The sequence below is a fragment of the Actinosynnema sp. NPDC002837 genome (genome assembly GCF_040295345.1).
Classification (GTDB): domain Bacteria; phylum Actinomycetota; class Actinomycetes; order Mycobacteriales; family Pseudonocardiaceae; genus Actinosynnema.
Genome location: NZ_JBEOVG010000018.1, coordinates 1 through 57,671, shown reverse-complemented (window position 1 = coordinate 57,671; position 57,671 = coordinate 1). Strand labels below are relative to the sequence as shown.

Sequence of the window (57,671 nt, the reverse complement as noted above, 5' to 3'; positions counted from 1 at the left end):
AGGCGACGAAGGCGGCGCCGGCGGCGACCAGGCCCAGGCCGACGATCAGCATCCAGCCGCCGTCGTAGCCGGTGTTGGCCAGGTCGCCGTCGTTGGCGCCGTCGGCCATGACCGGCGCGGAGGTGGTGGTCGGGGTGACCGCGACGGACTCGGTGGTCGTCGGGGCGACCTGTTCGGTGGTGGTGGCCGGGGTGGACGGCGTGGTGCTGTCCGGGGTGGACGGGGTCGTGGTGACCGCGGCGTCCTTCTCGGCGCAGACGAACCAGTGGCTGATGCCCGCCGGGCCGCCGCTGGAGTTGACCGGCGGGTGCAGGTCTTCCCAGGCCAGGTCGCCGAGGTCCGCGGCGTCGTAGACGTTGTAGGACTTGCCGCCCTTCACCACGACGCCGGTGACGGTGTAGCCCTCGGGGTGCGCGGTGATGGTGATGTTGACGCCGTCGACGGTGAAGGTGCCCGCCGGCATGGTCATCTCGTCGCCGGGCAGGCCGACGACGTCGCAGGCGTTGCCGGGCTGCCCGATGTCGACGTTGCCGTCGACCACGGTGGCGCGGTCGTCGCCCGAGTCGAGGGGGGTGTCGGGCGAAGCCGAGGCGGTGCCGCCCAGCAGGCCGGTGGCGCTCAGGGCGAGCAGGGCGGCTGCTCCGAATAGGCGGCGGTTGGTGATGCGCATGGGTGCTGCTCCGCGGGTTCGAGGGCTGACCGGGTGGATCGAACTACACCGGGCATCCCTCTATCGAGGTAGCCCATTCAGATGAAGCGGGTTGGCGTCTATTTGTTATGAGTTGGTGATCTCGACGTTCGGTAACGGTGATTTCACCGCCGGAGGAGCTTGCGGAGCTTCGGCGAGGCGAGGAACGCGGCGCCCGCGGCGAGGAGCGTCAGGCCGGCGAAGACCAGCCACCAGCCGTCGAAGCCGGTGCTCGCCAGACCGTCGTTCGACCGGGGGACGACGACCGGCGCGCCGGCGGCCTTGGTCGTAGTGGTCGGGATGGCCACGATCAAGGCCGGGTGCGTGGTGGTGGTCGTTGTCGGCGGTGTGGTGGGAATGGTGGTGGTCGTGGTGGTCATGGCCGGGGTAGTGACGGTGACGGTGACGGTGACGGCGGTGGTGGTGGACGCGGTCGTCGTGGTGGTTGTGGTTGGAGCGGTGGTGGTTGTCGTGGTGGTGGTGGTTGTGGTGACGGCGGTCAGGCAGACGAACCAGTGGCTGATGGTCGCCGGGGCGCCGTTCTCGTTCAGCGGTGAGTGCAGGTCGAGCCACGGCAGGTCGCCGAGTGCGGGGTAGACGTTGTAGGCGTTGCCGCCCTTGACGACGACGCCGGTGATCACGGAGCCGGTCGGGTGGGCGGTGATGTCGATGTAGGTGGCGTCGGAGGTGAAACCGCCGGACAGGACGGCCTCGGTGCCCGGCAGGCCGACGGCGGCGCACGCGTCGCCCTGCTGGTCGATGTCGACGTTGCCGGCGACGGCGGTCGCGCGGACGTCACCGGACAGGGGTGGGTCCTGGTTGGGCTGGGCGGACGCGCCGGTGGCGAGCAGACCGGCTGCGATCACGGCGAGCAACGGCACTGCTCCGAACAGGGTGCGACTTGTCGTGCGCATGGGGCTCTCCGCATGGCTCGATGTGGCGTTCGGCGGATCAGGCTGCTCCGTCGCCGCTCTATCGCGTTAACCCGTTCGTATGATGCAGGCCGAGACCAAGTCGTTATGCGAGGCGGCCTGGAATGGCCGGATCTCACCCGTGGCGGGGAGGCGGGCGGCCTTTACCGAACCCGAACACGCGCGTGGCCCTGCCCGCCGCCGGCCGCGTGCCACGATTCCCGGCGTGCAGGGACTCGTGCTGGTCGTGGAGGACGAACGGGCCATCGCCGACCTGATCTGCCTCTACCTGCGGCGGGACGGGTTCGGGGTGCACGTGGAGGCGGACGGGCACGCGGCGTTGGCGGCGGTGCGGCGGTTGCGGCCGGTGGCGGTGCTGCTGGACGTCGGCCTGCCCGGGATGGACGGGGTCGAGGTGTGCCGGGCGCTGCGCGCGGCGGGCGACTGGACACCTGTGCTGTTCGTGACCGCGCGCGACGACGAGGTGGACCGCGTGCTCGGACTGGAGCTGGGCGCGGACGACTACGTGACCAAGCCGTTCAGCCCGCGCGAGCTGGTGGCCCGGGTCCGCACCGTGCTGCGCCGGGGAACGCCGCAGGTCAACCCGGTGCACGTGGTCGGCGACGTGAAGCTGGACGGCGACCGGCGGCGGGTGTGGGCGGGCGCCGACGAGGTGGCGCTGACCTCGACGGAGTTCGAGCTGCTGGCCCACCTGATGCGGCACCCCGGGCGGGTGTTCGCGCGGGAGCAGCTGTTGAGCGCGGTGTGGGGTTACGCGGCGGCGGCGGGCACGCGGACGGTGGACGTGCACGTGGCGCAGTTGCGGGCGAAGCTCGGCGACCGCAGCCCGATCAGGACCGTGCGCGGGGTCGGCTACTCGGTCGAGGCGTCGTGAAGCGGACCAGCCTCGCGTTCCGCATCACGGCGTTGTGCCTGGCCGTGGCCGGTGTGGCGGTCGTGGTGGCGGGGTTGGTGTCGGCACGGCTGGTGCTGACCGCGTCACGCGAGGTGAGCCGTGAGGCGCTGGCCGACCAGGCGGACGTGGTGGCCGGGCAGCTCGACGTGGGTCGGGCCGGGCGGCTGCGGGTGGTCGAGGTGCTGCGCGGGCAGGGCATCGCCGTGGTGCTGATCGGGCCGGACGGCGGGCTGGCCGGTGATCCGCAGGCCGTGCGCGCGGTGCGGGAGGCCCGGGTCAGGTCCGGCGTCGCCGGGACGCGGCTGGTCGAGGTGCGCGACGGGGTCGCGCTGGTGCAGGAGACGGGGATCGGCAACGGACCGGGCCGCAAGCTGCTGCGCAACATCACGTTCGCGCTGGCTGTCGGGTTGCTGGTCGCGGCGGTGGCCGGGTTGTTGCTGGGCAAGCTGGTCGCGCGCCCGTTGCGGCGGACGGCGGCGGTCGCGCGCACCATGAGCGGTGGTCGGCGCGACCTGCGGGCGCCCGAGCAGGGGCCGGCGGAGGTCGCCGAGGTCGGCGGCGCGGTGAACGCCCTGGCCGACGCGCTGGCGCGCAGCGAGGCCAGGCAGCGGGAGTTCCTGCTGTCGGTCTCGCACGAGCTGCGCACGCCGCTGACCGCGGTGAGCGGGTTCGCCGAGTCGCTGGCCGACGGCGTGGTGTCCGGGCCGGAGGTGCCGTCGGTCGGCCGCACGATCTCCGAGGAGGCGCACCGGCTCGACCGGCTGGTGACCGACCTGCTCGACCTGGCCCGCCTGGGTGCGGACGACTTCCGCGTCGACCTCGCCCCGGTCGACCTGACCGAGGTCGTCACGGCCGCCGCCGAGGTGTGGCGGGCCCGGTGCGCGGCGAAGGGGGTCGAGTTCCGGCTGGAAGCGCCGGCGCGGTCGGTCGTGCGGACGACGGACGCCCGGCGGGTGCGGCAGGTGCTGGACGGGCTGCTGGAGAACGCGCTGCGCCTCACGCCCGCCGGTCGGCCGGTGGTGTTGGCGCTGCACGACGTGCTCCAGGTGCGCGACGGCGGTCCGGGGCTGTCCGAGGAGGACTACCGGGTGGCGTTCCGCAAGGGCGCGCTGCACGCGAAGTACGAGCGGTCCCGGCCGGTCGGCACGGGCATCGGGCTCGCCCTGGTGCACGGTCTGGTGACCCGGTTGGGTGGCACGATCGAGGCCGGTCCCGCGCCCGAGGGCGGCGCGGCGTTCACGGTGGGGTTGCCCGATGCTTGAGCTGGAAGCACGGTGGCACGACGCGGTCCGGGTGCTCGGTGGCGCGCAGGGACCGGGTGACCTCGCCGAGCGGTACGCCGAACCGCACCGCGGCTACCACAACGCCGGCCACGTGCTGGCCGTCGTCCGCGACGTCGACGTGCTCGCCGAGGCCGACAACCGCACGGCACGCGAGCGCGCTGTGCTGACGCTCGCCGCCCTGGTGCACGACGTGATCTACGACGGTGTGCCGGGCGAGGACGAGCGGCGCAGCGCCGAGTGGGCCCGGGAACGGCTGGTCGGCCTGCCCGAGGCCGACGCGGTGGCCGACCTGGTGCTGGCCACCGCGGACCACGCCTCGGACGACCCGCTGACGTGCCTGCTCCTGGACGCCGACCTGGCCGTCCTGGGCTCCGACCCGGCCGCCTACGAGCGCTACCGCACGGCCGTGCGCGCCGAGTACGCGCACGTGCCGGACGACGCGTGGCGGGTCGGCCGGGCGAACGTCCTGCGCTCGCTGGCCCGGCGCGACCCGCTGTACGTCACGCCGCACGCACGTGAGCGGTGGGAGGTCCGCGCCAAGGCCAACCTCGCCGCCGAGCTCAGCTCGCTCGGTGACCCGCCATGAGCGCGTCGTAGGTCGGGAACGACTCGGCGATCCCGCTGCCGGTGAAGTTGCCGACCCAGCCGTCATCGTCGTGGAAGAACCGGATCGACACGTAGTCCGGCCGGGTGCCCATGTCGAACCAGTGCGTGGTGTTCTCGGGCACGCTCAGCAGGTCGCCCGCCTCGCACAGCACCGCGTACACGCGCTCCTTGACGTGCAGGTAGAACACGCCGGAACCGCGCGCGAAGAACCGGTCCTCGTCGTCGTCGTGGGTGTGCTCGGCCAGGAACTTCAGCCGCGCCTGCCCGGCCGAGGCCAGCCACTCGGGGTCGTCGGACGGGGTCATCTCGGTCGCGTCGACCAGGACGTAGCCCTCGGTCTCGGTGACGCGGGCGACCTGCTCGGCGTACACCTCCAGGACGTTCTCGCTGGTCACGCCCGGCACGACCGGCCACTGCTCGTACCGGACGCCGAGCTGCTTCAGCTCGACCGCGATCTCGGCGGGGTCGGCGGTGCGCACCAGAGCGGTCTCCGGGTCGGTGTCCGACCACACGGTCAGCAACGTCATCGCGCCTACCTCCTGTAGGTCTCGGCTTTGAAGCGCAACAGCCACTCCAAGCACTCCAGCCGGTGCCGCGCCTGGTAGAGGTCGTCACCCCAGACGTACACCCCGTGGCGGGCGACGAGCAAGGCGGGCACGTCCGCGCGGAAACCGGCCTCGAACGCGTCGCCGAGCACGGTCATGTCCTGGCTGTTCGGCACCACCGGGACGACGACGGTCTCGTGCGCCTGCCGCCCGAAGCCCTTGAGCATCTCCAGGTCGCGCAGCTCGACGCCGTCGGGCCAGTGCTCGGCCGCGACCACGGGCGCGAGGGCGTGCACGTGGACCACCGCGCCCGCGCCGGACACCGCCGCGATCCGCCCGTGCAGACCCGCTTCGGCCGACGGCACGCGCACCGGGTCGTCCGTGCGGCCCTCGGCGTCGACGATCACCACGTCGTCCGCGGTGAGCTCGCCCTTGTCCTTGCCGCTGACGGTCACCGCGAGCCGCAGGGGGTCGCGGTCCACGACCACGGAGAGGTTGCCCGAGGTGCCGCGCATCCAGCCCATCGCGGTGTACCGGGCGCACTCGGCGGCCAGCGCCGCACCGGGTGTCACCGAGCCGGTCCTCACAGGGCCCGCACCGTCCGGTGTGGACCGAAGTCCGCGTCGCCGTACGGCTCGCCGGGGCGTGCGACGCCGACCGTCCCCCAGCCCGCCTCGGCGGCGGCGTGCAGCTCGGCGGGGACGTCGGAGTAGAAGGTGATGTCGTCCGAGCCGAGCACGGACGCAATCTTGAGGTACGACGCGGCCTCGCGCTTCGGGCCCGCGTTCACGGTGTCGAAGTGGAACTCGAACAACGAGGTGAGGTCGCCGTCCGCGGTGTGCGCGAAGAACGCCACCTGACCGGCCACCGAGCCGGAGGAGAACACGGCCAGCTTCGTGCCCTCGGCGTGCCACTTGCGCAGCGCGGGCACGACGTCCGGGAAGAACTCGGCCACCAGGTCGCCCTCGGCGTACCCGCGCTGCCAGATCAGGCCCTGCAACGTCTTCAGCGGCGTGACCTTGCGGTCCTCGTCCATCCAGCCGTGCAGCACGCGCACCAGCTCGTCCGTGCCGCCGTCCACACCGGACAGCTCGCGGACCTGCGCCACGGCCTCGGCGACGGCCGGGTCGTCACCGTGCTCGTCGATCCACGGGCCCAGGCGCGGCCGGGCGTAGTCGTACAGCGTGACCAGGACCTGGTCGGTGGCGCTGAGCGTGCCCTCGATGTCCAGCACGACCCACTCACTCATGAACGTCCCCAACGTAGTAATCGGCCAAACCGTCCGGAGCGTACGCACCGCGGTCGGTCACCACCTTCGTGACGAACCGCGGCGGCGTGACGTCGAAGGCCGGGTACAGGCCCCGGGCCCGGTCGGTGGCCGTGCGGCGGCCGAGCGTGTGCAGCACGTCGTCACCCGGTCGGTGCTCGATCGGCACGTCGGCGGCGGTCGGCGCCAGGCGGTCCGGGGCCTGCACCATGGCCAGGAACGGCACGTCGAACGCGTGCGCCGCGATCGCGAGGCCGAGCGTGCCGACCTTGTTGACCACGTGCCCGTCCATGGTGACGCGGTCGGCGGCGGTCAGCAGCACGTCCACGTCGCCGGTCGACATGACGGCCGCGCCCATGCCGTCGGTGATCAGGGTCGTGTCGACGCCCATCTCCCCCAGCGTCTCGGCGGTCAGGCGGGCTCCCTGGAGGTACGGGCGGGTCTCGGTGCAGACGAACCGCAAACGTTTGCCCATCGCCTGGGCCGCGGTGACGGTCTCGGTCAGGTAGAGGTCGGCCCAGCAGTGCGTGAGCACCGCGCCCTCGTCCGGCAGCAGCGCGGCGGTGTGCGCGCCGAGGCTGCGGCTGCGGCTGCGGTAGCGCTCGTCCCCCGCCTTCGCGCCTTCCAGCGCACCGGCTTCGAGGTCGTCGTTCGCGTCGACGCCCGCCAGCACGGCGGCCACCGCCTTGCGCAGGTGGTTGTTCGTGCGGCGGGTGGCGATCAGGAGCTGCCCGGCCTGGTCGAGGTGGGCGCGGGCCTCGTCGCGCGGCAGGTCGCGGACCTCGCGGGCGGCCAGCACCATGCCCCAGAGCGCGGCGAAGTACGGGCCGGAGGACTGGGTGACCATGTCCTCGATGGCCTTCGCGACCTCGGCGACCGTGCCGCAGCGCACCCACGTCTTCTCGAACGGGAAGTTGCGCCGGTCCAGCACGTGCACGCCGTCGTCCTCGAGGCGCACGCTGCGCGCCAGCAACGGCTCCATCAGCTGTACCCGGTGAACGGCGCGTGCTCGCCGGTGAGGTAGTACGCGCCGACCTCGCGCGCCTTGTACGACACGGGGTCGTGCAGGGTGAGGGTGCGGGCGTTGCGCCAGAACCGGTCGAAGGCGTAGCCGGCCGCGGTGGCCCGCGCGCCGCACAGCTCGAACACCCGGCTGGTGGTCTGGTTGGCGACCCTGGTGGCGACGACCTTGGCCGAGGAGATGGCGGCGGCGGTCTCGGCGCGTTCGTTCCGGGTCAGGTCGGCGCCGCGCCGGGAGGCCTGGTCCAGCTTGTCCGAGGCGTGGTCGGTGAGGAGGCCGGCGGCCTGGGTGTCGGCGACCAGCTCGCCGTACGTGCCGAGGACGTACGGGTCGGCGGTGGCTTGGTCGACGCCGCTGAGGAACCAAGGGCGGGTGGTCGTGCGGGTGTACTGGGCGGCTTCGGCCAGCGCGCCCTCGGCCATCGCCACGTACAGCTGGGCGAGCACGAGCTGGAAGCCGAGGGCGGCCAGCGACAGGCGCGGGCTGTTCTCGTCGTGCGGGCCCAGGACCTGGTCGGACGGCACGTGCACGTGGTCGAACACCACGCCGCCGCTGGCGGTGAGGCGTTGGCCGATGTTGTCCCAGTCACCGGCGTAGGTGATGCCGTCGGCCTTGGCGTCGAGGGTGAAGGTGATCTTGTCGCCGGTCTCGGTGTGGGTGGCGCTGACCACGAGCCGGTCGGCCACCGACGCGCCGGTGGCGAACGTCTTGCGGCCCGTGACCTCGAACCCGCCGTCGACGGGCCGCAGCTCCAGGGCGGCGTCGAGCGGGTTGCTGACCCCCGCCCAGAAGACATCGGCGCCGGGGACGTCGCCACCGGGTCGGTGGTCGGGGTTGTCGAACAGGCCGCTGCGCCAGACCTGCAGGTAGTGGTAGCCGAGGAGGTGGCCGACGTTGGCGTCCGCCGCGCCGACGACCCTGGTCACGGCCTGCTGCGTGGCCCAGTCGTCGACCTCGAGCAACCCGGACCGCCGCAACGCCGCGACCTCCGCCGAGGGCTCCGCACCGCGCCGGTCGCGCTCCGCCGCGTCGACCCGCAACGCCGCGGCCAGCTCCTCGGCGACGGTCAGCCACTTCTGCCGACCATCGGTGCTCGTCATGCGCCCTCCTACCGTGTGCGTCCCAGCAGGCGAGCCTAATCGCCGGCGCGCGCCGCGGGCTGAGCGTTCCGCCACATGGGAGGCGGCGTCAGCGGGCGACGTAGGTGGCGTGCCCGACCAGGCCCAGCTCCGTCACCGAGCCGCGCAGCCCGACCGTGCCGCGGGGGAAGGTCGCGACGTGCGCCGCCCACGTGCGCCGGTCCTGGGCGAGCGCCTTGAGGTACCGCACGCACAGCGACGGCGGGATGGCGTCGCAGCGCTTGCGGGCGGCGCGCAGGGCGATCTCCATCCGCAACGCCTCGTCGTCCCGCCGCCCCCGTGACCTGATGCGGTCGAGGATGCTGTCGATCAGGGCCATCCGGCCGAGCAGGAACTCGGTCCAGTAGCCCTCGTCCGCCGCCGCCTCGAAGCCGCCGTCGTCGTCCAGCAGCGCGAACACCCCTTCGGCGAGGCAGTCGCCGAACTCCTCCATCTGCGCCCGCGACTCGTTGGCGAACGGGTCGTACGGCTTCTGCCGCACCTTGCCCGTGATCGCCGACCGGCGCAGGCCAGCGTCGTCGAGCAGGAAGAACCAGTCCTCGTTGTAGATCGTCGGGAAGAACGAGGTCATCGACTCGCGGCCGATCACCAGCGCGCCGCCGCCGATGAACGTGCCCTGGTCGCCGCCGGTCTCGCGGTGCGCGTGGCAGACCACCGAGTTGTCCGGGAAGCCGCCGACCTCCAGCCCGACGGCCGCGTAGCCCTCGGAGACCAGGCCGGCGGCCGCGTCGAGGTCGGAGGGCGTCGGCACGGTGATGTCGTCGTCCAGGAACGCCACCCGCTCCCAGCCGACCACCCGGGACACGAGCAGGCCGAGGTTGCGCTTGAAGCTGGTGTCGGTGTGCCGCATGAACTCCGTGGGGCCCAGCACCTTCGTGGTGGCCGACAGGCGGGGCATGAGCGAAGGCGGCAGCGCGCGGACGTCGACCACCAGCATCTCGACGCCCCTGGTGCGGGCCAGTTTCGCGGCCCGGTCCGGTGCGGCGGCGCCGCTGGCGAGCACGACCAGCGGCCGGTCGAGCTGGGCGGCGACCTCGACCGCCGTGCCGAGGTAGCGCCACGGGCGGTTGGTCGGCACGATGATCGCGTCGACGGCGCCCGGCGGGCAGTCCCGGACGTCCACTGTGGTCAGCAGTTTGCCGTGCGACGCGTGGTGCTCCACGAGCGCAGGAGCGGTGGCGTTCAACCCGGGCCCTCCGGCCATTCGACGAGGCGGGATTGGGGCAGGTTCCAGTCCGGCGTCACGACCTGGCCGTTCACCACCTGCACCCGCGTGAGGATGCTGTAGGCGTCGGCGCCCGCGAAGCGGGTCTCCAGGTACGCGCCGTTGCGGTCGCGGAACCTGCTGTCCGTCAGGGCCCGCACGACACCGAGGGTGCCCCTGCCGTACTGGCCGTTGCAGATCGTCACCGTCCGCTTGTGGTTGAACGGGTTGGTGCCGCGGTAGAAGTGGCCGACGTCCTCCAGCAGGACCTCGTGGCCGCGGTGGTTGCCGAGTTTCGGCGCGAAGAGGCGTTCGCCCCCCTCGCGGTCGCGCACCACGAACCCGCCGGCTTCGGCCTCGTCGTGCCGCGCGACCTGCGTGATCGGCAGGTCGACGCGGTCGAGGAGCTCACGGGTGACGAGGTTCCAGTCGACGCCGCCGAGCAGCACGAGGTGCGTGGTGTAGTCGTCGGGCGCCAGGTCGGAGGCGATGCGGAAGTTGACCTGGCTGCGCGGGTTGAGCGCGCGGATGTGGCCGTGCAGCTCGATCAGGGCGTCGAGGTCGGCGTAGGTGTAGAGCTCGACGTAGTCCGGCTGCGTGGGGTCGGAGTAGGGCATCTTCGCCCGCATGTCGGCCGGGAGCTGGGCGACGACGATGGTGATGTCGTACCGGTCGTCGAAGTACCAGAAGCCTCGGTCGGCGCGGTCCTGGGCCGGGGTCGTGCCGTCCTCGCGCTCGACGGCGGCGCGCAGGTCTGCGAGCTCGCGCAGCAGCTCTTCCCGCCGGCGCAGCTCGTCGGGGGTCAGCTCCTCCACCGGGATCAGCCGGTAGGGGCGGGCGGCGACGGAGCGCTTGGTGGCGAAGAACGTGGCGTAGGCGGCGAGGCGGTTCAGCGGCGGCGTCTTGGGCTTGCTGCGGCTCTCCCACGACGACAGCAGGGGCACGCTCGCGGGCTTCTCGGCACTGAACGCGTGCGCAAGGTCACTCTGCGTGATCGTGATGTCGGGCCACCGCTCTTCACGCAGCGCCCGAAGGCGGTGCGCCAGCAAGTGGGAGTCATCCGCAACGACCACGTCCGCGCGCCCTTCAGTGAACTTCAGCGTAACAGCTGAAGCGTGAAACATACACGATTGCGGAGAGAAGTCACGAGCCGATACGCCCATCAGGGGCTTGTCAGCCCGGTACACCACACTTACGCTCAAGTTACTGAGGTTCAGTCAACTTCAGTGAGTAGAGGTGAAGTTCACCCAGGAAGCCATCCGGGGGTCATCATGAACATGCTCACCGCGTTAGCTCAAACTTCCGAGGCCACCGAGTGGACGCCGCTCGTGGTGGTGATCATGATCGGCGCGATGGCGCTGGTCATGGGACTGGCCAAGCTCCTGCGCCGGGTGCTCGGCATGCTCACCCGGGTCCTGCTGTCGGCCGGTGCGGCGATGACCGGGATCGCCGCGATGCTCGCCCTGTGCACCGTGCTGACCACCGTCCTGCTGGTCTACGCGCGCTGAAACCGCCACGTGCGGCCCACCCCCTTCGACTACGGTATGCGGGCCCGCATCGAAGGGGGAGTCGCACGATGGACCTGTCGCGCAGATCGTTCTCCGGGGGAACCGCCGTCGCCGCACCGGCGACCGCGACCCTCGGGACGACCGCCGCGTCGGCCCGGACGCCGCGTCCACACCGGCCGTCCACACCGCACCTGCTGGAAGCCGAGCAACTGGTCGGCTACCTGTCGTTGCCGACGTGCCCGTTGGCCAACAACACCTACAAGGAGCCGGACCAGCCGAACGTGGTCCGGTGGGGCTCGCCCGGCGACGCGTCCGGGTGGGTCAACCAGAGCCAGTGCGCGTCGTTCCTGACCGCCGTGCTGAAGCGCACGTACAAGTGGGCGACCCCGGGGTTCTTCAGCGCCCACTTCGGCGTGGCGAGCCCGTTCGCGCGCGACTACCGGGCGGCGTTCGCGGAGCGGGAGATCCCGCACTTCGAGCGCGTCACCAGGGTGGCGGACCTTCGTCCGGGTGACCTGATCGCCGTCGACTACCGCAACGACCAGGACACCAACACCGGGCACGTGGTGATGGTGCGCTCGGTGAAGGGCGTCTACACCGCGCCGACCCGCGGCCTGAACTTCCGCGGTGAGACGCAGTACGCGGTGGAGGTCGTGGACTGCACGTCCGAGCCGCACGGCGTGTACGGGGTGGGCAACTACTCCCGGTTCCCGGACAACCGGATCTTCAACGCCACCGCCTCGACGGACGGTGCGGGCTACGGGCACATGATGTTCTACGCGTCCGACGTGACCGGCGAGTTCAGCCGGTACCGCTGGAGCGTGAACACGTCGTCCGCGCGGACGTTCGCGGTGTCGGAACGCCCGGTCTCCGCCGCCCGCGTCGTGCCCTGAACGTTCAACTCGGGGTGCCCGGGTGTTCGACGCGCGGGACCGGTGAGTTGAACGTCCAGGGCAGGCGTCAGAGGCGTTGCCAGAGGGCGGGGACGTTCGGTGGTTCCCAGCCGGGTAGCGAGGTGTGCGACTGGCGGCACTGGTAGGCGACGCCGTTGTAGGTGACCTGGGCACCCACTGCGTACGCGCGGTTCGGGGCCCAGGTGCCGGACGGTTGGGTGGTGGTCGTGGTTGTCGTGGTGGTGGTGCCGTTGTCGGCCCACGGGACCTGGGGCGAGCGGTAGAAGTCGATGCCCATCGCGGCCCATCGCGGCGCCTGGGCGCCGAGGCGCCGGCGGAACGCGTCCCAGTTGTGGGTCGCCCACGGTGACCAGGCCAGTTCGGCGATCGCGGACAGGCGTGGGAACGCCATGAAGTCGACGTGGGCCGGTGTCACGACCGTCTCCGTCCACAGTGGAGCTTCCACGCCGCGGACGGCGGACTCCGGGACGCCGCTGACGTGCGTGCCGGGGTTCCAGTCGTAGGCGTCGCGGACTTCGACGTAACCGGCCCAGCTCAGGCCGAGGGGCGTGCCGGAGTGGTACTTCATGTCCAGGTACGCCTTGTTCGCGGGCGACATCACGATCTTCTGCCCACGCGCGGCGGCGTTCTGGACGACGGCGTTGGACGTCGTCGTGCCCCAGTACTGCGCGACCGCGCCGGTGTCCGCGGTCGTCTTGACGAACTCGTGCCAGCCCATGGCCTTCTTGCCGTACTTGCCGACCAGCGGCAGCACCCGGTTCATGAACGCCTGGTACTCCTGGTCGGTGGTCGCGTTCGCCTCGTCGCCGCCGATGTGGAAGTACGGGCCGGGCGTCAGCGCGGCGATCTCGCGGATTACGTCTTCCACGAACGCGTAGGTGATCTCCTTGGACACGCAGAGCGACGAGTAGCCGACCGCGATGTCCGTGCGCAACGCGGGCGCGACGCCGTTGCAGTTCAGCTCGGCGTAGGAGGCCAGCGCCGCGTTGGTGTGGCCGGGCAGGTCGACCTCGGGCACGACGGTGATGTGCCGGGCGGCGGCGTACGCGACGATCTCCTGGTACTGCGCCTTGGTGTAGTACCCGCCCGGTCCGCCGCCGACCTGCGTGCTGCCGCCGTGCGTGGCCAGCCGCGGCCAGCTGTCGACGACGATGCGCCAGCCCTGGTCGTCGGTGAGGTGCAGGTGGAAGTAGTTCACCTTGTAGAGGGCGAGCTGGTCGAGGTAGCGCTTGACCGTGGCGACGGGGTGGAAGTGCCGCGCCACGTCCAGCATCGCGCCCCGGTGGGCGAAGCGCGGGTAGTCGGTGATCGTCGCGCCCGGCACGGTCCACGGGCCCGCCTGCGCGGTCCGGCTCTCGACCTTGGCGGGCAGGAGTTGGCGCAACGTCTGCACGCCCGCGAACAGGCCCGCGGGCGTGTTGGCCCGCAGCTGCACGGACGCGGACGTCACGGTGAGCTGGTAGCCCTGGTCGCCGACGGACGCGGGCGCGCCGCCGATGAGCAGCGCGATGCCGTCGGCCGGGACGCCGGTGGTGTCCGTGACGGGCAGGGCGTAGCCGGTCGACGGGCGGAGCAGGGCGGCCAGGTGGTCGCCGACGCCGTGCGCGGCGGCCGTGGTGTGGATGCGGGTGTCGGCCGTGATCGCGTGCGTGACGCCGGCGGCGGGCTGCACCGAGACGGGCGCGGGGACGAGGCCGTTGAGGGGTTCGGCGGCCGAGGCCGTGGTGGTGTCGGTGTTCCAGACGGCGATCGCGCCGAACACCATCACCAGGACGGCGAGCGCTCGTGCCGTCCTCGCTGGGAGTGTCACCGTGGGTCCTCCTAGGGCAAGGCGGCGGCCGGCTGCCGTCAAGCGTGCGTACGCCCGGGAGGAGATGTCAATGGGTCTAGACCAGTCGGCGACACCGGTCGGCTACGCGAGGGCGAGCCTGCCGAGCTCCACCCGCGACGCGACGCCGAGCTTCGGGTAGGCCTTGTAGAGGTGGTAGCCGACCGTGCGCGGGCTCAGGAACAGCTGCGCGCCGATGTCCCGGTTGCTCAGGCCCTCGGCGGCCAGCCGCACGACCTGCAGCTCCTGCGGGGTGAGGGCGCTGAGCGGGTCCGGCCCCGGCACGGCGCGGCTCTCGCCGGTGGCCCGCAGCTCGGTGCGGGCGCGGGCGGCCCACGGTGTCGCGCCGAGGCGTTCGAACACCTCCGACGCCGACCGCAGGTGCGTGCGGGCGTCGGCCTTGCGGCGGGCCCGGCGCAGCCACTCCCCGTACAGCAGCTCGGTGCGGGCGCGTTCGAACGGGCGGCTGTCGTCGACGCGGTGCAGGTCGACGGCCTTCGCGTACCACTGCTCGTCGTTGGTGAGCAGGGCGCGGCAGCGCGCGGAGACGGCGAGGGCCCACGGTCGGCCGGTGCTCGACGCCCACTCGTCGTACCAGCGGGCGGCGTCGGCGTGCGGCTTGCCCAGCCGGGCGGACGCTTCCACCAGGTCGGGCAGGCTGGTGACGGAGTAGAGCCGGTGCGCGCCCGCGGCGACGTCGGCCAACCGGTCCAGCACGGCCTCGTGCCGGCCCAGGCCCAGGTCCAGCAACGCCGACGCGCACGCCGCCCGCACGGACTGGGGCGCGCCGCCGACCAACGTCGCCACCAGCTCCTCGCACCTGGCCTCGTCACCCTCGATGGCGGCCAGCTCGGCGAGCACGGCGGCCAGGTAGCCGACGCTGAACTCCTGGCCGATGTCCGCGGCGATGCGCAGCCCTTCTTCGGCGGTGGCCCGCGCGTCGCGGTGCCGGCCGAGGTGCAGGCGGCCGCGGGCCAGGTAGGCGAGGGCGCGGGGCAGCACGCCGAGGGCGCCTTGGGCGCGGGACTGGCGTTCCAGGTCGAACGCCCAGGCGTAGGCGGCTTGGTCGTCGCCGAGGACGAGGTTCCACCAGGCGGTGACCGCGTTGCCGGGGCCACCGACGTACCGGGAGCCGAGGAGCCCGCGCAGCGCGGCCATGCCGCCGGGGACGTCCTCGCCTTCCAGGCCGAAGGCGGCTTTGGCGACGCCGCGGGTGTCGTCGGCGCCGGGCAGGCCGTCGGCGCGCGCCACGATGTCCGCGAGGGCGTCGAAGTCGCGGCCGGCCCACGCGTTGTTGGCCGCGTGGAACAGCATCTCCCCCGCCAGCTCCGGATCGGAGTGCCGGGCGCACGTGACGGCGCGGGCGAGTTGCGCCGCGGCCTGCGCCGGACGTCCCTGCTCGGCGGCCAACCTCGCCTGGATGCGCGCCACGCGTGCGCCGTCCAGCGTGTCGGTGACGAGGTCCCACGCCTGGTCGGCGAGCGCGACCGCGCGGTCGAACTGGCCCGCCGCGCCGGCCGCGCCCGCTGCCGCCGCCAGCCGGTGGCCGCGTTCGGTGGGGTCCGGGGTGAGTTCGGCGGCGCGGTGGTAGGCGGCGGCGACGGCGACGTAGCCGCCCCGGTTGCGGGCGTCCTCGGCGGTGCGGGCGAGGGCTTGGGCGACGTGCTCGTCGGGCGCGGTGGTGGCGGCGGCCAGGTGCCAGGCGCTGCGGTGGGCGTCGTCCAGCACGTCGGCGAGTGCTTTGTGGACGGTGAGGCGGTGCTTGAGCGGTGCGCTCTGGTAGGCGGCGGCGCGGATCAGGGGGTGGCGGAAGGTGAGCCGGCCGTCGTCGGAGCGCAGGAGTTGGCGTCGTTCGGCGGCTTCGAGGTCGTCGACGGACGCGCCGAGCAGGCCCGCGGCCTCGAACACCACGGCCGGGTCGCCGGTGTCGTCGGCGGCGGCGACCAGGAGGAGGGTGCGGGTGCGTTCGGGGAGGGTGCCGATGCGGTCGGCGAACGTCTGCTGGATGCGGCTGTGGGTCGGCAGGGCGGCGACGCGGTAGGCGTGGGCGGCGGGCAGGTGGCCCTCGCGCTGGGCGGCGGGGAGTTCCAGCAGCGCCAACGGGTTGCCGCGCGCTTCGTCGGCGATCTGGTCGCGGACGTAGCGGGGCAGGTCGGCGGCGTGTTCCTCGAGGAGGGCGGCGGAGTGCTCCGGGGTGAGGCCGGTGAGGCGCAGCTCGGGCAGGCCCGGTGCGGGGAACGGGGGTGCGTGCAGGTCGCGGGCGGCGAAGATCATCGCGATGCCCTCGGCCTGGAGGCGGCGCGCGGCGAAGACGAGCGCTTGGGCCGAGCCTTGGTCCAGCCAGTGCGCGTCGTCGACGAGGCAGAGGACGGGGCGCCGGTCGGCGAGGTCGGCGAGGAGGGTGAGGACGGCCAGACCGACGAGGTGGTGGTCGCCGCCTTCGGGCGGGGCGAGGCCGAGGGCGGCGCGCAGGGCGGTGGCCTGGTTGGGCGGCAGGGTGTCGACCCGGTCCACGACGGTGCCGAGGAGGAGGTTGAGGCCGGCGAACGGCACCACGGACTCGGACTCCACCGCCGTGCCGCGCAGGACCAGGAACCCGGCACCGGCCGAGGCTCGGTCGGCACCGGCAGGAGCGTGGTTGCCGCCGGCAGGAGCGTGGTTGCCGGCAGGAGCGTGGTTGCCGGCAGGGCCGTGGTTGCCGCCGGCTGGGCCGGGCGATTGCTGCGCAGGGGTACCCGCCAGGGGGTCCCCTGCTTTCATTGTGCCAAAGGGGTACGACAATTCCGGGGCGGGCGAGCCCGGGGCAGGCGAGCCCGGGGCGGGCGAATCCGAGGTCGGCGAAGTTGCGCGGGTGGCGGCGTGCGACAGCAGGGCGGACTTGCCGATGCCCGCCTCGCCGCGCACCACGAGCACGCCGCTGCGCCCGGCGCGGGCGGCGGACAACAGGTCGTCCACCACGGCCAGTTCGGCGGACCTCCCGTGCAGCATGTCCCCGACCCTAGCCGGCGTCCGGGAGCAGCACGACCTTGCCCACTGTGCGCCTGCTCTCCATCGCCTCGTGCGCCCGCCCGGCCTCGGCCAGCGGGAACGGTTGGACGAACGGGGTCAGCCGGTGGGTCGCGGCGGCGGCCAGGGCACGTGCCTCCAGAGCGCGCAGCCCGCCCGACCGCTTCGCCACCTGCGGTCCGACGGCGACGGTCGCGGTCAGCGCGCGGGCGAACAGGTCCGCCGAGGTCAGGTGCACCAGCTCGCCGGACGACGACCCGAACATCACGACCCGCCCACCCGGCGCGAGCAGGTCGACCGCACCACGCCCCAGCGCACCCCCGACACCGTCCAGCACCGCCGTCACCTCCCGTCCACCGAGTCGAGCGCACACCTGCTCCCGCCACCCCTCCACCAGGTAGTCGACGGACACCGCCGCACCCGCCCGCAACGCCGCCCGCCGCTTCTCCTCACCACCCGCCAGGCCCACCACCAGCGCACCGGCCCGGGTCGCGCCCTGCACCAGCACGGTCCCGATCCCCCCGGCGGCGGCCGTCACGACCACCACGTCGCCCGGGGCCGGGGCCGCCGCGTCCAGCACGCCCAGCGCCGTGCTCCCGGTGCAGATCATCGCCACGGCCGCCGGGAAGTCGAGCCCGTCGGGAACCACGTGCAGCGCGCCCACCTCCCGCACCACCAGCTCGGCGTACCCACCGCCGGCGAGGCCGAGCTGCGTCACCACCCGCTCCCCCAGCCACGCCTCGTCCACGTCGCGGCCGACCGCGTCCACCACGCCGGCCACCTCGGACCCCAGCACCGCGGGCAGCTCCGGCAGCGGCACGCAGTCCTCCCGGCCACGCCGGATCACCCCGTCCACCAGGTGCACGCCCGCCGCGCGCACCGCGATCCGCACCTGGCCCGGCCCCGGCGCCGGGTCGCCGACCTCCTCGCACCGCAGGGCCGAGCCGAACGCGTGCAGCCGCACGGCCCGCACGTCAGGCCTCGTAAGGCCGCTTGGCGCGGGCCTCCTTGAGCGCCGTCCCCCACCAGACGACCTGGTCGAGCACGGCGGTGGCGGCCTTGTTCACCGCGTCGGCGTCGACCGGCGCGCCCGCGTCGTCGAACCGCGACCACGCGCCGTGGAAGCTGACGGTGTCCCGCACGGTGACCGCGTGCAGCTCGGCGAAGACCTGCCGCAACTGCTCGACCGCCCGCAACCCGCCGCCGACGCCGCCGTAGGAGACGAACCCGACCGGCTTGGCCTGCCACTCGGTGAAGTGCCAGTCGATGGCGCTCTTCAGCGGCGCGGGGAAGCTGTGGTTGTACTCGGGCGTGACGACGATGAACGCGTCCGCGTCGCGCAGGCGCGGCGAGACCAGCGCGACCTCCGGCGCCGGGTCCTCGCCGAAGCCGTGCAGCCGGTCCGGCAGGTCGAGGTCGTCGAGGTCGAGCACGTCCACGCTCAGGTCGTCGCGCTGCTTGGCCCGGTCGGCGAACCAGTTCGCCACCACCGGCGCGAACCTGCCGCGCCGGGTGCTGCCGACGATGATCGCTAGCTTGATCACGGGTGTTCCTTCCCTCGGTCGTGTCGGTGTCGACGCTAGGAGCGGGGGAAGGGCGCGGGCATCTGTCACCTGACTGGTCGTCCACCGGCGGGTCGCGGTGCGTCGGTCGACCGGTCACCTGACTGATTCGGCGGGGCGGCACGCGGCCGTAGCTTCGGCGCCATGACACAGGACGTGCGGGTCGGGACGCGGTGGGCGCCGGTGGTGGCGTTGGCGATGGCGATGCTGGTGGTCACCACCGAGATGACGGTGGCGGCGGTGGTGCTGCCCAGCCTGGGCGGCGAGCTGGACATCGGACCGGCGGCCACGGCGTGGGTGCTGCTGGCCTACACGCTGCCGATGGCGGCGATCGCGATCCCGGCCGGGCGGTGGGTGGACCGGGCGGACGTGCGGTCGGCGTTCCTGCTGGCGCTGGCCGGTGTGGCGGTGGCGAGCGTGCTCACGGCGGTCGCGCCGTCGTTCTGGGTGTTGGTGGTGGGACGGGTGCTGCAGGGTGTGGCCGGGTCGCTGGTGCTGGCCGGGTACATGCCGATCGTGGTCGCGGCGGTGGCGCCGGAGCAGCGCGGGCGGGCGATCGGGTACGTGATCACGATCATGACGATCGGCGGGCTGGCCGGCGCGCCGCTGGGCGGGTTGGTGGCGGGCGCGTTCGGGTGGCGCTCGGTGTTCCTGATGAAGCTGCCGGTGTTGGTGGTCGCGTTGTGGCTGGGGTGGCGGTCGCTGCGGCCGGACGGGCGGGGGCTGCCCCGGCCGGACGGGCGGTTGGTGCTGGAAGCGGTGCTGCTGGGTGGCGCGATCACGTCGGTGCTGCTGGCGTTCGAGGACCTGGCGTGGCTGCTCGGGGTGGCCGTGGTGCTCGCGGTGTGGTGGGCGCGGCTACCAGGCTCGCGCCCGGTGCTCACGTTGGTCCGGCGGAGGTTGTTCGGGCTGCCGCTGCTGACGTTGTCGTTGGTGTCGACGTTGGCCGGGGTGATGTTCTTCCTGGTGCCCTACCAGGTGACGGACGTGCTGGGCGGCTCGCCGGAGGACGTCGGGGTGGCGCTGCTGGTGTTCGTGGCGGGGGTGGCCGGGCTCGCGCTGGTGTCGGGTTCGCTGAGCGACCGGTACGGGCCGTGGCTGGTGGCGATGGGCGGGACGGTGCTGAGCGCGTTCGCGCTGGGGCTGCTCGTGCTGCCGGTGACGTCGTTGCCGGACCTGTGCTGGCGGCTGGCGCTGCTGGGTGTGGGGCAGGGCTTGTTCAACACGGCGATGAACACCCTGGTCATGTCCGGTGCGCCGGAGGGGATGGCCGGTGCGGCGGGCGGGCTGAGCGCCACCGCGCGGATGGTCGGCAGCACGGTGGGGCCCGCGGTGGCGGCGCTGGCGGCGGGACTGGCGGGCGGCGGTGACGCCGGGTTCCGCGCGGGTGTCGCGGTGTCGGCGGCGGTGGCCGTGGCGGGGGTCGTGGCGCTGGCGGCGGGCAGGCCGCGCTGAGCGGCATCAGGGGACGTGCAGCTCGGGTTTCGACGCGGCCATGCACGCGCCCATCCCCGGGTTGACCGGCGCGGTGGGGTTGAACAGGGCGTAGGAGTAGGAGCAGCACGGGTTGTGGCGTTCCGCCTCGGAGCCGTAGTCGGCGCCGAAGGGTGCCTCCACACCGACGGCCACGTAGGGCGGCGGCGGTGACTTCGGCACGACGTCGTAGGTGTTCACCAGCCGGAACGTCGTCACGTCCAGGCTGTCGTAGTAGCTCTGGAACCCCCGGTCACCGACCCGGGGGCTGGCCTGGTTGTAGTGGAGGGTGTTCGCGCCGGTGATCCCGTTGGCGCGGGCCAGCGGCACGGCCAGGGTGGCCAGGGCCGAACCGAGGCTGTGCCCGCTCACGATCAGGCGGGTGCCGGCGGCCGAAGCGGTCAGGAACAACCGGTCCAGGAATCCTCGGTCGATCCCGCTGAACACGCCGTAGAACCCGCGCTCCACCTTGACGCCGCCGACGGTCGGCGTCGTGGGCGGCGGGTAGTCCACCAGCTCGACCTGGAGGTCCATCCGCGTGTCGGCGTCCGTCTGCGAGCCGCGGAAGGCGAGGTGGAGGGTCTGCGGATCGCTCGTGCTGCGGGCCAGGACGCCGAACGGCTCGCTGACCACCGCGGCGTCCAGGATGAAGTTGCTCCAGATCGGGCCGGAGAAGGTGAAGTCGCCGACGTCGAACACCGAGTTGGTGACGGGGCACGTGTCCGCGGGCTGCCACTGGAAGAAGCCGTTGGGCGGGCAGCCGGCCGCCTTCCACTGCTCGCACATGTCGCAGGCGACGTTGACGACGAACGAGCACGTCCGGGCGAGGCCGAGGTCGTACCCGGGAGGGATCTGCAGTGGCGCACCGCTCCCATTGGACATCGCAGAATCGTATGGTCGGCCTGCCGACGCCGCCGGCGATCGAACCAGGAGCACACGATCGGGTGGCGCGGTGGCGATCAGGTCAGCAACGCCCGGACTTCGTCGGCGTCCTCGACGCGGCCCTGGGCGCGGAAGAGGGTGAGGGCTCGTTGCCGTGCGTCGCGCGCTTCGCCGTGCCGGCCCACGGCGGCGAGCACGTCGCCGAAGTGCCGCAGGACGCTGGCCTCCTCGTAGGAGTTGTCCAGCTGCCGGTAGAGCTTCAGCGCGTGCCGGTAGTGCTCCACGGCGTCGGCGTCGCGCCCGTGGTGGTGGGCGATGTAGCCGAGGCTGTCCGAAGTGGCCGCTTCGCCTTCGACGTGACCGAGTTCCTCGTTGAGCGCCAGCGCTTCCCGGCAGTGCGCCTCGGCTCCGACGTGGTCGCCGAGCTTCGCCATCCGGTAGCCGACGTCGTTGAGCGCCTCGGCGACGCGGATCGGGAGGCCGAGCGCGCGGAACAGCGCCAACTGCGCCAGCGCGTGCTCCAACGCCCCGGCGACGTCGCCCCGCCGTTCCAACGCCCACGCCATGGCGCGGTGGGCGGCGGCCTTGCCGTAGTCGTCCTCCACCAGCTCCAACGCCTGCCGCAGGTGGTGGTCGCCCTCGTCGTAGCGGCCGACGTCGGTCAACGCCATGCCGAGGAACTTGTGCGCCGAGACCTGCTTGAACCGGTCCTGCAGGGCGTCGGCGGCGACCAGCGCGGCGCCCCACACCGCGATGTCCTCGGCCGCGTGGCCGCGGCGCAGGTGGTAGTTCGTGAGCGCCCACGCCAGGTGCCAGGCGAGGTCGTGCCAGCGGTGCCCGGCGGCCAGGCGCTGGGCGGCGAGCAGCGACTCGTACTCGGCGTCGAACCAGTCCAGCGCGGCCGTGACGTCCGCCGGCGGCACCGGGTCGCCCGGCGGAGCCGGGATCGGCGGGCGGTGCGGCTCGATGAGCCGGTCGCCGTCGTGCGCGGTCGCGGCGAAGTAGCCGATGAACGCCCGGAGGTTGGCGTCGGCGTGCGCGGGCGCGACCTCGGCGGCGTAGAGGCGCACGAGGTCGTGCATGCGGTAGCGGCCGACCCGGTGCTGCTGGACGAGGTGGGCCGTTTCGAGCTCCCTGAGCAGGCGGCGCGTGTCGGCGCGGCCGGTGAGGGCCGTGATCGCCTTGAGGCTCAGGTCCGGCGCGGAGGTCAGGCCGATCAGCCCGAACAGCTCCGTCGCCTCGGGGGTGAGGACCCTTAACGAGCAGGCGAACACCGTGCGCAGGTCGGCGCTGAGGTCGTCCAGCGCGTCGAGGCGCTGCTCCTTCAGCTCCTCGGTGAGCGCGGACAGCGGCAGGTCCGGCTGGGTCACCGCACGGGCCGCGATGATGCTCAGCGCCAACGGCAGGCCGCCGCACAGCTCCAGCAGCTCGCGGGTGACGTCCGGCTCGGCCTCGACCCGTTCCGCGCCGAGGCGGGAGACCAGGAACGCGCGGGACTCGTGCTCGTCCAGGACGTCCAGCGCGACCGAACGCGCGCCGTGCGCGGTGAGCAGGCCGAGCAGCTGCACGCGGCTGGTGATCAGGGCGGTGCAGCGCGCGCCGCCGGGCAGCAGGGGCGTGACCTGGGTGGTGTCGCGGGCGTTGTCCAGCACGACGAGCATCCGCTTGTCCGCGACCAGGCTGCGGTAGAGGGCGGCCTGCGCGTCGAGGTCGGCCGGCGGGTCGTCGACGCCGAGGGCTTCGAGGAAGCCGCGCAGCGCGTTCTGGGGCGTGACGGGGTCGCCGACCGGGTCGAAGCCGCGCAGGTTGACGTAGAGCTGGCCGTCCGGGAAGTCGTCCACGTGCTGGTGCGCCCAGTGCAGCGCGAGGGCGGTCTTGCCGATGCCGCCCGCGCCGCCGATCGCGGTGATGACGACGGTGGACGACGGTTCGGTGAGGTCGGCGATCTCCTTCTCGCGGCCGGTGAACCAGCGTTGCGGCGCGGGGAGCTGCCGCGGCACGGCCTTGGTGGTCGCCGGCGGTGCCTGCTGACCTAGGAGTCGCAGGTAGAGGTCTTGCAGCGGCGTTCCGGGGTCGGTGCCCAGCTCGTCGGCGAGCGTGCGGCGCAACGCGTCGTAGTGCTGCAACGCCTCTGAGGACCGGCCACTGCGGTGCAGGGCGAGCATCAACTGGCCGGCGAGGCGTTCGTCCAGCGGGTGCGCCTGCGTGGCGTCACGCAGGGCGGGCAGCAGGGCGGCGTGGTCGCCGAGCCGGATCGCCACGTCGTTGCGGTCGAGCTCGACGGCTGCCCGTTCGGCCTGCAACGACTCCCTGACCTGGGCGAACCACGGCGAGTCCAGCCCTTCCAACGCCTCGCCGCGCCACAGCCGCAACGCCTGGTCGTACAGCTCGGCGGCCTGGTGGTCCGGCGCGGTGCGCGCGCGCTTGGCCAGGGCGCGGAACTCGACCAGGTCGATCCGGTCGGTCTCCAGCAGGTAGCCGCCCGGCCCGCGCTGGATGTCGATCCCGGCCGACCGCAGCTTGGACACGTACCCGTACAGGGTTTCCTTCGCCCGCAACGGCGGCTGACCACCCCAGACGCGGTCGACGAGCCGTTCGGCGGGCACCGGCCGACCGGCTTCCAGCAGCAACGCCGCCAGCACGCCGCGCCGACGGGTGTGGCCGATGTCGAGGTCGGCGCCGCCGACGCGGGCCCGGACACCGCCGAGCACCCCGAAGTCCACGCCAACCCCCTCGAACAGCCGGTTCAAGGTTCATCCTAGGTTCGCTCACGTTCGGCCCAGCAGGGTGTACCCATGACCGCGGACAGGTGAAGTAACCCGGCGGAGTGCCCCACACCCCCCGCCGGTTTCGAGGGGTCGACGTCCCGACCGGTGCTCCCCCTGCCGGTTGGGACGCCGCGGCGTGTCCGCACCGCTCTCACGGGGACGGCCGGCCTGGGGGCGGCCGCCCCCGTGCCCACCGCCCGCCCTCGAAGTGGTGTGGAAGTCCGCTGGTAGTGCGGCTGCCTAGCCTGCGCCAATGAGCAGACTTCTGGGGTTTGTGCTGGTCCTGGGGTTGGTGGTGGCACCGGCACCGGCCTGGGGCAGCGGCGTCGCGGCGTCGCCGTCGTCCATCGGCGTCGAGCACGTGCTGTTCAAAGGCGGCACCGGCGGGTACGGGTGTTATCGGATCCCGGCGCTGGTGAGGACGGCGGCGGACACGTTGCTGGCGTTCGCCGAGGCCCGTGAGTCGCCCTCGTGCGGCGATCGCGGCGACATCGACCTCGTCGTGCGGCGGTCCACCAACGACGGGCGGACGTGGGGGCCGGTCCGGGTGGTGTTGAGCGGGGTTCCCGGGGACGCGGAGAGGCCGTTCACCAGGGGGAACCCCGCGCCGGTGGTGGACAGGGAGACCGGGCGCGTGTTCCTGCTGTCCACGTCGAACGAGGCCACGCCGGGTGGGGTGCGGCTGCCGTGGGTCCAGCACAGCGACGACGACGGGCTGACCTGGTCGGGCGCGCGGCAGCTCCCGGTGTCGTTCGACGGGACCACCCGGGGGTGGTTCGCCACCGGGCCGTCGCACGGCGTCCAGCTCCGGGACGGCCGGCTGGTGGTGGGCGCGCACCAGTTCGTGAACAACGCCGACTACGCCGGTGTGCTCTACAGCACCGACCACGGTGAGACGTGGCAGGCGAGCACCACGCCCGACTCGTTCGTCGAGGGGCAGGTCGTGCCCGGCGAGATGTCCGTCGCCGAACTCGCCAACGGCGACCTGTACGTGGCCGGGCGCAACGACATCGCCACCGGCCACCACCGCACCCGCGCGATCAGCACGGACGGCGGCACGACGGTGTCCCGGTCGACCCCGGTGCCCAGCCTCACCACGCCGAACGTGCAGGGCGCGGTGTTGGCGCTGCGCAACGGCACGTTGCTGTTCTCCGGCCCGTCCGACCCGGTGGACCGCGAGCTGATGCGCATCCGCTACTCGGTGGACGACGGCGCCACGTGGGGCGTGGGCGGTCTGGTCAACACCGGCCGGGCCGGGTACTCGGACCTCGCCGAGCTCGCCACGGGTGAGATCGGCCTGCTGTACGAAGGCGGCACGAACTTCTCGGCCGACGAGATCCGGTTCAACCGGTTCACCACGTACCAGGCGCACATCCCCGGCGGCACGAACCCGTCCGCGGAGGCGACGCCGACCGCCGGGCCCACGTCACCGGACACCACGCTCCAGGCCAACGACGCCTACGTGCGCGGATCGGTGAACGCCGGGCTCACCGGGCAGGCCGACGTGCCGTACTCGCGGTCGCTGGACGTCGGCGCGCAGGACTTCGCCGTCGAGACGTCGTTCCGGCACGGCGGGTCGACCGGCAACCAGGCCTTGTTCTGGGCGTTCGGTCAAGGGGCGGACACACCCCAGGTGTGGGTGCGGATCCAGTCCGGCCGCGTGCACGCCCGGGTCGAGGGGACCACCGGGACGGCCGGGGTCTCGTTGCCGGGCACCTACGCCGACAACGCCTGGCACCGGCTCTCCCTGGCCCGCGCCGGCAACCGGGTCACGCTCACCGTGGACGGCGCGTCGGCCACCGCGACGGGTGTCGGTGGAGCGGTCGCGAAGGCGCGCACCGGGTGGCGGCTCGGGTCGCGGCTGGACGGCGCGGACCCGTTCTCGGGCGTGCTCAAGGACTTCACCGTCCGCAAGGCGGGCGTCGAAGTGCTGAACCTGCCCTTCGAGGTCGTGGACGGCGCGGTCGCGCCGACCAGGGTCACGGCGCCCATCACCGACGACCTGTCCGGGCACTGCGCGGACGGCAACCTGCTCGGCGGCTACCGGGGCACGGTCGCGGGCCGGATCGGCCGCACGGCGTTGGCGGTCGACGCCACGCACCCCGGTGTGGAGACGCCGTACACGCCCGCGTTGGACGCCGGGGCGCAGGACTTCACCTTCTCGCTGTGGTTCCAGCACCAAGGCGCGGCGAACCAGGCGCTGCTGTGGGCGTACGGGGCGACGAGCGGCGCGCCGTCGGTGTGGGTGCGGGCCCAGCCCGGTCAGGACCGGCTCCTGGGGTGGGTGGAGACCGACGCGGGACACGTCGAGGTGGCGCTCGGCGACCCGTCGTCGGCGGACGCGTTCGGTGACGGCGCCTGGCACCAGTTGGTGCTGCGGCGGGTCGGCGACCGGGTCGAGCTGGGCGTCGACGGGGGTGTCCCGGCGGTGGCGACCGGGTTGACCGGGTCGGTGTCGAACACCCTCGGGGTCCGGGTCGGGTCGAAGCCGGGTGGCTCCGACGTGCTCGACGGCAAGGTGGACGACGTCCAGCTGACCGTGGCCGGGAAGCGGGTCCTGTGGTGGGGGTTCGAGCACCAGAACACGCAGGCGCACGACGTGGTCCGCACGCCGCTCGGCCCGGCCACCGCCGACACCTCCGCCCTGTGCCACCACTCCGCGGTGCGGGGCGGTGCGGGGACGACGGCCGGGGTGAACGGCCGGGCGCTGGCGTTCGACGGGGTGGACGACGCGGTGATGGTGCCGTACCAGGCGTTGGACGGTGACTTCGCCATCGACTTCCGGATGCGGTACACCGCGGGCACGGCCGACCAGGTGTTGGTGTGGGCCTACGGCGTGGGGGCGACAGAGCGCGGGCTGTGGTTGCGCGCGCAGCCCAGCCAGGGCCGGTTGCTGGCCAGGGTGCAGACCGACGCGGGGCCGACGTCGGTCGCGTCGGCGGGTGCGTTCGGGGACGGCCAGTGGCACCACGTCGTGCTGCGCCGGGTCGGCGGGACGTTGGAGCTGCTGGTCGACGGCGCGGTTCGCGGCAGTGCGGCGATCAAGGGCTCGCTGACGTACGGCGACGCGTTCGCGGTGGACGGCCTGCACTTGGGCGCCAGGCCGGACGGCGCCGACCGGTTCAAGGGCGCGTTGGACGAGTTCCGGGTCCAGCGCGGTGGCACGACGATCACGCACCTGCCGTTCGAGGTGGTGACGCCGGGCCCGTTCGCCCGGGGTTGATCACGCGGTCCGTGCTTTGAGGGCGGCGACGCCCTCTCGTGGACCAGTTGATCGAGGGCGTTCTCGCCGAGCACAGTGGCAGAACGGGCCGGGGCTTGAGTGCCCCGGCCCGTTCTGCGGTGATCAGGATCGGCGGTCAGATCCGGCGGTCGACGAACCGCGGGGTGCCGTTCGGGCTGCGGAAGGTCACCAGCCAGGATTCGCCGTTGGCGCCTGCGAAGGGGACGGCGGTCGGGTCGGTGGCCGAGAGGTCCGAGACGCCGTCGATCAGCCAGGACCACTCGCCCCACGTGTTGGAGCCCGTGGCGGTTTCCCAGACCCGGTGGATCTCGTTGTCCGACCCTCGGACCACGACGGCGACCCGGCCCAGGGCGGGGTCGAGCACGGCGGCCGGGGCGCCGGCCGGGGTCACCGCGCCGGTGCCGATCCCGGTCCAGTCGCCCGGCCACGTGCCGGCCGCGTCCTGGAGCTTGGTGACGATCGTGCCCGCCGCGCCGCGCACGAAGACCTGCAGCTGGTAGCCCGGCCGGACGACCACGGCGGGCGCGCCGGACGAGCCGGAGCCGCCCAGGTCGGTCCACGGGGACAGCGAACCGTCGTGGTAGAACTGGACGGTCTTCACGACACCGGCGCCGTCGAGGCCGAACACGCGCACGCCGTCGCGCACGGTCACGACCGTGAGACCGCCGACCAGGTTCTGGTCGCCCAGGTTCCGCCAGAACGGCACGGAGCCCTTCTGCTGGTACACCCACAGCTTGCCGTCGGCGTCGACCGCGAACTGGGCCAACGAGCCGTCGGCCAGCTTCGCCACGGTCGGCGCGGCGGCCATCGAGCCGCCGAAGTCCTTCCAGGCGCCCCACGTCACGGCGCCGGCGGCCGTCTGGGTCACCGACCAGATGTCGCCGTCACGGCGCTGCGCCGTCACCTGGATGCGCCCGTCGGACAGCTGCGCGATCGCGGGCTGCCCGCTGAACGCCTCGTTGCCCGAGATCACGGTCCACTGGATCGAGCCGAAGTTGTCCACATCGGACTGGTGGCCGTGGACGACCCGGCCCGCGTTGTCGGTGTAGGCGTACTCCAGCGTGCCGACGCGCGCGCCGGCGACCGGGGCGGCCTGGAACACCGTCGTGCGGCTGTCGGGCACCACCGGCACGGTCGGCAGCGGCTCGGCGAACCAGCCCTGGAGGTCCACGATCACGTGCATGGTGTCGGAGCTGCCGTTGCGGATGCGGATCTTGCCGTCCGTGCCGGGCTTGAGCACGATCGAGTTGGTCCGGCGGCTGATGCCGTGGTCCATCATCGTCAGCCCCGGCTCGGCCTGGCCCAGCGGCCACGCCTTGACGTAACCGGCGGCCTCCGAGGTGGTGGTGATCGACAGCAACGCGCCCGCGATGCCCCGGGTCGGCAGCCCGAACGTCCCGCCGACCTGCACGTCGAGGACGCCGTTCGCGGCCACCGGCAGGCCCGCGCCGACCGACCGCGTGTTGACCAAACGGCCGTCGTCGCCCCGGAAGCCGCTGCCCGTGGTGGCCGAGCCGGTGAAGTAGCCCTCGACGTTCAGCATGAAGTGCGCGGCGGCCGTGCCCTTGTTGGTGAAGGTCACCTTGCCGTCGGCGCTCAGCTGCACGACCGCGGCCTGCTGCGTGGTGCCGGCCACGTAGTTCAGCACGGGCCGGGTGGCCAGGCCCGACGGCGCGTAGGCCATCCAGCCCTTCGCCGACGCGCCCGGCACGGCCAGGTTCACGTACGCGGCGGACGCGCCGGCCGGGATGAGCCCGCCGGTCAGCGTCACGGTCCGGGTGCCGCCCGCCGGGATCATCCCGGTGGACACGCCGAGACCGCTGCGCGTGTCGATCGTGCGGGTGTGCGCCACCGGCACGAACCCGCCGCCGTTGGCGCCTTGCGCGGACTTGAAGTAGCCGTGCACCTCGACCACGACGTGGGCCTTGCCGGCCGCCTGGTACACCGCGACCTTGCCGTTCGCGCCGACCTTCACCGCGAAGAACGCCGACAGGTCCTCGCCCGGCCGGGCGGTGACGGCGGTCGCGTCCCCGGACCGGGCCGTGCCGTCGGGCCACAGCTCCAGCCACGTCTCGGCGGTCGGGGCGAGGATCGCCACGCGCACCATGACGGTGCCGACACCGCTGGTCGGCACGCCGCCGACGCCGAGCACCGGGAAGGTCGTCGTGGTCTGCGCACCGCGCTCGCCGGTCACACCGCCCGTGCCGTCACGGGTGTCCAGCACGTGCGCGTGACCGTTCAGCGAGACGTAGTCCCCGCCCCCGCCGGACGAGTCCGCCTGGGCCGGTGGCGCCGCCACCATCGCGAGCACTGCGGCGGCGACCGCCAGCAAGCCCACGCCGGATCTCTTGGACAACATGATTCCTCTCATCACTGCCGGTCGAAGTACCAGGCGTCCTTGACCGTGGTACCGAGACACCCGGCCACGCCGATGATCACGGCGTTCTCGGGCTTGAACTGGGCTTGGCCGCCGTTGAGGTAGACGGTCAGCCCGGTGACGACCCCGTTGACGCCCAGGCACTGCGCGAGCGCCTTGCCGGGGCTCGACCGGACGTAGCCGATGGGGTTGCGGACGAACTTGGTGCCCGCCCAGCGGCCGACGGTCTTGGAGCCCTCCCACAGGCCGCGGCCGAAGTTGGCGAGACCGCGCCCCACCGCCTGCGCACCGCGCCCCACCGCCTTCGCGCCGCCGACCACGCCGTTCTTCACCGCGGCCGCGCCCGCGCGCACCTTGGCCAACGCCTTGCCGCACTTGCCCGCGTTGTGCACGAGCACGTCCGCGTCGCCGGCCACGACCTGGAAGGTGTGCACGGTGTCGACGGTCAGGTTGTGGACGGTCCGCTGTTCCGCCCACGACCGGACGCCGACGACGGTGCCTTCCGAGAGTCGTTGCCCGGCCACGAGGTCGCCGGCCTCGACCCACCCGCCGTCGGCCCAGAACGGGTGGCCGTCGGTGGTGGTGAGGGTGGACGTGCGCCCCTCGGCCTCCACCTCCACCTCGACCAGCTGCTTCAGGCCGGTGCCGGTGATCAGGTCGGTGACGGTGAAGGCGCCGGTCCGCCCGGTCGTCGGGTCGGTGGCCGCGACCCGGTCGCCGACCCGGACGTCCTCGATCTCCTTAATCGAGCCGTCGCCCATGCGCACCGCCGTGTCGCCGGCGAAGCTGTTGGCCGCGACCAGCGAGCACGCCGCGTCCACGATCTCGTCGGCGTGCTTGGCGCCCATCCGGACGCCCTTCGCGGCACGCACCGCGCCGACCCCGTACGGACCGGCGAACAGCGACAGCGCCGACACGCCGGCCCAGACGCAGCTCTCCACGTCGCCCTCGGTGACGCACCGCTTGCCGTCGTTGTAGCCGCTGATCTCGGCGAGGCCGTTCAGCAGCGCCTTGCCCTCGGCCTTCCAGCCCTGCCACTTCGGCCACTTCCACGCGAAGCCACCGCCACCGGCGCCGGACTTGCTCGCCGCGGACGTGTTGCTCACCGGGTTGCCGGCCTTCTGCACGGCCGCGTCGTAGATCTTGTCCGTGCCGCGCTTGGCGTCGGCCACCACGTCGCGGTTCGCGCCGACCTTGCCCGCGGGCAGCTTCGGGTCGGAGGACACGGTCTTCGGCATGTTCGTCACCGGCGCGTGCGCCGCGCCCGACACGGTCCTGGGCACGTGCCGCGCCGAGTACTGCGCCGCCGCCTTGGCCTGCGCGGTGACGCGCCGCTTGCGCTCGTGCTCGGCCCGCCGGGCCGCTTCCGCCCGGGCCGCCGCGCTCGCGTCGTAGCAGGCGCCGCAGCTGCCGCCACCGCCACGACCCTTGTAGGCCGGGCCGGGCGCGTAGCTCGGGTAGGTGCCGTTCGCGCCGGACTGCTTTTTCTTCTTCTTGCCCGAGAGCCGGTCCGCCTGCTCGCGGATCGCGTAACTGAGGTCCTCGTGGTCGAAGCAGAGGTAGCACTCGTAGGGCACCACCCACTGCGACGGCGCGTCATCGTCGTCGTCGAACCAGTCCCACGGCCACGACCAGTGGCCGTCCGGGTCGACCTGGCCGACCGGGTCGCCCGCGCCGTAGGCGTAGCGGTTGGCGCGGATGCCGTCGCCGCCCTGGAACGGGATGTCGTCACGCGAGCCGAACCCGCCGGTGGCCGGGTCGTACCAGCGCGCGCCCATGTCGACCTGGCCGGTGGCCGGGTCGGTCCAGTCGCCCTGGTAGCCCAGCGGCCCGGTGTCGCCGGTCTTGGCGGTGACCTCGCCGAACGCGTCGTAGGCGGTCCGGTCGGACAGCGCCTGGCCGTCCGGTGCGAGCGCGCCGATCACGTCGCCGTGGCCGTTGGCCACCGGCACGCGCGGCGTGTCGCCGTTCTTCGTGGCCAGCAGCTCGTCACCCGGGCCGCGGGCGAACGTGGCCGTGCCGTCGGACACCACCTCGTCGTCCAGGCCCGCGTAGGTGAACGCGGCGCCGTTGCGGGTGGCGACCCGGTCCAGGGCGTCGTAGGTGAAGCTCTGGCCGGCCGCGCCCACCATCCGGTCGAAGGCGTCGAACGCGAACGGCTCGGTGTGCCCGGAGCTGGTGCGGCTCGTCATCGTGCCGCGCGGGCTGTAGGTATAGGTGTAGTCGCCGTCGGACAGCAGGCGGTTGCGCTCATCGTAGGTCGAGGTCTTGGCGCCCGCCTTGGTGCGGTTGCCGGCCGCGTCCCACTCGTACGGCGTGGTGACGCCGCCCGTGGTGGCGGTCTTCAGCCGGCCGACCGCGTCGTAGGTGTAGGTGGTCTCGACGCCGTTCTCGGTCTTGCGGGAGACCAGGTCGAGCTCGTCGCGGTGGTAGGCGACGGCCGAGATGACCTGGCCGGTCGAGCCGGTGAGCACGTCCGACTCCTGCCGGCCGTGGTCGTCGTAGCCGTAGGTGCGCGTGCGGCCCGCGCCGTAGCCGATGGTCTTCACCGCGCCGGCCGCGTCGTAGCCGTACGTCCGGGTGACGCCGGCCAGTCCCTCGGAGGCGGTGTCCAGCCGGCCCTTCAGGTAGGTGTAGGTCGCGGTGCCGGCCGCGTCGCGGCGGGTGGTCGGGTTGCCGTCGGCGTCGTAGCCGAACTCCGCCGTGCCGCCGGGACCGGACGTGGTGAGCAGGTTGCCGCGGTCGTCGTAGGTGTAGGTGTCGGAGCCCACGCGGGTCGCCCGGCCCACCACGTCGTACGTGATCTCCCTTGCGGTGGTGGGCTTCTCGGCGCCGCTGCCGGTCTCGGCGATGAGCCGGCCGACCGCGTCGTAGGTCCGGGTCCGCACGACGCCGCCGGGGGCGGTCAGCTTGACCTCGTTGCCCCGCGCGTCGTACTCGGAGGTCCACGTGCGGTCGGTCGGGTGCGCCGCGGTGGCGGGCTCGGTCACCTTCTCCGGCAGGCCCCACGCGTTGTAGGTGGTGATCGTGCGGTGCCCGCGCGGGTCGGTGTAGCGGGTCAGGTTGCCCGCGGCGTCGTAGCCGAACTCCTGCGTGACGCCTTCCGGCTCGACCTGCCGGACCAGCCGGTCGCCCGCGTCGAACTCGAAGGTGGTGGTGTTGAGCTTGGCGTCGGTGACGGTGGTCGTGTTGCCCGCCGGGTCGTGGCCGAACCTCGTGGTCCGCAGGACCGTGCCGTCGGCCTTGAGCTCCGACCGGGCCACCTGGTCGCCGAACAGGTCGAAGGCGAGGCGGGTGGTGCGGCCGAGGCCGTCGGTGACGCGCACGGCGTTGCCCGCCGCGTCGTAGCCGCGGTGCGTGGGCACGCCCGCCGGGTCGGTCTCCTTGACCAGTTGGCCGAGCGTGTCGTAGGTGAACGCGGTGGCGGCGCCGGAGGGCGCGACGGCCGAGGTCACGTTGCCGAGGTCGTCGTAGCGCTGCCACGCGGTGAACGTGCCGGTGGTCGGCTTGCGCTCGTACCGGGTCGAGGTGAGCGGGCGGTCGAGGTCGTCGTAGGTGGACTCGGTCCGCGCGCCGTCCGGCGCGGTGGTGGAGAGCACCTGGCCGGCGCGGGTGTAGGTGTAGCGCGAGACGGCACGGCCGGTGCTCGCCGGCGCGTCGTGGGTGACGACGCGGTCGAGCTGGTCGTAGGCGAACCTCGTCGCGTGGCCGCGGGCGTCGACGACCTCGGTGACGTTGCCGTTGCCGTCGTAGGACGCCTTGACGACGGGCGTGATGCCCTGGTGCGTGGGCGAGGTCGCGGTCACCACCCGGCCGAGCCGGTCGTGCTCGACGGTCGACACGGCGCCCAGCTCGTCCGCCGAGGCCACCACCTCGTCGAACGTGTTGTAGCCGGTCTTCGCGGTCGGGTTCGCGGTCGTCGGCGCGCCGCCGTCGCGCTCCACCGCCACCGCCGCGCCCGTGGCCGTGACCTGGCGGCCCAGCTCGTCGAAGCCGTAGGTGGTGGTGTTCAGGCGCGGGTCGGTGACCGAGGTCTGGTGGCCGCGCTGGTCGTAGCCGAACCGCGTGACGCGGTCGGTGGTGCCGTCGGTGACGGTCTGCTCGACCACGTTGCCCACGTCGTCGTGCCGGTAGGTGACCGTCTCCGGGGTCGCGGACACCTCCCACGGCACGTTGGACGCCTTGCCGCCGGTGACCGTGCGGGTGACGTTGTCGCCGCCGTCGTAGGAGTAGGTGGTGGTGCGGCGCAGGCCGGTCGGGTCGACCACGACCGTCGCCACCCGGCCGAGCCGGTCGTGGGTGTGCTCGGTGACGGACCTGCCGTTGGCGGTGACCTTGCGGGTCAGGTTGCCCGCGCCGTCGTAGGTGTTGTCCTCCAGCACGAAGTCGCGCTTGCTGCCGTCGGGGTTGTGGAAGTCCTTGAGCACCTTGCGGCGCAGCAGGCCGTCACCCCAGTACTGGAACTCCGTGCGGCGACCCATCGCGTCGGTCCGACTGGCGAGCCGGCCCGCGAAGTCGTAGGACAGCGACGTGACCAGCAGGTACCCGTTGGCCGGCGCGGGCACGCCCGCCGGGTCGCTGCGCCAGTCGCGCAGCCGCACCTCGGCGAGGTCGCCGCGGCTGGTGTAGGCGAAGTCGAACCGGTTGCCGTTCGGGTCGGTCTCGGAGGTCCGGTGGCCGAACGCGTCGTGCTCGTAGGACGTCTCGCCGCCCTCGGCGTCGGTCTCGCGGGAGAGGCGGTTGTGCTGGTCGTAGTCGTAGGTGGTGACGCGGGCCGGGTCGTTGCCCTGGGTGTCGGCCTGCTCGACCCGGGTGGTGTTGCCGTCGGCGTCGAACGTGTTCGTGGTCCGGAGCTGGTGCTTCTCGCCGGTGACGGCGTCCGTGGTGATCGGGCCGGTGGTGGTCCGGAGCCTCGACATGGCGTCGTAGGTGAACGTGGTGACGACACCGGCGGGGAAGCTGTCGGAGATCGTCCTGACCGTGGCGCGGCGGCCCAGGTCGTCGTAGGTGTACTCGGTGACGAGGCCGTTCGGCTCGGTCACGCGGGCCAGGTCGCCGTTGTTGTAGTAGGCGTACCGGGTCGTCTTGCCGCGTGCGTCCGTTGTGGACGCGAGCAGCGCCGCGGGCGGTGAGCCGCCGTTGACGGCGGCCTCCGCGCCGTTGGTGTAGGTGTGCTTGACGAAGCTGCCGTCCGGCGCGGTCTCCTGGAGGACCTGGCCGGTCGGGTGGTAGCTGAACGTGGTGCGGTAGGTGGTGTCGGTCGCGCTCGCCGAGCGGCCGTCGCGAGACTCCAGCGGCAGGAAGTTGCGCGGGTCGTACTCGTCGGTGACGGTCGTCGGGTAGGTCTCGTAGGTGGTGTGGCACTCGGTGGCGGTGCGGCAGGTCTTCGTCGAGGTGATGTTGCCGCGCGCGTCGTAGCCGAGGGTGACCGTGTCGCCGTTCTCGTCGGTGACGACGGTGATCCGGCCGCTGTCGTCGTAGGAGTACGAGCGGATGCTCATGCCCTCCGCGCCGTAGCGGACGAACACCGGGCCGCCGGAGCTGTCCGGGATCGTGGTGCAGAACGACGGGTCGTTGGGGTCGGGCTTGCTGCACGTCTCCGCGGGCGGCGTGGGTGTGGTGGTCGGCTCGCCAGGTCGGTCCTCGGAACGTGCCTCCAGGCCCAGCGGGCGGCCCAGGCGCAGCAGCCAGCCGCCCAGGGCGTCGTACTCGTACAGGCTCGGCCGGTTCGCCGGGTCCAGCACCTCGACCGTGCGGCGCAGGTCGTCGTCACCGCCGTAGACCGCGGGCGGGCCGACGCGCCACGTGCCGCCGTTGTCGTCGGTGTGCTCCTTCACCCGGTCGCGGGTGGTGTCGTAGGTGATCGCGGAGGCGACCTTGCCGCTGGGCAGGGTGATCTTCGACAGCAGGTCGGCCTGGTTGTTGGCGTTGCGGTGCGCGGTGGTGGTCTGCGGGCCGACCGGACCGGAGTACACCGCCACCTCGTCGATCACGCCCGCGAAGTGGCGCTGCGGCGTCGTGCCCCAGGCGGGCCACGTGCCGGTCGCGTGGGCCGCGCCGATCTGGTTGAACGTCAGCTTCTCGTGGTCGATCTGCTTGCCGGTGAGCTCGCCGACCTTCGCCCCGTCGAGGAACAACGTCTGCGTGGTGCCCATGGAGCTGAGCACGACGTGGTGCCACTTGCCGTCGTTGACCAGGACGCCGCTGGTGATCGGGCTGATCGCGCCGACGCCGAACTGGCCGCGCAGCTTGCCGTCCGTGCCGACGTACAGGATCGGGACGCCGGTGGTGGACGTGCTGCCGAGCGCCTTGTCCTGGTAGCCGAGCAGCGGACCGCCCGAGCCCGTGACCGAGGACTTGAACCACAGCTCGACCGCGCCGTCACGGCTCTTCTTCAGGGTGCCCTTGGGGAGGTCGACGGCGGAAGTGGTGCCGTTGAAGGAGGCGGCGGTGTCGGTGGCGTTGATGCCCGGGGTGTTGAGGGTGACGTTCTTGTACGTGCCCACGTCCTTGCCGAGGTTGACGGCCACCTCGCCGGCGGCGGCCGTGCCCTCGGGTTCGCCGAGCCGCCAGTACGACTCGGGGCGCGAGTCGAGGACCGCGGTGCGGTAGTGGGAGCCGGTGGTGTGCTCGTAGGTGGTGCAGGCGGTGCCCGCGCACACCTTGGTGAGCAGGTCGCCGGTGTAGGTGTAGCTCCACGTCGTCTGGTCGGCCTTGACGGCGGTGACGCGGTTGCCGGTCCAGGTGAACGCGAGGTGGCGGCCGGCGGTGTTGGTCTGGCTGTTGGACACCTGGGCCTTCTGCAGCTTGCCCGTGGTGGTGTCGTAGGTCAGCACGACCGCGCGGTTGGCGCTGTCGGTGATCCGGGTGAGCCTGCCGTTGAGGGAGAACTGGTAGGTGGTGCCGGAGAGGTCGAGCAGCCGCCACGCGGTCGTGTCGACGGTGAGCCTCGCCTGGCGGCCGAACGGCGCGGCGAACGTGCCGTCGGCGTTGCGGCCGAACCGGACCTGCTGACCGTCGGGGTAGGTGATCACGACGTTGCCGGAGCCGTCGTCGTCCGGGACGAGCTTCATGTCGTAGCGGGTGGACCAGCCGGCGCCGAAGATGCCGTCCCGGCGGGGGTCGAGGCTGTTGTAGGTGCGGACCACGCGCAGCTCCGGGCCGACCGTGGTGACCGAGGCGTCGACGGCGGCGGTGGAGTAGTTGCCCGTCTGCGGGTCGAACTCCTGGTCCTTGGTGCCGTACGGGCCGCCCGCGAGGCGCGAGGTGATCTCCGGCTGCGGGACGCTGGTGAGGATCGTGGAGTACGGCGAGATGATCTCGTTGGTGGCGTCCTTGACGTACGCGCGCCAGTCGTAGGCCTTGCTCCACCTGAGCGTGCCGGTGGGGACGGTCCAGGCGGTCTTGGCCTGGTACCCGGAGTTCACGCAATTGACCGGCTTGCCGGCGGCGTCGCGCTCGCAGACCTCGAACTTGAACTGCATGGTGACGCTCGGCGGCGCGTCGACGTCCAGCGCCCGTGCCCACAGCTGCGGGGTGAGGGTGGGCGTCTGGTAGCCGTTCGGCGGGTGCAGCTCCTGCACCACCGGCGGGATGTCGAAGACCTCGAGGACGATCCGGCCGGGCGGGACCTGGTGGTCGGTGAACACCGGGCCGCCGGTCTTGACCATGGTGAAGTCGAGGAAGTACTTGCCCGGCGGGAGGGCCTTGACGGTGGCGTCGAGGGTGACGCGCTGGTTGCGGGCGACCGTGGCGGTGAGGTTGGCGGAGCGCTGCTGGACGACCGACGCGCCGGTCTTGGCGTTGTACGCGCGGTAGGCCAGGTAGTAGTCGCCGGGCGCCCAGGCCGAGGCGCTCTTGTTCGTGACCGCGATCTTGACCTTGCCGTCCTGGTTCTGCAGGACGGGCGGCTTCGGCACCGGGTCGGCCAGCGCGTACGTCGCGTTGTACGGGCTGTGGGTGACGTAGAGGCGTGGCGGGTTGGCGGTGGCGGGGCCGGTGAACTTCTTGCCGGAGCCGTCGCCGCTCGCGCGCAGGGAGAGGCCGTGGTTGGCCTGCGCGCCGTCGACCCACTTCTGCACCAGGTCTCGTCCGCCGCCGCCGAGGTTGATCAGCTCGCCCGCCGTGGGGCAGTTGGAGGACGACTGGCCGAACGCGATGTGGCCGTGGGCGAAGGAGCGCTCGGCGAGCCGGCCGCCGGTGCTCGGACCGGGGAAGTCGACGTCGTCGCTGGAGGCCCAGCTCTGGGTGACCGGGTGGACGGTGACGGTGCGGGGCTTGCACGAGTCGGCGTCGTAGTTCACCAGCCAGAGCTGGGCGCCGAAGATCGTGTGGTGGCGGAGCTTGTCGACCAGGCCGCCGAAGCGGAGGTAGGAGGCGGCGTTCGGGCCGACCAGCAGGGTGTTGCCGCCGGGGGACGACGAGGTGCCGTTGACGTAGAGGCTGCTGTCGGCGGCCTCGCCGGTGACGGGGAGCTGGACGGTCGGGTCGACGGCCACCGGGTAGGCCGCCTGGCCCAGCCACCGCGCGTCCAGGGTGATCTGGAGGGCTTGGCGGCCGTCGTGGCTGGTCAGGGCGTAGGTGACGGCGGTGGACCGGGCGCCGTTGGCGTCGACCATGTCACCGGGCGGGATCACGGCGCGGGTCGTGTTGCCCTCGTCCTTGAGCAGGACCTGGTTGTGCTCGACGTGCGCGGTGAGGTTCTTGAGGGTGAGCGGGAACGTGAAGGTGGTGGCGCCGGGGCGGGTGAGGACCAGGGTCTCCTTCACGCCGCCCGGCTGCGACTCCAGCTCCAGGTCCACGCCGGGCTGGACCTCGGTGTAGGTGGCCGTGCTGCCGTTCGCGGCGCCGTCGACCTTGTTGGACCCGGCCAGGCCGTAGGAGACCTCGTGGTCGGCATCGACGGTGAGGGTGGTGAGGCGCTCGGCGTCGGCTCGACGGGCCAGGCGGACGTCCACCTCGTCGGCGGCGTTGTGCCAGCCCTGGTCCGTCGCGACCAGCTCGGTCCGGATGGGCTTCCACTCGTCGCCGTCGCGGTAGTTGAGCGCGCCGGCGGAGAACTCGGTGGTCTCGGTGCCGTCCCGGTTCGTGTAGACCTTCTCGTGCTTGGTGCGCGCCTCGGGCTTCTCCTGGCTCTTGCCCTCTTCGAAGCCCTTGGTCTCGGTGGCGGGCGGCGCCTCCACCGACGCGGTGTTGTGCGGTTGGACGTCCCACTGGACCTTCGGGTAGCGGGATCTCAGCGTGTCGGGGACGGTGTCGTTGCCGGGTGCGCCCGCGAGGTGGTCCGGGTCGGACCGGGCCTCACCCCACCGCTGCCCCGGTCCCGGCGTCGACGACTTGTCCGCCGCGTAGGTCTCCGACCGCCCCCACCCGTCGACCGCGTCCCCGCCGCTGGTCGCGGTGACCGCCAGCACCAGGACGACGGCGACCACCTTGGCCGGGCCGAACGCCCACAGCGCTCCGAGCAGCCCGGCTTTGCGCACACGCGACGACATACCGCTCCCCCAGTCGACTGAGCAGGCCGTCGCGGACGCTAAGCACCTTCACTTCCACCTCACTTCCGTTCGGCTTCCAGCCCATCGCGCGAGCGTGGGCCGGTGGGTGCGGAGCTCACGCGATGCTGTGGGGGTGCGGGCCGGTGTCGAGGACGTCGGCGCGCACGTCCGCGGCGGCCGCGGGACGGGCCACGAACAGGCCCGCCACCGCGGCCGCCGGACGACGCCGAGCGGATCAAGCCAGCCGCCACAGCTGGACGGCGGCGCCGTTGCAGTGCCACTGCTGGATGGTCGTGCCCGGCGGCAGGCTCCAGTCCCGGTTGTCCAGGCAGAGCCCGCTCTGGCGGTTGCGCAGCTGGAGCGAGTTCGGCGCGACGTGGGTCACCTGCCACTGCTGCATCCAGCCGCCCCAGCAACCCCATTGGTGGACCCCCGTGCCGGGGGTGTTGTCCGGCACGTCGAGGCACCGCCCGCTGTTGTCGTTGCGCAGCCGGTAGTAGGTCATGCCCGGCAGGGATTCGACGACCTCCAGGTGCCACCGCTCCGGCGGGCCGCCGTAGCAGTCCCATTGCTGCACGCGCGCGCCGTCGTCGAGGCTGCCGTAGGCGACGTCCAGGCAGAGGTTGCTGTAGCCGTTGATGAACAGGTAGGGGTTGGTCGGCGCGGCTGCCGCCGACGGCGCGGCGAACAGGCCCGCGCCGAGCAGCGCGGCCGCGACCAGGACCATGACCCGTCTGACGTTGAGCATTTCCCCTCGATTCGTCCGATGTGGTTCCGCGTTCAGATGGTGGCGTTCTCCCGGCCCGCCGGTAAGCGCCCGTGATCGCCCACGGCCCGGTGGGTGGAGTTGCCCACTTCGGCTGCGCCGTGCGGCCGACCGGGCGAGTGCGGCCGGGTGGCCGGCACCGCCAGACTTGGCGGCGTGGGGGCGATCGGCGCGTCGGGCGGTGGGCACCGGGTGCTCGCGGAGATCCTCGGCGCGCAACTCGCGTGGTGGCAGCTCGGTTTCGCGCTGCGCCGGACGGTGCTGCGGGACGCCCGTCTGGGTCGCCGGTCGGTCGACCCGGACGTGTGGGACATCGGCGTCGGCTGGGCGTGGCAGTGGCTGGCCGCGCCGCGCTGGTGGCGGCTGGCCCGGGACCTCGGCACGACCACGCTGGCCGTGGTGTGCACGGTCGGCCTCGTCCACGTGATGGCGGAGGCCGACGGCGTGGTCGCGACCAGCGCCGCGGTGGCCGGGTGGGCGCCGACGGCGACGTGGTGGCTGCGCCGGCAGGGACGGCACGCCCGGCTGCTCGTGCGGCTGCTCCCCGATCCCGCGGCCGGGGGCCGGGCCGAGCGGACGTCCCTGCCGTGGCGGGTGAGCCGGGCCCTGGTGGCGTTGCTCGCGGTGGGCGCGGCGGCCGTGATGATGGCGGTCGCCATCGGCTACGAGCGCTCGATCGGGCTCGCCTGCCCCCGCTTCGCGGTGGACGCGTCGGTGCTCGAGTGGTGGGAGCGCGACCCGGTGGGCTGCCCGGCCGGCGACACCCTCGTCGACGCCGCCGGCCTGCGCTACACGCCGTGGGTCGTGCGGGACCAGCGGGGCGGGTTCGGCCAGGACTACGTCGTGTACGAGCGACCGGACGCGAAGCCGGCGGTGATCCTGGCCGCCGTCTTCGCCGTCTGGGCGGCCGACGGCGGACCCGCCGGACGGCTCGGCCACCCGCGCGACGGCGGCACCGAAGACACCCTGGCCTACCAGAACTTCGACGGCGGCGCGATCGTGCTGCGCAGCGGCGGCACGCCGCAGGTGCGCCCGGGCGAGCGCCACTCCACCGTCCGCGACCTGGGCAGCCCGTGCCCGCCGCTCGACCGGCCCTGCATCACCACCGTCGACGCCGGGCCGGACGGGATCCGGGTCGGCTGGAGCTACGGCGCGGCCGACGCGTTCAACGTCGCCTGGTGGCCGGACGGCTCGACGCCCGGCGCCGCCGTCCAGCGCGAAGCCGCCGGGTACGAGTACACGGTGCCCGCACCGCCGCCGGGCGGCGCGTACGTGGTCGAGGTCGCAGCCTGCCGCAAGCAGTTCCTGCGCCGGTCCACGTGCACCTGGCCGTCCGCGCGGGTGATCGTGCGGGCCGGCTAGATGACCGCCGACGCCGCCGGGCACCCCGCGCCGATGCTGCTGGTGCTGACGTTGCGCTGGCTGGCGTTCGGGTGGATGTTGGTGGTGGCGTTGCTCAGCGGGCAGATCCAGCGGCCGGTCGAGGCCGGTCTCGCCCTGCTCGCCGCGGGCTGCTGGACGCTCTGGCTCACGGTCGCCGCCGTCCGGCGGATCGGGCGGGTGCTGGCCGTCGACCTGGGGGTGGCGATGGCGCTGGTCGTGGCGTCCGGCTACGTGCACCCGCCGCACGCGCTGCTGACCAACCACCCGACGTTCACCGGCGCCTACCCGGCCGCGGCGGTCGCGGCGTGCGCGGTCGTCCACCGGCTCCGGGGCGGGATCGCCGCGGGCGCGGTGCTCGGCCTGACCCTGCCGGTCGCCTACGCCGCCAATGGCGTCACGCCGGCGGGGCTGTCGTTCCTCCAGGTGTTGACCATGACCGGCTGGGGCCTGTCCTACGTGCTGCTCGGCGGCGTGATCGGCGCGGTGGCCGGGCAGGTCGACCTGCTGCACCGGCAGGCGGTCCGCAGCGGCGAGCAGGCCGCGCGGACCACCGAACGGGAGCGGCTCGCCGCCCGGATCCACGACGATGTGCTCCAGGACCTCGGCCGGCTGCGGGCCCGGATCGGCGACTTGGGCGCCGGGCCGGCGCTCGCCGCCGTGGCGGAGGGGATCGCCCGGCAGGAAGCGGCGCTGCGCGGCCTCGCGCGCTCGGACCCGGGCCCGGCCCCGCCCGGACCGAACGCCACGGCGTCGTTGCGCGACCGGTTGGCCGAACTCGCCGGGCGGCACGGGGAACTGCCGGTGCGCCTGGTCGCCAGCGGTCCCGTCCGGTTGCCGCCGGACGTGGTGGAGGAGATCGTGGCGGCGGTCCGGGAACTGCTCACCAACGTCGACAAGCACGCCAGGGCGCACCGCGTCTGGCTGACCGTGCTGCACGAGCGCCGGCACGTCACGGTGACCGTCCGCGACAACGGGGTGGGCTTCGCGCCCGACCTCGACACCGGCGGGCTGGGCCTGCGGGTGTCCGTCGGGGCCAGGGTCGAGCGGCTGGCCGGGCAGGTCCGGATCCGCAGCAGCCCCGGTCACGGCACCGAGGTGGAGCTGCGCGTGCCGACCCGTCCGGCCCTGACCAGGGAGGTGTGACCGTGGCGCCGGTTCGGGTCCTCGTCGTGGACGACCACCCCGTCACCCGGGACGGCGTCCGCGCCGGCCTCGATCGCGACGGCCGGGCCGAGGTCGTGGGCGAGGCCGCCGACGCGGCGACGGCGTGCCTGCTGGCCGACCGGCTGCGGCCGGACGTGGCCCTGGTGGACCTGCGGCTCGACAGCCGGGTCGGGCGCCCCGCCGGGCACGGCCTCGACGTGATCCGGCACCTGCGCCGGCAGTGGCCCGACGTGCGGATCCTCGTGCTGTCCCAAGCGGATCCGCACGACGTGCTGCCCGCGATCCGGGCCGGCGCGCACGGCTGGATCACCAAGGCCGCCACCGCCGCCGAACTCGGTGACGCGGTCGCGGCCGTGCTCGGCGCACCCGTGATCCCCGCCGAACTCGCCGCCCACCTGGTCGGCGAGCTGCACCGCGGGACCCCGCACCTCACCAACCGGGAGCAGGACGTGCTGCGGTGCCTGGCGAAGGGCTACGACAACCGCGAGATCGCCGAAGAGCTCGCCGTCGCCCTGCGCACCGTCAACCGCCACCTGGAGAACATCCGCGGCAAGCTCGGCCGCCACCGCCGGTCCGAGCTGATCCGCATCGCCCGCGGCCTGCACGGCGAGCACTAGCTCTGCTCTGTCCTGTGAGGTGACGCTGCCGGCGGGGTCAGCCCTCCCGGCACCGCGGCAGCGCAGCCGCCCGGTCGTGGGCGGACACCGTGGCGCTCAAGGCGGTCAGGGCCTCGGCCAGCTGCCACGGCGAGCACCAGCGACGGGCCAGCGTCACGGCCTGGCGGTGGTGGACCTCCGCGTCACGGTGGCGGCCGGCGGCCGATTCGGCGTTGCCCAGGGCGATGAGGGCACCGACCTCGGTCTCGCGGTTGTCCTCACGGCGGGCGACGGCCAGCGCCTCGGTGGCGTGGGACAGGGCGTGGTCGAGGTCGCCGGAGTCGGTGGCGATCAGGCTCAGCCCGGTCAACGCCGACGCCTCGCCGTAGCGGTTGCCCAGGTGACGGTGCAGCGCGCACGCCGCCATCAGGTGCTCACGCGCCCCCGACAGGTCGCCGCACGACCGCAGCACGTACCCCAGGTTCACCCGCGCCACGGCCTCACCCCACTGCGAGCCGTCCTCGACGCTGATGGCCAGCGCGCGGTCCAGGTGCGCCAGCGCCCGGTCCAGCCGACCGGACTGGCGTTCGGCGAAACCCAGGTTGTTCAACGCCATCATCCGGTCGGTCCGCGTCCCGGCGTCCAACGACCGGGTGAACAGATCACTCGCCTCGGTGAACCGGCCCGCCGCCAGCAGCGCGATGCCCAGGCTGTTCGCGGTCGCCGCCTCGCCCTCCGGCCAGTCGGCCTCGCGGTGCGCCAGCAACGCCGCCTCCAGGTGCCGGATCGCCTCGTCGCGCCGCCCGAGGTGCACGCACGCCGCGCCGATCCCCTGCCGCATCAACGCCTCCACGCGCGGCACGCCGCGGGCCGCCGCCAGCACCGGGAACGCGACGTCCAGCCACTCCGCCCGCAGCCCCCGGTGCAGGAACACCGACCGGATCGCGTCCGCCAGGTACCACGCCGTCGGGTGCGGACCGCGCACGGCGGCGTGCCGCAGCACGGCCGTCAGGTTGTCGTGCTCCGCCTCCAACCACGCCACGGCCTCGGCGGACGACGCGAAGTCCACCTCGAACTCCGGGTCGGCCTCACGCGGCAGCCGCAGCGGGTGGCGGCTGAAGTGCCGGTCCACCGCGTCCACCGCCGCCACGCAGAACCCCACCAGCCGGTCCCACGCCCCCTCCTCCCCGCCCAACGTGCGCGCGTAGTCGCGCACCAGGTCGTGGAACCGGAACCGGCCCGGCCCGTGCCGCTCCACCAGGTGCGCGGCGGCCAACCCGTGCAGCAGCCGAGCGGCCTCGGCCGGCGGCACGTCCAGCAACGCCGCGGCCTCGCGTGGCGTGAAGTCGGCGCCCGGCACGAGGCCGAGCAGCCGGAACAGCCGCTGGGAGCCGGGCGTCAACGCCGCGTACGACACGCCGAACGCCCGGGTCAGCAGGCTCTCGTCGGCGCCGTCCACGGTCAGCCCGGTCAACGGGTCGGCCCGCAGCTCGGCCACCAGGTCGTCGACCCGGACCTGCGGCCCCAGGTTCGCCGCGGCGATGCGCAACGCGAGCGGCAGGTGGCCGCACAGGCGCGCCAGCTCGTCGAGCGAGTCGGAGGACTCGACGCCCAGGACCCCGGTCAGCAGGGCTCGGGAGTCCGCGGCGGGCAGCACGGACAGCGGCAGCGACCGCGCGCCGGTCCGCGCGACCAGGTCGCCCAGCCGGTGCCGACTGGTCACCAGCACCATCCCGGACGGCGGCAGCAGCGGCGCGACCTGGTCCCCGTCGCGCGCGTTGTCCAGCAGCACCAGCACGTCCCGGTCCGCCAGCGCGGTCCGGTACAGCGCGGCCAGCTCGTCCACCCCGGACGGCAGCCGCTGCCGCCCCAGCGCGCGCAGCAGCTGCGCCAGGGCCGCGGCGGGCGGCACGGGCTCGTGGTCGGCGTCGAACCCCCGCAGGTCCACGTACAGCTGCCCGTCCGGGAACCGGTCCCGGGCCCGCCGCGCCCAGCGCACCGCCAACGCCGTCTTCCCGACCCCCGCCGCGCCGGTGATCACCCAGATCCCGGCGTCGTCCAACCGCGCCAGCTCCGCGTGCCGCCCGGCGAACCCGCGCACGTCGTGCGGCAGCTGGGCGGGACGCGCCACCGGCGCGGGCGCCGACTCCTCGCCCTGCAACACCTGGACGTGCAGCTCCTGCAGTGCGCGCCCCGGTTCGATGCCCAGCTCGGCGGTGAACCGCCGCCGGGTCTCCGCGTACGCCGCCAGCGCCTCGGACGTGCGGCCCGACCGGTGCAGGGCGAGCATCAACGCGGCTTGGAGCCGTTCCCGGAACGGGTGCTCGTCGCCCGCCCGGCGCAGCTCGCCGATCACGGCCGCGTGCCGACCGGCGCGCAGCTCGGCGTCGAACAGGTCCTCCACGGCGGCCAGCCGCCGTTCGTCGAGCGAGCGGCCCTCCCGGTCCTGCAACGCCTCGGTCACCCCGCCGAGCACGGGGCCCTCCCACAGCGCCAGCGCGTCCCGCAGCCGGGCGACCCCCGCGTCCACCCGCCCCTCGGCCAGGTCGACGCGGGCCGCCGTGACGGCGTCGCAGAACACCTGGACGTCCAGCTGCCCCGGCGCCACCTCGATCAGGTAGCCGGGCGAGCGGCGCACGATCGCGGACCGGCCGAGGAGCTTGCGCAGCTCCCAGATCCGCACCTGGAGCTGGCCGCGCGCGCTGGTGGGCGGTTCGCCGTCCCAGACGAGCCCGATCAGCCGCTCCTCGGAGACCACGCGGTTGGCGTTGAGCAGCAGGGCGGCGAGCACCGCGCGCTGCTTGGGCCCGCCGAGCCGCACCGGTTCGCCGTCGAGGTGCGCCGCCACCGGGCCCAACAACCGGTAGCGCACTCCGCCCTCGCCCACGGCGCCAATACTGCCACCGAATCCGGGGAATTCAGGAGTGAAAGGTCTCGTAAATCACCCCGGACTTCTGTTCCCCATTACGACGACCGGTATTCAGCTTTACGTCACCCTTTGTTCACCAGAATGCGGGTGGACGCCGTGCCGAGGCCCGTCGGACCGCGCAGGGCCTGCGGCGGGAACGCGACTTCCCGGCCGCCGAAGCGCTTGGCCAGGTCGGCGTCGTGGTAGCGGACGACCTCCCGGTGCCAGTGGAGGATGCCGGACATCCAGTCCTTCAGCTCGTCCACGTACCGGTTCACCGCCTCGCGCACTTCGGGTTCGAGGCGCAATTCCTCGAACAACGCGGGCAGCTCGACCCGCACCGAGTGCCGGAACTGCGCCAACCGCGCGTTCGCCAGGTCGGTCGCGATTCCCCGCGCCCGATCCGGGTCCACGTCGAGGAAATTGCGCACGACGAGCACCAGGTTGTGCAGCTCGCCCTCGAACTGGATCTCCTTGCGGTAGGAGAAGAGGTCGTTGACGATGGCGGCGTAGTCCATCGCCGAGTTCTCGATGTTGCGGAGGGTGCGGGTCCGGTAGACCTCGTCGGGCACCAGCCCGCCGTGGCCGAGCCTGGCCATGCTCGTGGTCAGCTCCGAGCCGAACGTGTGCCGGCGCATCTCGACGTAGTCGACCGGGTCGGGCACGCGGTGCTCGTGCTGGTTCTCCAGCTCCCACAGCCAGCTGTCCAGCATCAGCTCCACCTCGTGGCGCAGCCGCCGCCGGTTGTCGTGCGGCATCGGGGCGGTGGTGCGCTGCCAGACGTCGGCGAGGCCGCGTTCCAGCGGGGTCACGGGGGACGGCGACGCGCCCTCCAGCGGCATCATCTGCTTGAGCCGGTCGGTGGTGGCCTTCGCGGTGGCCAGGTCGGGCGTGCGGCCGAACGCGACCGGGTAGTAGTCGTCGCCGTAGGTGCCCCAGGTCAGCCACAGCGCGGAGATCTCCAGCTCCTCCCGGGTGGCGTCCGGGTCGATGCCCGCCGAGCACAGCGCGAGGTCCATGTCGCGCAGCCTGCCCTCGGTCCACACGCGCGGCACGTCGTCGAAGAAGCCCATCTCCCCCGCCCACGCGACGCTCTTCTCCCGCGCGTCGTGCCAGTGCGGGCTCACCGCCACCGCGAACGGCATGTCCAGCGCCGGCTCGGGCATCGGCGGCACCTCTTCGAACGGCACGTGGCTGAAGGCGCGCAGGCGTTGCGGCGCGGTGGCGACGAGCGAGCGGAGGGCGCTCGTGCCCAGTCCGGTCGGGCCGCCGAGCACCGGGTTCGCGGTGACCGCGCCCTCGTTCATGTAGCGACTGGAGCGGGCGTGCCACTCGTGCCCGCCCGCCTGCCAGTCCTGCAGGCCCTTCACGTACGCCAGCACGGCGAGGCGGCCGGCCGGGTCGACGGCGTGCTCGTCGAGCAGGCGCGGCACCTCGGTGACGGCGGTGTGCTCGAACTGGTGCAGGCGGGAGGTGAGCAGGTCGTTGACCGCCTCGGCGGCCTCCTGGGTCGGGATGTCCAGGAACTTCTCCAGCACCAGGACGCCGTTGCTCAGCTCGCCCTCGTCCAGCACCTCCCGCTCGTAGGAGAACAGGTCGTTGCGCAGGTGCACGGCGTCGGCGAACGTGTCGCGCAGGACGCCGATCGGGCGGGTCAGGGCGATCCGGGCGGGCACCTCCAGGCCGGTGACGTGCTCGACCAGGTTCGCCGACCACGGCGCGCCGCCCACCTTGCGGCGCATCTCGACGTACTCGATCGGGTTGGCGAGCCTGCCCTCGGAGATGTTCAGCAGCTCCCACATGGACTCGTCGAGCAGGTGCTCGGTGTTGGCCGCGAACCGGCGGCGCCAGTCCGGCGAGTGGCTGCCGACGGTGCGCGCCCACAGGTCGGCGAGGCCCTTCTCGACCGGGTTCGTCGGCGCCTCGGTGATCGCGCCCTCGACCGGCATGAACAGCGGCAGCCGGTCGAGGTAGGCCTTCGCGCCCGCCACGTCCGGGTTGCGCTTGTAGAGCTCGACGAAGTGGTCGTCGAAGTAGAAGACCCACACGTACCAGTCGGTGACGAGGTCGAGGTCCTCCGGCGAGGCGTCCGGGTGGGTGTAGGCGCAGAGCAGCGCGTAGTCGTGGGAGTCGAGGTCCTCGTCGGTCCAGACGACCGTGCCGTGCTGCGGCACGTCGATCATGTCCATCTCGTGCGCCCACGACTTCGTGTGCGCCCGCGCGCGCTCCAGGTTCGGATTGAGCCGTGCCGGGTAGGGCAGGTAGAAATCCGGCAGCTGGAACGGCTGCGCCATCGGCTCGCACCTCTCGTCGGGGCCTACCGGGTGTAGGCAACCAGTGCCCTCCCGTGACCGCCAAGACCCCGCGGTGGTGATCCACACGTTCGGGCACGGGGTCCGCCCGACCGGCTCAACCCGGCGCCGCTCCGAGTGGTCGCGCCCGGTCACCGCCGATCGGGTGGCCGGATCCCCGCAGTGGGATCACGTCGACGAGCGGTGAAACCGGCACGCAGGCCGCACACTGGACGACGTGCCCCGCTTGGAGCCGTTCGACGTGGACTTCTTCGACTCGGCACCGCAGCGCCGCAGCTACGTGCTGGACCTGCCGGTGTCACCCGAACGTGTGTGGCGCGGCCTGGCCGCCTCGAACCCGCTGTGGTGGTGCCGGCTGCTGTCCTCGGTGGAGTACACCTCCCCTCGCCCGTTCGGGGTCGGCACGACGCGCACGACGGCCGTGCTCGGCGTGCTGCGGCTGCGCGAGGTGTTCATCCGCTGGGAGGAGGGCCGGCGGCAGTCGTTCCTGGTCGACCGGGCCAACCTGCCGGTGTTCCGGCGGTTCGGCGAGGACTACCTGGTGGAGCGGTCGGCCGAGGGGGCGAGGCTCACCTGGACGTTCGCCTACGAGCCGGGGCTCAAGGTGGGCGGCCGGCTGAACGCGCTGGTGTTCGACTCGCTGGTGGCGGACACGCGGCGCCACTTCAACGGCTGATCTTGATCGCGCTGCGTTACCGAATAGGCCGGGAAGTGCAGTAGATCACGGCCAGATGGGTGATCCTGCACATTAGGTTAGGCTCCCCTCATGTCTAAGGGAGACGCGCTGCTCGCCGGTGAGGAACTGGTCCTGGCGCACCACGACCGCGCGGTGGTGCACGGTGTCTCGCTCGGACTCCGCGCCGGCGCCGTGACGGCGCTCGTCGGGCCGAACGGGTCCGGCAAGTCGACCGTCCTGCGCTCGCTGGCGCGGCTGCACCGGCCGCGCGAGGGGAACGTCCGGATGGGCGAGCGGTCGGTGTGGGGCCACTCCCCCCTGTCCGGCAAGGAGTTCGCCCGCAACGTCACCCTGCTCACCCAGCAGCGGCCGACGCCCTCGGGCGTGTCGGTGCGCGACGTCGTCTCCTACGGCCGGTACCCGTACCGGACCGGGTGGCGCGGCGTGGACCTGGAGGGCAGCGCCGCCATCGAGCGCGCCATGGACCTGACCGGTGTGACCGCGATGGCCGACCGCGGCGTGGACGAGCTGTCCGGCGGCGAGCTGCAGCGCGTGTGGCTGGCGTCGTGCCTGGCGCAGCAGACCTCCGTGCTCCTGCTCGACGAGCCGACCAACCACCTCGACCTGCGCTACCAGGTCGAGGTGCTCGACGTCGTGCGCGACCTGGCGAACGACCACGACGTGGCGGTCGGCGTCGTGCTGCACGACCTCGACCACGCGGCGATCATCGCCGACGAGGTCGTGCTGCTGAGCGAGGGCAAGGTCGTCGCGGCCGGCGGGGTCCGCGACGTCCTCACGGGCGCGCACCTGACCCACGCCTACGGCGTCACGGTGCACGTCGCCGACGACCCGGTGACCGGCGCGATCCACTGCCGCCCCCTCGGCAGGCACACCCCGCGACCGGTCTGACCCCCTTCCCTTCACCCTGAGAGGTCCCAGCCATGCGCTTGCTCGCCCCTGCCCTCGTGACGGCAGCTGTGCTGCTGTCCGCCTGCGGCACGACCGAGACGCCCACGTCCACGCCGACCGAGTCCGCCGGCGGGCCGGTCACCGTGACCGACGCCCGCGGCAAGGAGGTCAAGCTCGACGCCCCGGCCAAGAAGGTCGTCACGCTGGAGTGGGCCGAGACCGAAACCATCGCCTCACTGGGTGTCATGCCGGTGGGTGTCGCGGACGCGGCCGGTTACAAGACGTGGGACGCGACGGTGCCGCTCGCCGCCGACGTTAAGGACGTCGGCAAGCGCAACGAGCCCAGCGTCGACTCGATCGTCGCGCTCGACCCCGACCTGGTGATCATGGCCAAGGGCCGGGACGAGACGCTGGCCGACCAGCTGGAGAAGTACGTCCCCGTGGTCGTCACCCAGGCCAGCGACGCCGCCCGCAACCTGGACCGGCTGCGCGAGGACACCAAGCTGATCGCGCAGGCGGTCGGCAAGTCCGCCGAGGGCGACAAGCTGCTGTCCGAACTGGACACCGCGCTGGCCGACGGCAAGAAGGCCGTCGAGGCCAAGGGCGCGACCGGCACGCCGTTCCTCATGGCCGACGGCTGGCTCGAGGGCAGCACGGTCAACATCCGCCCGTTCGGCAAGGGCTCGCTGGTCTCCGACGCCGCCGAGGCGGTCGGCCTGAAGAACGCGTGGACCGGCGAGGTCGACCCGCAGTGGGGCCTCGGCGCCACCGACGTCGAGGGCCTGACCGCGCTCACCGACCCGAAGACCATGCTGTTCTACAGCGCTTCCGAGGACGACGTGTTCACCACCGGCCTCGCCGCGAACCCGGTGTGGCAGCGGCTGCCGTTCGTGGTGAGCAAGAAGGTCGTCAAGCTGGAGCCGGGCACGTGGACGTTCGGCGGGCCGAAGTCGGTCATCCACGTCGCCGAGCAGTTCGTGAAGGCTGCCACCGCCTGATGATGCGCACCGCCGTCGTGACGGCGGGGATCGTGGCGCTCATCGCCGTGCTCTCCGCCGTCCACCTCACCCAGGGCACCGCGTCGACCGGTGTGCTCGACGTGCTCAACGCCCTGGTGGGCAACGGGGACGCGCAGACCCTCGCCGTGCTGGAGGGTTCGCGCGTGCCGCGCCTGCTGGCCGCGTTGCTGCTCGGCGTCGCGCTCGGCGTGGCCGGCGCGGGCATGCAGTCGGTGGCGCGCAACCCGTTGGCCTCGCCGGACACGCTCGCCGTGAACGCGGGCTCGCACCTGGCCGTGGTCGCGATCGCGGCGTTCGGGCTGAGCCTGCCCACGCTGCCCGCGGGCGCGGCGGCGTTCGTCGGCGGGCTCGCGGCGGCGGTCGTCGTGCTCGCGCTGTCCGGCGGCGGTTCGACCAGCCCGCGGCTGGTGCTCGTCGGCTCGGCGGTCATGTTGACGCTCCAGTCGGCGACGGTCCTGCTCCTGCTGATGTACGAGCAGGAGACGACCGGGCTGTTCGCCTGGGGCTCCGGTTCGCTGACCGTGAGCGACCTGGACGCGACCGCGCAGATGACGCCGGTCGTGGTGGTCGCGGTGGCGGCGTTGCTGGTGATGGGCCGGTCGCTCGACATCCTGGCCCTGGGTGACGACAACGCGACCGTGCTGGGGTTGAAGGTGCGGCGGACGCGCGTGGGCGCGGTGCTGCTGACCGTGGCGCTGACGGCGGCGGCGGTGACGGTCGCCGGGCCGATCGGGTTCGTCGGGCTGAGCGCGCCGGTGATCACCCGGCTGCTGACGCCGTTCGTGCCCGGGTTGGGCAAGCACCGGATGCTGCTGCCGTTCTCCGGGCTCGTCGGCGTGGTGATCGTGCTCGGCGCGGACGTGCTGCTGCGGGCGGTCATGGGCTCGGCGGCGGCCGTCCGGGTGCCGACCGGCGTGATGACCACGGTCCTGGGCGCGGTGGTGCTGATCTGGTTGGCGCGGCGGGGGCGGTCGAGCGGGACGCCTCGCCAGGCGCCGGCCGGCCGGGTCGGCGTGGCGGGGTCGTCGCGGCGGCTCGTGGTGACGTCGGTGGTGCTGGGCGTGCTGCTGGTCGCGGCGCCGACGGCGGGCCTGATGCTCGGGGACCGGTTGGTGCTGCTGGGCGACCTGGCGAACTGGTTCGCCGGGCGGACGGGCACGGCGCTGACGTTCGTGGTCGACCAGCGGCTGCCGCGCGTGCTGGCGGCGCTGGTGGCGGGCGCGGCGCTGGCGGTGGCCGGGTGCGGCATCCAGTCGGTGAGCCGCAACCCGTTGGCGGAACCCGGTCTGCTCGGCATCACGGCGGGCGCCGGGCTGGCCGCGATCGCGTTGATCACGGCGGTGCCGCTGGCCGGCGCGTGGCACATCGCGGGTGCGGCGGGCGTGGGCGCGATGGTGGCGTTCGCGCTGGTCTACGGGCTGGCGTGGCGGTCGGGGCTGGACTCGGACCGGCTGGTCGTCATCGGCATCGCGATGTGGTCGGCCGGGATGGCGTTGATCACGCTGCTGATCGTGACGTCGGACCCGTGGAACACCGCGAAGGCGCTGACGTGGATGTCCGGCTCGACGTACGGGCGGACGTTGGAGCAGGTGGTGCCCACGGCGCTGGCGCTGGTGCTGCTGACCCCGTTGCTGTGGGCGCGGCACCGCGAGCTCGACCTGCACAGCCTGGACGAGGACACGCCGCGCGTGCTGGGCATGCGGGTGGAGCGGTCGCGGCTGGTGATCCTGCTGGCGGCGGGCGTGCTGGCGGCGACGGCCGTGTCGGCGATCGGTGTGGTGGCGTTCGTGGGGTTGGTCGCGCCGCACCTGGCCCGGTCGTTGGTGGGCGGTCGGCACGCGCGCGTGCTGCCGGTCGCGGCGGGGGTGGGCGCGGTGCTCGTGAGCGCGGCGGACACCGTGGGTCGGACCGTCATCGCGCCCGCGCAGGTGCCGGCCGGGCTGGTGATCGCGTTGATCGGCACGCCGTACTTCGTGCTGGTGATGTGGCGGACGCGCGAGATGCGCACCTGACCCCTGGTCGGCGCGGTCCGCGCCGACCAGGTCAGCCCAGCAGTGTCCGCAGCAGGTGAGTGGTCTGCTCGTCCAGGTCGACGGCCGCCCGTGCCAGCAACGCCCGCAGGCCGGGCGCCTCCGCCGCGCCCACCTCCAACGGCGCGACGGTCCGCCGACGCCACGGCACCGACACCAGGGAGTGCGCGATCCGCACGACGTCCGCCCGACCGCGCCGCGCCAACCGGACGTGCGAGTCGCCCACCGCCGTCAACGCCGCGCGCAACTCGGCGACCCGGCCGAGCCGCCGCGCCAGCCGGTAGCCGGCGGTCCGCACCGCGGGCCGCTCGTCGCCCAGCAACTCCCACGGCAACGCCGCCGGCACCGAGCGCAACGCCACCGTCGCCTCCCGCACCACGAGCGACGACGGGTCGCGCAGCAACGGCAGCACCAGGTCGTCGGTCACCTGCTCCAGCACCCGCAACGCCCGCACGGCACGGGCCCGGATCCGGCCCGTCGGGTGGGCCAGCAACTCCACCAGGTGCTGCCCGTCGCCGCCCACCTCGGCGAACCCGTCGATCGCGCCCGCGGTCACCCGTGACCGGTAGTGGGCGGGCACGTCCACGCCCACCCGTGACGCCGCCGCCCGTGCCAGCGCGCGCACCAGCGACGACTTGTCGTCCAGGTACGCCACCACCTCCGCGTCACGGCCCAACCGCACCAAGCCGGTCAACGCCTCCACCCGCACCTCCGCGTGCGGTGACGCGGCCAACCGCCGCAACACCTCCACCCGCGCGGACCAGACGCAGTCCCGCGCCGCCGCTTGGGCCGCCGAGGACCGCAGCCGCACGTCCGGAGCCGTCAACGCGACCGACACCTTCCGGTCCAGCCGCCACGTCCCGGCCTCGAACGCGAACGCGCGCACCTCCCGGTCCGGCGACTGCAACAAGGACTCCAGCGGCGCACGGGGATCCGCCGCGACGGCCCGGAGCTGGTGGTGCACGAACGTCCCCCGCAGCCACGACCCGATCCACAACCCGACACCCACGGCGGCGGGCAGCACCCGTGCGGGGTCGCGGTGCAGCAGCACGGCCAGCCCTCCGCGCGCCCGGTCGCGGACCTCCGGCACCCAGTCGCCGGTCCGCAGCGCCAGGAACGGCACCAGCTCCGGCAACCCCCGCGCGACGATCTGCTCGACCGCGCGCTCCCGCAGCCGCCCGTCGCCGTGCGTGCTGGCCAACGCGATGCCCAACGGCGACGCGACCCGCTGGGCACGGCCGGCCTTCGTCAGCTGCGGCGGCACGTAGTCCTCGGCCACGTGCCAGCGCACCTGTCGGGCGTAGGAGTCCAGCGCGATCACCGCGCGCGGCCGACGGGCCAGCGTCGCCAACGCCGCGAGGCCCGCCGCCTCGTCACCCGTCGCGTCGATCTCGGCGAGCAGCCTGAGCACGGGGTCCGGCTCGGTCCACCGCACGTCGTAGGAGTCCAGGAGCCGTTCCAGTTCGTCCACCAGGGCATGGTGGCGCACCACCCGTGCCCGGGGCCTCCCTATTACCGAACGGCATCGGCACAGGTCTTGGACAGCGCACCGGCCCGCTGCGCACGATCGGGACCATGGACGACGGGGAGAAGGTGCACCGGCGCACGCTGTTGGCGGGCGCCGGGGTCGCGGGTCTGATGGCCGCCGGCGCAGGTGCGGGTGTGGCGGGCGCGGCGCAGGGGCAGCCGGGCGAGAGTGCGGCGGGGCAGTCCGGTGGAGAGCTGCGCGGGCAGGTCGCCCTGGTCACCGGTGCGGCCCGCGGCATCGGCCGGGCGACGTGCGTGGCGCCGGCGCGGGCGGGCGCGGACGTGGTGGCGCCCGACATCGCCTCGCCGCGCACCCGGTACGTCTCCGGCACCGTGCTCGACGTGACGGCGGGCGCGAGCACCCGTTGGAACAGCTGATCAACCACCAGGAGTTGAGATGACGGAACACCTGTCCCGGGCCGACGTGCTGCGCGGCCTGGGCGCGACCGCGGTCGGCGTGGCGGCGGGCTCGCTACTCGGCACGGGCGCCGCGACGGCCTCGACCTCCGCCGAGCACCCGAACGTGCGGCTGATCAAGGACTACTACGCGGCCTACGGCTCCGGTGACGTGAACTCCCTGCGCCGGTTCTTCGCCGACGACATCCGGTGGACGATCCCGGGCCACCACCCGTTGTCGGGCACCAAGGTCGGCGCCGAGGAGGTGCTGGCGTTCTTCGGCGAGCTCGCCAAGGCGGGCTTCCGCGCGGAGCCGATCTTCCTCGCCGCGGACGGCGAGTGGGTCGTCGACCTGCACCGCGGCTGGAGCACCACGCCGGAGGGCCTGGACATCACGTGGGCACTCGCGTTCCGGATCCGCGGGCGGAAGATCGTGGAGGCGGTCAACTTCGCCGCCGACCAGCACGCGGCCGACCGGTTCTTCTGGCAGACCTACCCCTTGGCCCCCATCCCGAACCGGCTGGCCAAGCGCTGACGGCACGCCGGCCGCTGCCGGCTGCCGGCTGCTGACGATCGCTGGTCAGCCGCTGGCTGACAGGCGCTGGTCGCGCGGGCTCAGCCCGGTCCGCGCGACCACGTCGCCGGGTCGGCCGCGGTCTGCGCGCCGGTGGCCAGGTCCTTCACCTCGTGCGGCCGGCCGTCCTCGAACGGCGGGAACCACACGAACGGGATGCCCTTGCGGGAGGCGTAGCGGACCTGCTTGGCCACCTTGTCCTCCTGGTGGTACAGCTCCACGTTGAAGCCGTTGGCGCGCAACGCCTTCGCCGTCTCGGTGGCGGCCCGGCGGCGGTTCGGCGGCAGGACGACGAGGACGTCGGCTGGCGTGCTCGGGCCCGTCTCGAGCAGGCCGGCGGACAGCACCTTGGCGAAGATGCGGGAGAACCCGATCGACATGCCGATGCCGGGCAACCTGCGCCGGATGAACGACCCGGCCAGGTTCTCGTACCGACCGCCGGAGCAGATCGAGCCGTACTCCGGCCAGTCCACGAACTTCCCCTCGTAGACGGTGCCGGTGTAGTAGTCCAGGCCGCGGGCGATGGAGAAGTCGGCCACCACCTCGGGCAGGTCGGACAGCTCGCGCAGGACGAAGTCCAGCTCTTCGAGCCCTTCGTCCAGCAGCGCCGACCGCACGCCCAACGCGCGCACGTCGTCGACACCACCGCCGCGGAGTCCCGCGAGGTCGAGGACGGACTTGGTCTGGGCCGGGTCGAGTCGGTCGGCCAGCAGGGACGCCACGCCGTCGGGACCGATCTTGTCGATCTTGTCCACGGCCCTGATCACGTCGAGCGGCTCCTCGATGCCCAGGCCTTCGTAGAAGCCCTGCAACACCTTGCGGTTGTTGACGTTGATGGTCCACGGCGGCAGGCCGAGCGAGGTCAGCACCTCGTGCACGATGCGCGGCAGCTCGGCGTCGAAGTGGATCGGCACCTCGTCGACGTTGATCACGTCGACGTCGCACTGGGTGAACTCGCGGAACCGCCCGTCCTGCGGCCGTTCGCCGCGCCAGGCGCGCTGGATCTGGTAGCGCTTGAAGGGGAAGACGAGCTCGTTGAAGTGCTGCGCCGTGTACCGGGCGAACGGCACGGTGAGGTCGAAGCGCAGGCCGAGTTGCCCGTCGTCCGAGCCCTGGACCCGGCCGAGCGTGTAGACCTCTTTGGACGTCTCGCCCTTGGCCATGAGCACTTCGAGGCGTTCCGCGGCGGGCGTCTCGACGGAGCAGAAGCCGTAGCGCTCGAAGGCGGCGCGAATCCCGTCCAGCCAGCGCAGCTCGACCAGGCGCACGTGCGGCAGCCACTCCGGGAAGCCGCTGACGGGCGCCGGTCGCACTACGGGCTGGTCGCTCATGCCGGGAAGTCCACCGGAATCCGGGCGGACGCGCCAACCGCTTTTCCGATCGGGTGTACGCGCCCGGAGCCCGGCTCGGCACGGGGCCCTCCCGCGGCGGTTGACCGCATTAGGTTTGTAATGCAAACTCGATTGCATCAGCGAGGAGTTGGGGGACGTGCGGTGGCCGGTGACCCGAAGGACCTGCTCGACGAGTTGACGGCGTTGCGGCGGCGCGCCCGCCGTGACCGGCACGGGTACTGGTTCCCGTTCCTGCTGTTCGGGGCGATCGTCGCGGCGGCGATCCCGCTGTACCTGCCCGAGCGGTGCGTGTCCGCCTGTTCCTGGTCGATGAACGAGCTGCCGGCGTTGTGGCACTGGCTGCACCCGACCGGGCAGGCGACCGGGCTCGCGTTCGGCAACCACCCGTCGCTGGGTAAGGACTTCTACTGGATGGGCGCGCTGACCGCCGGGTTCCTGGCGACGGTCTGGTGGTACCGGTGGCGGGCCGGGAAGGTCGGGGTGGAGACCTCGACGCGCCTCTACGCCCAGGTGACCTTGTTCGTGCTGGTCCTCCCGCTGCTGGGCGTGCCGCTCGTCACCCGGCTGATCTTCTCCTCATGGGGTTGGCCGGTCGCGCTCACGGTCCTGGTCGTCGGGGTCGTGGTGGCGACGCTGCTCGCGAAGCGGAAGCTGCGGACCGCGATCGTGATCCTGTCGCTGGTCCTGGTCGCCCACCTGGTGATGGTCTTCCCGTACGGCCCGTTGCTCGTGGTGGCGGTGGGGGTGCTCGGGCTGGCGTGGGTGGAGCGCAGTGCGCTGTGCACGTCGTTCGCCGTGCTGTTCGCGGTCTGGGCGCTGTTCGTGAACGGGTGGGTGACGTGGGTCTACGGCACGCTGCTGTGGCCGGTCGCGGTGCTGGACTTCGGTGACCTGCTGTCGTCGGCCCTGGTCCTCGTGCTCGGCGGGGTCGGCGGCCTCGTCGCCCGTCGGGCGCGGGGCAGGATCGCGGCATGACCGAACACCCCACGTCGGGCCTGGACGACACCGTCCACCAACGGCACCGGTTGGGCGTCCTGACGATCGCGGCCGAGGTCAAGAGGGTCGAGTTCGGCTACCTCAGGTCCGTCCTGGACCTCACCGCGGGCAACCTGTCCCGGCACGTCACGGTGCTCGAAGAGGCCGGTCTGCTGGCGGTCGAGAAGGGCTACGACGGCAAGCGCCCGAAGACGTGGGTGAGCGTCACCGCCGCGGGCCGCGAGGCGCTCGCCGCGGAGATGGCGGTGCTGCGGGCCCTGCTGGAGCGGCACGACCAGGCGTGACGGCGCGGGATCGTCCGGGAAGGGGCGGCAGGGTGTGGCCCGGGCGGGGTTGCCGGAGGGTGTGGAGGCGGTTCGGGGTGGGCGGGCCCGCGATGTCGCGGACCTGGGGGGTGGGCGATCACCCGGCGGCGTTGCGCCGGGTG

The 57,671-nt window shown here is 73.0% G+C and carries 40 protein-coding genes (1 of these 40 running past the window's edge); 18 read left to right on the top strand and 22 right to left on the bottom strand.

Going from position 1 to position 57,671, the window contains the following annotated elements:
• Positions 1 to 670, bottom strand: partial view of a hypothetical protein gene (locus ABTZ99_RS15900; protein ID WP_499611931.1) — the 5' portion only. It extends 32 nt beyond the left edge of the window; 670 of the gene's 702 nt are visible here — the first part of the coding sequence; it begins with the start codon at positions 668 to 670; its stop codon lies off the left edge, out of view.
• A gap of 143 nt (positions 671 to 813) precedes the next feature.
• Positions 814 to 1,602, bottom strand: a complete 789-nt coding sequence (locus ABTZ99_RS15895; RefSeq protein WP_499611929.1) for a hypothetical protein — start codon at positions 1,600 to 1,602, stop codon at positions 814 to 816.
• A 223-nt stretch (positions 1,603 to 1,825) separates the two neighbouring features.
• On the opposite strand from ABTZ99_RS15895, the gene ABTZ99_RS15890 reads away from it, so the two are divergent.
• From ABTZ99_RS15890 to ABTZ99_RS15880, 3 genes are read left to right on the top strand one after another with little or no spacing between them, the layout of a single operon-like run.
• Positions 1,826 to 2,494, top strand: coding sequence for a response regulator (locus ABTZ99_RS15890; RefSeq protein WP_498779954.1), 669 nt, complete (start codon positions 1,826 to 1,828; stop codon positions 2,492 to 2,494).
• Entirely contained in the window at positions 2,491 to 3,777 is a 1,287-nt protein-coding gene (locus ABTZ99_RS15885; RefSeq protein WP_499611927.1) for a HAMP domain-containing sensor histidine kinase, read from the top strand. Before ABTZ99_RS15890 ends, ABTZ99_RS15885 begins: the two co-directional genes overlap by 4 nt.
• A complete protein-coding gene (locus ABTZ99_RS15880) occupies positions 3,770 to 4,384 on the top strand; it encodes an HD domain-containing protein (RefSeq protein ID WP_498779950.1) in 615 nt (204 codons plus the stop codon). Before ABTZ99_RS15885 ends, ABTZ99_RS15880 begins: the two co-directional genes overlap by 8 nt.
• Here the strand turns inward: ABTZ99_RS15880 and ABTZ99_RS15875 are convergent.
• The 7 genes from ABTZ99_RS15875 to ABTZ99_RS15845 form a co-directional block, all read right to left on the bottom strand.
• Positions 4,359 to 4,931, bottom strand: a complete 573-nt coding sequence (locus tag ABTZ99_RS15875; RefSeq protein WP_499611925.1) for a 1,2-dihydroxy-3-keto-5-methylthiopentene dioxygenase — start codon at positions 4,929 to 4,931, stop codon at positions 4,359 to 4,361. The genes ABTZ99_RS15880 and ABTZ99_RS15875 overlap by 26 nt on opposite strands.
• Before the next feature lie 5 nt (positions 4,932 to 4,936).
• Positions 4,937 to 5,521, bottom strand: a complete 585-nt coding sequence (gene mtnB, locus ABTZ99_RS15870) for a methylthioribulose 1-phosphate dehydratase (RefSeq protein WP_499611923.1) — start codon at positions 5,519 to 5,521, stop codon at positions 4,937 to 4,939.
• Positions 5,522 to 5,532: 11 nt separating this feature from the next.
• Positions 5,533 to 6,198, bottom strand: a complete 666-nt coding sequence (gene mtnC / locus ABTZ99_RS15865; protein WP_499611921.1) for an acireductone synthase — start codon at positions 6,196 to 6,198, stop codon at positions 5,533 to 5,535.
• On the bottom strand, positions 6,191 to 7,198 hold the full coding sequence (locus ABTZ99_RS15860) for a s-methyl-5-thioribose-1-phosphate isomerase (RefSeq protein ID WP_499611920.1): 1,008 nt from the start codon (positions 7,196 to 7,198) through the stop codon (positions 6,191 to 6,193). Before ABTZ99_RS15860 ends, mtnC begins: the two co-directional genes overlap by 8 nt.
• Positions 7,198 to 8,337 (bottom strand): acyl-CoA dehydrogenase family protein, encoded by a 1,140-nt coding sequence (locus ABTZ99_RS15855; protein ID WP_499611918.1) that lies wholly within the window; start codon positions 8,335 to 8,337, stop codon positions 7,198 to 7,200. Before ABTZ99_RS15855 ends, ABTZ99_RS15860 begins: the two co-directional genes overlap by 1 nt.
• An 88-nt stretch (positions 8,338 to 8,425) precedes the next feature.
• Positions 8,426 to 9,580, bottom strand: coding sequence for a hypothetical protein (locus ABTZ99_RS15850; RefSeq protein WP_498779940.1), 1,155 nt, complete (start codon positions 9,578 to 9,580; stop codon positions 8,426 to 8,428).
• Positions 9,559 to 10,653, bottom strand: a complete 1,095-nt coding sequence (locus tag ABTZ99_RS15845) for an XRE family transcriptional regulator (protein ID WP_499611916.1) — start codon at positions 10,651 to 10,653, stop codon at positions 9,559 to 9,561. The genes ABTZ99_RS15850 and ABTZ99_RS15845 overlap by 22 nt, the downstream gene beginning before the upstream one ends.
• A gap of 198 nt (positions 10,654 to 10,851) precedes the next feature.
• Between ABTZ99_RS15845 and ABTZ99_RS15840 the strand changes: the two genes are divergently transcribed.
• Together ABTZ99_RS15840 and ABTZ99_RS15835 are read left to right on the top strand one after the other, a co-directional pair.
• Positions 10,852 to 11,088 carry a hypothetical protein gene (locus tag ABTZ99_RS15840; RefSeq protein ID WP_499611914.1) on the top strand — a complete coding sequence of 79 codons (237 nt, stop codon included), beginning with the start codon at positions 10,852 to 10,854 and terminating at the stop codon, positions 11,086 to 11,088.
• 68 nt (positions 11,089 to 11,156) lie between these two features.
• Positions 11,157 to 11,981, top strand: coding sequence for a hypothetical protein (locus ABTZ99_RS15835; RefSeq protein ID WP_498779937.1), 825 nt, complete (start codon positions 11,157 to 11,159; stop codon positions 11,979 to 11,981).
• Positions 11,982 to 12,048: 67 nt separating this feature from the next.
• On the opposite strand, the gene ABTZ99_RS15830 is transcribed toward ABTZ99_RS15835, so the two are convergent.
• The 4 genes from ABTZ99_RS15830 to ABTZ99_RS15815 all read right to left on the bottom strand — a co-directional run bounded on the left by ABTZ99_RS15830 (position 12,049) and on the right by ABTZ99_RS15815 (position 18,380).
• On the bottom strand, positions 12,049 to 13,767 hold the full coding sequence (locus ABTZ99_RS15830) for a family 20 glycosylhydrolase (RefSeq protein WP_499611980.1): 1,719 nt from the start codon (positions 13,765 to 13,767) through the stop codon (positions 12,049 to 12,051).
• A 147-nt stretch (positions 13,768 to 13,914) separates the two neighbouring features.
• Positions 13,915 to 16,818, bottom strand: a complete 2,904-nt coding sequence (locus ABTZ99_RS15825) for a LuxR C-terminal-related transcriptional regulator (RefSeq protein ID WP_499611912.1) — start codon at positions 16,816 to 16,818, stop codon at positions 13,915 to 13,917.
• Between the two features lie 10 nt (positions 16,819 to 16,828).
• Positions 16,829 to 17,809, bottom strand: a complete 981-nt coding sequence (locus ABTZ99_RS15820) for a zinc-binding dehydrogenase (protein WP_499611910.1) — start codon at positions 17,807 to 17,809, stop codon at positions 16,829 to 16,831.
• A 1-nt stretch (position 17,810) separates the two neighbouring features.
• Positions 17,811 to 18,380, bottom strand: a complete 570-nt coding sequence (locus ABTZ99_RS15815; RefSeq protein ID WP_498779931.1) for an NADPH-dependent FMN reductase — start codon at positions 18,378 to 18,380, stop codon at positions 17,811 to 17,813.
• A 162-nt stretch (positions 18,381 to 18,542) separates the two neighbouring features.
• Here ABTZ99_RS15815 and ABTZ99_RS15810 point away from each other — a divergent pair, with 162 nt between their 5' ends.
• Entirely contained in the window at positions 18,543 to 19,853 is a 1,311-nt protein-coding gene (locus ABTZ99_RS15810) for an MFS transporter (protein ID WP_499611908.1), read from the top strand.
• A gap of 6 nt (positions 19,854 to 19,859) precedes the next feature.
• Here the strand turns inward: ABTZ99_RS15810 and ABTZ99_RS15805 are convergent, their stop codons facing one another.
• The gene (locus tag ABTZ99_RS15805; RefSeq protein WP_499611906.1) at positions 19,860 to 20,753 is read right to left on the bottom strand and encodes a lipase family protein; all 894 of its coding nucleotides are present in this window, start codon (positions 20,751 to 20,753) and stop codon (positions 19,860 to 19,862) included.
• 77 nt (positions 20,754 to 20,830) lie between these two features.
• On the bottom strand, positions 20,831 to 23,503 hold the full coding sequence (locus tag ABTZ99_RS15800) for an AfsR/SARP family transcriptional regulator (protein ID WP_498779926.1): 2,673 nt from the start codon (positions 23,501 to 23,503) through the stop codon (positions 20,831 to 20,833).
• 271 nt (positions 23,504 to 23,774) lie between these two features.
• Here ABTZ99_RS15800 and ABTZ99_RS15795 point away from each other — a divergent pair, with 271 nt between their 5' ends.
• Positions 23,775 to 26,744 (top strand): LamG-like jellyroll fold domain-containing protein, encoded by a 2,970-nt coding sequence (locus ABTZ99_RS15795; protein WP_498779924.1) that lies wholly within the window; start codon positions 23,775 to 23,777, stop codon positions 26,742 to 26,744.
• 136 nt (positions 26,745 to 26,880) lie between these two features.
• Here ABTZ99_RS15795 and ABTZ99_RS15790 read toward each other — a convergent pair whose 3' ends face one another.
• The 3 genes from ABTZ99_RS15790 to ABTZ99_RS15780 form a co-directional block, all read right to left on the bottom strand.
• Complete coding sequence (locus ABTZ99_RS15790) at positions 26,881 to 29,124, bottom strand: DUF8189 domain-containing protein (protein ID WP_499611904.1); 2,244 nt, start codon at positions 29,122 to 29,124, stop codon at positions 26,881 to 26,883.
• Positions 29,125 to 29,135: 11 nt separating this feature from the next.
• Positions 29,136 to 38,636, bottom strand: a complete 9,501-nt coding sequence (locus tag ABTZ99_RS15785; protein WP_499611903.1) for an RHS repeat-associated core domain-containing protein — start codon at positions 38,634 to 38,636, stop codon at positions 29,136 to 29,138.
• Positions 38,637 to 38,871: 235 nt separating this feature from the next.
• A complete protein-coding gene (locus ABTZ99_RS15780) occupies positions 38,872 to 39,384 on the bottom strand; it encodes an RICIN domain-containing protein (RefSeq protein WP_499611902.1) in 513 nt (170 codons plus the stop codon).
• A 174-nt stretch (positions 39,385 to 39,558) separates the two neighbouring features.
• Between ABTZ99_RS15780 and ABTZ99_RS15775 the strand changes: the two genes are divergently transcribed.
• Genes ABTZ99_RS15775 through ABTZ99_RS15765 form a run of 3 tightly spaced genes read left to right on the top strand, consistent with a single transcriptional unit; the run spans position 39,559 to position 42,566 of the window.
• Positions 39,559 to 40,764 (top strand): hypothetical protein, encoded by a 1,206-nt coding sequence (locus tag ABTZ99_RS15775; RefSeq protein ID WP_499611900.1) that lies wholly within the window; start codon positions 39,559 to 39,561, stop codon positions 40,762 to 40,764.
• Positions 40,765 to 41,928, top strand: coding sequence for a sensor histidine kinase (locus ABTZ99_RS15770; protein ID WP_499611898.1), 1,164 nt, complete (start codon positions 40,765 to 40,767; stop codon positions 41,926 to 41,928). It begins immediately after the preceding gene.
• Positions 41,929 to 41,930: 2 nt separating this feature from the next.
• Positions 41,931 to 42,566 carry a response regulator gene (locus ABTZ99_RS15765; protein WP_498779915.1) on the top strand — a complete coding sequence of 212 codons (636 nt, stop codon included), beginning with the start codon at positions 41,931 to 41,933 and terminating at the stop codon, positions 42,564 to 42,566.
• 37 nt (positions 42,567 to 42,603) lie between these two features.
• On the opposite strand, the gene ABTZ99_RS15760 is transcribed toward ABTZ99_RS15765, so the two are convergent.
• Entirely contained in the window at positions 42,604 to 45,432 is a 2,829-nt protein-coding gene (locus tag ABTZ99_RS15760; protein ID WP_499611896.1) for an AfsR/SARP family transcriptional regulator, read from the bottom strand.
• Between the two features lie 104 nt (positions 45,433 to 45,536).
• Positions 45,537 to 47,747, bottom strand: a complete 2,211-nt coding sequence (locus ABTZ99_RS15755) for a terpene synthase family protein (protein WP_498779913.1) — start codon at positions 47,745 to 47,747, stop codon at positions 45,537 to 45,539.
• 235 nt (positions 47,748 to 47,982) lie between these two features.
• On the opposite strand from ABTZ99_RS15755, the gene ABTZ99_RS15750 reads away from it, so the two are divergent.
• The 4 genes from ABTZ99_RS15750 (at position 47,983) to ABTZ99_RS15735 (ending at position 52,381) form a co-directional block, all read left to right on the top strand.
• Complete coding sequence (locus tag ABTZ99_RS15750) at positions 47,983 to 48,441, top strand: SRPBCC family protein (protein ID WP_499611894.1); 459 nt, start codon at positions 47,983 to 47,985, stop codon at positions 48,439 to 48,441.
• 90 nt (positions 48,442 to 48,531) lie between these two features.
• Positions 48,532 to 49,350, top strand: a complete 819-nt coding sequence (locus ABTZ99_RS15745; RefSeq protein ID WP_499611892.1) for an ABC transporter ATP-binding protein — start codon at positions 48,532 to 48,534, stop codon at positions 49,348 to 49,350.
• A gap of 32 nt (positions 49,351 to 49,382) precedes the next feature.
• Positions 49,383 to 50,348, top strand: a complete 966-nt coding sequence (locus ABTZ99_RS15740; RefSeq protein ID WP_499611890.1) for an ABC transporter substrate-binding protein — start codon at positions 49,383 to 49,385, stop codon at positions 50,346 to 50,348.
• Positions 50,348 to 52,381 (top strand): iron ABC transporter permease, encoded by a 2,034-nt coding sequence (locus ABTZ99_RS15735; RefSeq protein WP_498779907.1) that lies wholly within the window; start codon positions 50,348 to 50,350, stop codon positions 52,379 to 52,381. Before ABTZ99_RS15740 ends, ABTZ99_RS15735 begins: the two co-directional genes overlap by 1 nt.
• 31 nt (positions 52,382 to 52,412) lie before the next feature.
• Here ABTZ99_RS15735 and ABTZ99_RS15730 read toward each other — a convergent pair whose 3' ends face one another.
• Positions 52,413 to 53,870 (bottom strand): hypothetical protein, encoded by a 1,458-nt coding sequence (locus tag ABTZ99_RS15730; RefSeq protein ID WP_499611888.1) that lies wholly within the window; start codon positions 53,868 to 53,870, stop codon positions 52,413 to 52,415.
• A 104-nt stretch (positions 53,871 to 53,974) separates the two neighbouring features.
• On the opposite strand from ABTZ99_RS15730, the gene ABTZ99_RS15725 reads away from it, so the two are divergent.
• Entirely contained in the window at positions 53,975 to 54,304 is a 330-nt protein-coding gene (locus ABTZ99_RS15725; protein ID WP_499611886.1) for an SDR family NAD(P)-dependent oxidoreductase, read from the top strand.
• A gap of 19 nt (positions 54,305 to 54,323) precedes the next feature.
• Positions 54,324 to 54,857, top strand: coding sequence for a nuclear transport factor 2 family protein (locus ABTZ99_RS15720; RefSeq protein WP_499611885.1), 534 nt, complete (start codon positions 54,324 to 54,326; stop codon positions 54,855 to 54,857).
• Positions 54,858 to 54,937: 80 nt separating this feature from the next.
• On the opposite strand, the gene hisS is transcribed toward ABTZ99_RS15720, so the two are convergent.
• Complete coding sequence (gene hisS, locus ABTZ99_RS15715; RefSeq protein ID WP_499611883.1) at positions 54,938 to 56,227, bottom strand: histidine--tRNA ligase; 1,290 nt, start codon at positions 56,225 to 56,227, stop codon at positions 54,938 to 54,940.
• 162 nt (positions 56,228 to 56,389) lie between these two features.
• Between hisS and ABTZ99_RS15710 the strand changes: the two genes are divergently transcribed.
• Positions 56,390 to 57,223 (top strand): hypothetical protein, encoded by an 834-nt coding sequence (locus ABTZ99_RS15710; protein WP_499611881.1) that lies wholly within the window; start codon positions 56,390 to 56,392, stop codon positions 57,221 to 57,223.
• Positions 57,220 to 57,528: a transcriptional regulator gene (locus ABTZ99_RS15705; protein WP_498779896.1), complete on the top strand. Its 309-nt coding sequence runs from the start codon at positions 57,220 to 57,222 to the stop codon at positions 57,526 to 57,528. The genes ABTZ99_RS15710 and ABTZ99_RS15705 overlap by 4 nt, the downstream gene beginning before the upstream one ends.
• The last annotated feature ends 143 nt before the right edge of the window (positions 57,529 to 57,671 follow it).

What these genes read in the sequence shown, in the direction of transcription:
- ABTZ99_RS15735 (WP_498779907.1), top strand. Translation starts at nt 50,348, where the DNA reads ATGATGCGCACCGCCGTCGTGACGGCGGGGATCGTGGCGCTCATCGCC.
- mtnC (WP_499611921.1), bottom strand. Translation starts at nt 6,198, where the DNA reads ATGAGTGAGTGGGTCGTGCTGGACATCGAGGGCACGCTCAGCGCCACC.
- ABTZ99_RS15810 (WP_499611908.1), top strand. Translation starts at nt 18,543, where the DNA reads ATGACACAGGACGTGCGGGTCGGGACGCGGTGGGCGCCGGTGGTGGCG.
- ABTZ99_RS15740 (WP_499611890.1), top strand. Translation starts at nt 49,383, where the DNA reads ATGCGCTTGCTCGCCCCTGCCCTCGTGACGGCAGCTGTGCTGCTGTCC.
- ABTZ99_RS15720 (WP_499611885.1), top strand. Translation starts at nt 54,324, where the DNA reads ATGACGGAACACCTGTCCCGGGCCGACGTGCTGCGCGGCCTGGGCGCG.
- ABTZ99_RS15840 (WP_499611914.1), top strand. Translation starts at nt 10,852, where the DNA reads ATGAACATGCTCACCGCGTTAGCTCAAACTTCCGAGGCCACCGAGTGG.
- ABTZ99_RS15850 (WP_498779940.1), bottom strand. Translation starts at nt 9,580, where the DNA reads ATGGCCGGAGGGCCCGGGTTGAACGCCACCGCTCCTGCGCTCGTGGAG.
- ABTZ99_RS15745 (WP_499611892.1), top strand. Translation starts at nt 48,532, where the DNA reads ATGTCTAAGGGAGACGCGCTGCTCGCCGGTGAGGAACTGGTCCTGGCG.
- ABTZ99_RS15880 (WP_498779950.1), top strand. Translation starts at nt 3,770, where the DNA reads ATGCTTGAGCTGGAAGCACGGTGGCACGACGCGGTCCGGGTGCTCGGT.
- ABTZ99_RS15835 (WP_498779937.1), top strand. Translation starts at nt 11,157, where the DNA reads ATGGACCTGTCGCGCAGATCGTTCTCCGGGGGAACCGCCGTCGCCGCA.
- ABTZ99_RS15780 (WP_499611902.1), bottom strand. Translation starts at nt 39,384, where the DNA reads ATGCTCAACGTCAGACGGGTCATGGTCCTGGTCGCGGCCGCGCTGCTC.
- ABTZ99_RS15875 (WP_499611925.1), bottom strand. Translation starts at nt 4,931, where the DNA reads ATGACGTTGCTGACCGTGTGGTCGGACACCGACCCGGAGACCGCTCTG.
- ABTZ99_RS15895 (WP_499611929.1), bottom strand. Translation starts at nt 1,602, where the DNA reads ATGCGCACGACAAGTCGCACCCTGTTCGGAGCAGTGCCGTTGCTCGCC.
- ABTZ99_RS15725 (WP_499611886.1), top strand. Translation starts at nt 53,975, where the DNA reads ATGGACGACGGGGAGAAGGTGCACCGGCGCACGCTGTTGGCGGGCGCC.
- ABTZ99_RS15785 (WP_499611903.1), bottom strand. Translation starts at nt 38,636, where the DNA reads ATGTCGTCGCGTGTGCGCAAAGCCGGGCTGCTCGGAGCGCTGTGGGCG.
- ABTZ99_RS15770 (WP_499611898.1), top strand. Translation starts at nt 40,765, where the DNA reads ATGACCGCCGACGCCGCCGGGCACCCCGCGCCGATGCTGCTGGTGCTG.
- hisS (WP_499611883.1), bottom strand. Translation starts at nt 56,227, where the DNA reads ATGAGCGACCAGCCCGTAGTGCGACCGGCGCCCGTCAGCGGCTTCCCG.
- ABTZ99_RS15705 (WP_498779896.1), top strand. Translation starts at nt 57,220, where the DNA reads ATGACCGAACACCCCACGTCGGGCCTGGACGACACCGTCCACCAACGG.
- ABTZ99_RS15790 (WP_499611904.1), bottom strand. Translation starts at nt 29,124, where the DNA reads ATGTTGTCCAAGAGATCCGGCGTGGGCTTGCTGGCGGTCGCCGCCGCA.
- ABTZ99_RS15795 (WP_498779924.1), top strand. Translation starts at nt 23,775, where the DNA reads ATGAGCAGACTTCTGGGGTTTGTGCTGGTCCTGGGGTTGGTGGTGGCA.
- ABTZ99_RS15855 (WP_499611918.1), bottom strand. Translation starts at nt 8,337, where the DNA reads ATGACGAGCACCGATGGTCGGCAGAAGTGGCTGACCGTCGCCGAGGAG.
- ABTZ99_RS15860 (WP_499611920.1), bottom strand. Translation starts at nt 7,198, where the DNA reads ATGGAGCCGTTGCTGGCGCGCAGCGTGCGCCTCGAGGACGACGGCGTG.
- ABTZ99_RS15825 (WP_499611912.1), bottom strand. Translation starts at nt 16,818, where the DNA reads ATGCTGCACGGGAGGTCCGCCGAACTGGCCGTGGTGGACGACCTGTTG.
- ABTZ99_RS15830 (WP_499611980.1), bottom strand. Translation starts at nt 13,767, where the DNA reads ATGGTGTTCGGCGCGATCGCCGTCTGGAACACCGACACCACCACGGCC.
- ABTZ99_RS15805 (WP_499611906.1), bottom strand. Translation starts at nt 20,753, where the DNA reads ATGTCCAATGGGAGCGGTGCGCCACTGCAGATCCCTCCCGGGTACGAC.
- ABTZ99_RS15755 (WP_498779913.1), bottom strand. Translation starts at nt 47,747, where the DNA reads ATGGCGCAGCCGTTCCAGCTGCCGGATTTCTACCTGCCCTACCCGGCA.